The organism is Actinacidiphila bryophytorum, from assembly GCF_016916835.1.
GTDB lineage: Bacteria > Actinomycetota > Actinomycetes > Streptomycetales > Streptomycetaceae > Actinacidiphila > Actinacidiphila bryophytorum.
The window spans coordinates 1-56,950 of sequence record NZ_JAFFIX010000007.1; the positions used below are offsets into that span (position 1 = coordinate 1).

A 56,950-nucleotide genomic window follows, 5' to 3' on the forward strand; every position below is an offset into this window, starting at 1 on the left:
CCCCCCCCCCCCCGGCGCCCGGGGGGGGGGGGGGGGGGGGGCGGGGGGGGGGGCGGGGGGGGGGGGGGGGGGGGGGGGGGGGGGGGGGGGGGGGGGGGGGGGGGGGGGGGGGGGGCGCGGCGGGAGGAGGGGCGCCGCGGCGGCGGGCGGCTTGGGGCGGCGGGGGCGGAGCCGGGAGCGCACGTCGCTGTGCGGCAGGACGTCGATCCAGCGCTCGGGGTACTCCGCGGGCGGGTCCTCGTCCTCCTCGGCGGCCGCGGCCTGCCGGGCGCGGCGGGCGGCGGCCCGCGCGACCACCTCGGCGGCGGCGGCGACCTTGAGGCGGTCGTTCTCCTCGCGGGCCGCGGCGGTCGCAAGCGACGGCCAGATGCGGTCGACGGCGGCGTTGACGGCGGCCCCGACCAGCACGGCGAAGGCCGACACCCCGATCCACAGCAGGACGGCGACCGGTGCGGCCAGCGAGCCGTAGATCGTCGGTCCCTCGACGGCGTGCGTGAGGTAGATCCGCAGGACGAAGCTGCCCAGCACCCACATCAGCAGGGCGACGAGCGCGCCGGGCACGTCCTCGTACCAGGGCGCCCGCACGGGCACGGACACGTGGTAGAGCGTGGTGAGGAACGCGACGGAGGCCAGCAGCACGAACGGCCAGTAGAGGACGTGCACGGTGCCCGAGGTGCCCGGCACGAGGTCGTTGACCGCGCTCGGGCCGACCACGATCATCGGCAGCACCGCGGCGCCGAGGATCAGCGCGACGACGAAGAGGCCGAGCGACATCAGCCGGGTGCGCACGATGCCCCGGCGGCCCTCCAGGCCGTACATGATCGTGATGGTGTCGACGAAGACGTTGACCGCCCGGGACCCCGACCACAGGGCGATCAGGAAGCCGAGCGATATCAGGTCCGGGCGGCGCCCGTGGAAGACGTCGTCCACGAGCGGTTTGACCAGTTCGTTGACGCCCTTGTCGGACAGCACCGTCGCGGACGCGCTGAGGATGTTGTGGCGGATGTGGTCGATGGTGTCCAGGCCGACGACGGTGTCGACGTAACCGAGCGCGCCGACCAGGCCGAGCAGCAGCGGCGGGAGCGACAGCAGCACGAAGAAGGCGGCCTCGGCGGCGAGTCCGGTGACGCGGTACTCCATGCAGGAGTCGACCGTGTCCTTCAGGAGGAGCCAGCCGACCTTCCGCTTGGAGACGTTGCGGTACAGCACCCTGGCCCGCCGCCAACGGCTCGGACGCCGGTGGCTTCTTTCTTCTGCTGCTTGCACCCCCTTACGTTAGCTGCCATGACTGCCCCCACTCACACGGTCACGAACCAGGTCCCGCCGCTGGTCGGCCACGACGTCTACCGCACCGACAGCGCGCTGACCGACGCCGTCGCGCGCCACGCGGACCCGGCGCTGCTGCCGGAGATCGACGAGGAGCTGTCGCTGCTCGGGGTCGCGGCGGGTTCCGCACAGGCGCAGCGGTGGGGCGAGGAGGCGAACACCTACGGCCCCGTGCTGCGCACGCACGACCGCTACGGCAACCGCATCGACGAGGTCGACTTCCACCCCTCCTGGCACCGGCTGCTCGGCCACGCGGTCACCGCGGGCCTGACCGACGCGTGGTCGAGGCCCGACGGGCACCTGCGGCGCGCGGCCGGCTTCCTGGTCTGGTCCCAGGTGGAGGCCGGGCACGGCTGCCCGGTGTCCATGACGCACGCGGCGGTGCCTGCGCTGCGTACCGACCCGGTGCTCGCCGCCGAGTGGGAGCCGCGGCTCGGCTCGCACGTCTACGACCCGCGGCTGGTGCCGGCCGGGCAGAAGCCCGGGGCGCTGCTCGGGATGGGCATGACCGAGAAGCAGGGCGGCTCCGACGTACGGGCCAACACCACCGCCGCGCGGCCGCTCGCCGAGGAGGGCGCGTACGCGCTCACCGGGCACAAGTGGTTCTGCTCCGCGCCGATGTCCGACGGCTTCCTCGTCCTGGCGCAGGCGCCAGGCGGGCTGACCTGCTTCCTGCTGCCCCGGGTGCTCCCGGACGGCACACGCAACACCTTCGCGATCCAGCGCCTCAAGGACAAGCTCGGCAACCGCTCCAACGCCTCGTCCGAGGTCGAGTTCCGCGACACCTGGGCGCGGCGGGTCGGCGAGGAGGGCCGCGGGGTCGCCACCATCATCGAGATGGTCGCCGCCACCCGGCTGGACTGCGCGATCGGCTCCGCCGCGCTCATGCGGCAGGCCGTCGCACAGGCCGTGCACCACGCCCGGCATCGCAGCGCGTTCGGCGGGCCGCTCGTCGACAAGCCCCTGATGCGCAACGTCCTCGCGGACCTCGCCCTGGAGTCCGAGGCCGCCACGACCACGGTGCTGCGGCTCGCCGCGGCCTGCGACACCGACACCGAGCAGGAGCGGCACTTCCGGCGGCTCGCCGTGGCGGTGACCAAGTTCTGGGTCACCAAGCGGTGCCCGGCCGTCGCGGCCGAAGCGCTCGAATGCCTCGGCGGCAACGGGTACGTCGAGGAGTCCGGCATGCCGAGGATCTTCCGGGAGTCCCCGCTCAACTCCGTGTGGGAGGGGTCGGGGAACGTCCAGGCGCTCGACGTCCTGCGCGTCCTCACGCGTGAGCCGCTCGCGGTGAACGCGTTCCTCTCCGAGGTGGGGCTCGCCAGGGGCGCGGACCGGCGGCTCGACGCGGCCGTCAAGGACCTGCTCTCCGAACTCGGTGACCTCGACGGCGTCGAAGGGCGCGCGCGGCGCATCGTCGAGCGCATGGCGCTCGTCCTCCAGGGCTCGCTCCTGGTCCGTCACGCCCCCGCGGAGGTCGCCGACGCGTTCTGCGCTTCGCGCCTGGGGGGTGAGTGGGGCTCCACCTTCGGCACACTCCCGTCAGGCCTCGCCCTGCCCTCCATCCTCACCCGCACCACCCCCTGGCCGGGGGCGTCCTGAGGTGACTGCCACTTGCCGTGGCGTTGCTTGCTTTCGGTGCGCTGTGATCGGCCGCGCAGTTCCCCGCGCCCCTCAAAAACGCTCACCCTGCGGGAAGAGGGCACCCGCCCAGGGGCGCGGGGAACTGCGCGACAAGCCGGCGCGGCGGGGAGGGCGCGAGGGCGCCGCAGGGGGACGGGCGGGGCGCCCGGGGGAAGGAGGCGCGGCGGAGGGGTGGTGCCGCGCCGACTCGGCACCACCCCCGTCCGTGACGCGGCGTCAGGGTCCGCCCGAAGCGCCCGGGAGCGCAACCGTTGCAGCCAGTTGCAGCTGGCCGGTTGGGCCAAAGCCGAGCGGCCCGGGCCCCCGCCCGGGCACCATTGCAGGAACGGCAGAACGGAGATGTCGTGCCACACCTTCCGATCGGCTTCGGGCGGCTGGAGCGGAGCGACGTCCGTATGTCCCCGCATCTGCTGGCGTCCGTGCGGGCCGCGACGCTGGCCGGCGACGTACCGCCGGAGGCGCCGCGCGCGGTGATCGGCGCGTCGTGGGAGCGCACGCTCGGCCATGGCGTGGATCCGGACGTGGGCCGGCACAACGGCCTGCTCGGCGCGGACGAGATCGAGCACCGCCGGCGCAGCACCGCGCTCGGCGACGTACTCCCGGTGCTGAGCGAGGGCCTGGTGGAGATCGCCGACGCGGCCTGGCACATCATGGTCGTGACGGACGCGGAGGGCCGGGTGCTGTGGCGGGACGGCAGCCACGCGGTGCGCAGGAGCGCGGACCGGCTGGGCTTCGCCGAGGGCGCCTCCTGGTCGGAGGACGTGGTGGGCACCAACGCGATCGGCACCGCGCTGATCACCGGCGCACCGCTCCAGGTGCATTCGGCCGAGCACTTCGTGCGCACCCACCACGGCTGGACCTGTGCGGCCTCGCCGCTGCACGACCCGCGGGACGGCCGGCTGCTGGGTGTGGTGGACGTCAGCGGGCCTGCGGCGACTGTGCACCCGGCGACGCTGTCGCTGGTGTCGGCGGTGGCGCGGGTCGCGGAGGGCGAGCTCCGCTCGCGGCACTGGGCGGCGGTGGGGCGGCTGCGTTCGGTGGCGGCGCCGCTGCTGGCCGGGATCGGCGGGCAGGCGCTGGTGGTGGACCGCAACGGCTGGACGGCCGCGGCGACGGGCCTGGCGCCGGCCGAGCGGGTCGCGCTGCCGGTGTCGGTGGCGGCGGGGCAGGTGTGGGTGCCCTCGCTGGGGCTGTGCCGCTTCGAGCCTCTGCCGGGCGGCTGGCTGATCCGGGTGGGCGGCCGGGAGCGGCTGCCGGCGGCGAGCCGGGTGGTGGTGGACGTGAGCCGGCCGGACGGCTGGACGGTGACGGTGTCGGGTCCCGCGGGCAGCTGGTCGCAGGCGCTCAGCCCGCGCCATGCGGAGCTGCTGTACGTGCTGGCGCTGCACCCGTCGGGGCGTACGGCGGCGGAGCTGGCGGGCGACCTGTTCGGGGACCCGAGCCGTACGGTGACGGTACGGGCGGAGTTGTCGCGGTTGCGCAGGAACCTGGCGGGGGTGCTGGCGCACCGGCCGTATCGTTTCTCCGAGGCGGTGGAGGTCGAGCTGCTGCGGCCCGCACGGCCGCTGGACCTGCTGCCGCATTCGGTGGCGCCCGCGGTGCTGGCGAGCCGCAGGCCCGGCTGACCTGCACTCCCCCCGCGGCGGCGGTGCGGGCTCCGCTTAGGGTGGGCGCATGACCACCGCCGTGACCACCTGGTCCCTTGAGCTGAACGCGCCGGGCGAGCTGCAGCCCGCAGCCGTGCCCGCGGCCGGCGCGGGTGTCCGGATCGTGCGGGCCGAGGTCCCCTCACCGGACTTCCAGCGCTTCCTGTACACGGCGGTGGGCGGCGACTGCTCGTGGACGGACCGGCTGCCGTGGCCGCCGGCCCGCTGGCGCGAGGTGCTGGAGCGGCCGGGCACCGAGCTGTGGGTGGCGTACGAGCACGGCACCCCCGCGGGCTACGTGGAGCTGGTGGGGCAGGACGAGGGCGTGGTCGAGATCGGGTATTTCGGGCTGCTGCCGGACTTCCGCGGCCGCGGCATCGGCGGGCACCTGCTGACGTACGGCACCGAGCGCGCCTGGGACCTGGGCGGGCGCTGGCCGGGCCGGGCGGCGACCCGCAGGGTGTGGGTGCACACCTGCTCGCTGGACGGGCCGTATGCGCTGGACAACTACCGCCGGCGCGGTTTCCGGGTCTTCGACACGGTGACCGCCGTTCCGAACGTCCGGCCGCGCCGGCCGCTCGGCGCGGGGAGTGACGCATGACACAGCGTCTCACATGGCGAGATTATCTGGTCCACATACTGGATAACGGTGGACTCGCCCGAGACCTGCATGCCACGCTTCCGTCATGTCACGCACTGGAATCGCCTTGGTAGGTCGGCCGCACGTCGACTTCTGCCGCGTGTCCAGCGCCATCTGTCCGGCGGGCTGACCGCACAGCCGCACCGCTCCGCCATCCCCGTCGTCGTGGATGCACGGGAGTTCCCCACGTGTCCGCCGCGCTGCCCCACCGCTCTGCGTTTCCCCAGGCCACAGGGTACTTCCGCGCCGTCATCGACCGTATTCGAGCCTGCCAGAAGGACGCATCGCCATGGCATCCAGCCCCGCCACCCCGCAGCCGCCGGCCAGGGGCCGGCCCACCACCGCAGCCGCCGGACGCCGCAAGACGACCCGGCACCGCGGTGAAGGCCAGTGGGCCAAGGGCCACTTCACTCCGCTCAACGCCAACGAGCAGACGAAGAAGGACGATGACGGTCTCAACGTGCGGACGCGCATTGAGACGATCTACGCCAAGGCCGGTTTCGACTCCATCGACGGCGCCGACCTGCGCGGGCGCATGCGCTGGTGGGGTCTGTACACCCAGCGCCGCCCCGGGATCGACGGCGGGCGCACCGCGATCCTGGAGCCCGAGGAGCTGGACGACCGCTACTTCATGATGCGGGTCAGGGTCGACGGCGGCCGGCTGACGGTGGCGCAGCTGCGGGTGATCGGCGAGATCTCGCAGGAGTTCGCCCGCGGCACCGCCGACATCACCGACCGGCAGAACGTGCAGTACCACTGGATCCGCATCGAGGACGTGCCGGAGATCTGGCGCCGCCTGGAGTCGGTGGGCCTGTCCACGACCGAGGCGTGCGGCGACACCCCGCGCGCCATGCTCGGCTCGCCGGTGGCCGGTATCGCCGAGGACGAGATCATCGACGGCACCCCGGCGATCGAGGCGATCAAGGAGCGCTTCATCGGCAGCAAGGAGTTCTCCAACCTGCCGCGCAAGTTCAAGACCGCGATCTCCGGTTCGCCGCTGCTCGACGTGGTGCACGAGATCAACGACGTGTCCTTCGTCGGTGTCGAGCACCCCGAGCACGGCCCGGGCTTCGACCTGTGGGTCGGCGGCGCGCTGTCGACCAACCCGCGGCTGGGCGAGCGGCTCGGCGCGTGGGTGCCGCTGGACGAGGTGCCTGACGTGTGGGCCGGTGTCGTCGGCATCTTCCGCGACTACGGCTACCGCCGGCTGCGCCACCGCGCCCGGCTGAAGTTCCTGCTGGCGGACTGGGGCACCGAGAAGTTCCGCCAGGTGCTGGAGGACGAGTACCTGAAGCGCAAGCTGGTCGACGGCCCGGCCCCGCAGATGCCCTCGCAGGTGTGGCGCGACCACATCGGGGTGCACCGGCAGAAGGACGGCCGCTTCTACGTCGGCTTCGCCCCCCGGGTCGGCCGGATCGACGGCACCACGCTGACGAAGATCGCCGCACTGGCCGAGGGCCACGGCTCCGACCAGGTGCGCACCACCACCGACCAGAAGATGCTGGTGCTCAACGTCGCGGAGGACCGCGTCGACTCGCTGGTCAGCGGCCTGGAGTCGCTGGACCTGCAGGTGCGGCCCTCGCCCTTCCGGCGCGGCACGATGGCCTGCACCGGCATCGAGTTCTGCAAGCTGGCGATCGTCGAGACCAAGGCGCGCGGCGCCTCGCTGATCGACGAACTGGAACGCCGCCTGCCGGAGTTCGACGAGCCGATCCAGATCAACATCAACGGCTGCCCGAATTCGTGCGCCCGTATCCAGACCGCCGACATCGGTCTCAAGGGCCAGCTGGTCACCGGCGCCGACGGCGAGCAGACCGAGGGCTACCAGGTGCACCTGGGCGGCAGCCTCGGCCTTGAGCCCGGCTTCGGCCGCAAGGTGCGCGGCCTGAAGGTCACCGCCGCCGAACTGCCCGACTACGTCGAGCGGGTGCTCACCCGCTTCCAGGCCGAGCGCACCGACGGCGAACGCTTCGCCCAGTGGGCGGCGCGGGCCTCGGAGGAGGCGCTGTCATGAGCGAGCGTGCCGCCCCGTTCTACTGCCCCTACTGCGGCGACGAGGACCTGCGCCCGTCCGAGGAGGCCCGCGGCGCCTGGGAATGCCGGGCGTGCAGCCGTGCATTCCAGTTGTCGTTCCTCGGGCTGCTGGCCAGGAGGCCGGCCGCCGAGACCCCGCAGGGAGGCGCTTCGTGACCACCGCACCGTATACGGCACAGGACTTGCAGCAGCTCGCCGAGCAGGCGGGCCGCGACCTCGAGGAGGCCTCGGCGCTCGACGTGCTGCGCTGGGCCGCCGACACCTTCGGGCCGCGTTTCTGCGTGACCTCCTCGATGGAGGACGCCGTGGTGGCGCACCTGGCCTCGCGGGCGCTGCCCGGGGTCGACGTCGTCTTCCTCGACACCGGCTACCACTTCCCCGAGACCATCGGCACCCGGGACGCGGTGGCGGCGGTGATGGACGTCAACGTCATCACCCTCACCCCCGTGCAGACCGTCGCCGAGCAGGACGCGCAGTACGGCGAGAAGCTGCACGACCGCGACCCTGACCTGTGCTGCGCGCTGCGCAAGGTCGCGCCGCTCGAAGCAGGCCTGAAGGGCTACGACGCCTGGGCGACCGGGCTGCGCAGGGACGAGTCGCCGACCCGGGCGAACACCCCGGTCGTCGGCTGGGACGCCAGGCGGCAGAAGGTCAAGATCGCCCCGATCGCCCGCTGGACGCAAGGCGACGTGGAGGCCTACGTCGCCGAACACGGCGTGCTCACCAACCCGCTGCTGATGGACGGTTACGCCTCCGTCGGCTGCGCGCCCTGCACCCGGCGGGTGCTGGAGGGTGAGGACGCCCGCGCCGGACGCTGGGCGGGCATAGGCAAGACCGAGTGCGGTATCCACCAGTGACGGCACCCCAGGAGCAGGAGACACCGATGACCAGCGGCGCCACCGTATGGCTCACCGGGCTGCCGAGCGCGGGCAAGACCACCATCGCGAGGTCGCTGGCGGACACGCTGCGGGCGCAGGGCCGCCGGGTGGAGGTGCTGGACGGCGACGAGATCCGCGAGTTCCTGTCCGCGGGCCTGGGCTTCACCCGCGAGGACCGCGACACCAACGTGCAGCGGATCGGCTTCGTCGCCGAACTGCTGGCCTCGCACGGGGTGCTGGTGCTCGTACCGGTCATCGCGCCGTACGCCGACAGCCGCGAGGCGGTGCGCAAGCGCCACCAGGCGCAGGGCACCGGCTATGTGGAGGTCCATGTGGCGACCCCGGTGGACGTGTGCTCGGTGCGGGACGTCAAGGGCCTGTACGCACGGCAGGCCGCAGGTGAACTGACCGGACTGACCGGGGTGGACGACCCGTACGAGGTCCCCGAGAACCCGGACCTGCGGATCGAGACGCAAGGCAGCACGGTGGAACAGTCCGCCGCAGCGGTGCACGCGCTGCTCGCCGAGAGGGGCCTCACGACATGACCACGACCGTCACGCACACCGAGCAGCGGGACAGCCCGTACGCGCTGACGCACCTGGACGCGCTGGAGTCCGAGGCGGTGCACATCTTCCGCGAGGTGGCGGGCGAGTTCGAGCGGCCGGTGATCCTCTTCTCCGGCGGCAAGGACTCGATCGTCATGCTGCACCTGGCGCTCAAGGCGTTCGCGCCCGCGCCGGTGCCCTTCGCGCTGCTGCACGTGGACACCGGGCACAACTTCCCCGAGGTCCTGGACCTGCGCGACCGCACGGTCGCCCGGCACGGCCTGCGGCTGCACGTCGCCAAGGTGCAGGACTACATCGACGACGGCCGGCTGCGCGAGCGCCCCGACGGGCTGCGCAACCCGCTGCAGACGGTGCCGCTGACCGAGGCCATCGCCTCGCTCCGCTTCGACGCTGTCTTCGGCGGCGGGCGGCGCGACGAGGAGAAGGCCAGGGCCAAGGAGCGGGTGTTCTCGCTGCGCGACGAGTTCTCCCAGTGGGACCCGCGCCGGCAGCGCCCCGAGCTGTGGCAGCTGTACAACGGCCGGCACGCGGCGGGCGAGCACGTACGGGTCTTCCCGCTGTCGAACTGGACCGAGCTCGACGTGTGGCAGTACATCGCCCGGGAGGGCATCGAACTGCCGGAGATCTACTTCGCGCACGAGCGTGAGGTCTTCAACCGCAACGGCATGTGGCTGACCGCGGGCGAGTGGGGCGGCCCGAAGCCGGGTGAGCCGGTGCAGACCCGGCTGGTGCGCTACCGCACCGTCGGCGACATGTCCTGCACCGGGGCGGTCGACTCCGCGGCCACCACGCTGGACTCGGTGATCACCGAGATCGCCGCGTCCCGGCTGACCGAACGGGGTGCCACCCGCGCCGACGACAAGATGTCGGAGGCGGCGATGGAGGACCGCAAGCGCGAGGGGTACTTCTAACCATGACCAGCACCACGAGCCCGCTGACCGCGGAAGAGCTGTCGGCGACCACCCTGCTGCGGTTCGCCACCGCCGGGTCGGTCGACGACGGGAAGTCCACCCTGGTGGGGCGGCTGCTGCACGACTCCAAGTCGGTGCTCAGCGACCAGCTGGAGGCCGTCGAGCGCGCCTCGCTCGGGCGCGGCCAGGAGGCGCCGGACCTCGCGCTGCTCACCGACGGCCTGCGGGCCGAGCGGGAGCAGGGCATCACCATCGACGTGGCCTACCGCTACTTCGCGACCGCACGCCGCCGCTTCATCCTGGCCGACACGCCCGGCCATGTGCAGTACACGCGGAACATGGTGACGGGCGCCTCGACCGCGGAGCTCGCCGTGGTGCTGGTGGACGCGCGCAACGGTGTGGTCGAGCAGACCCGCAGGCATGCCGCGGTCGCGGCGCTGCTGCGGGTGCCGCACGTGGTGCTCGCGGTCAACAAGATGGACCTGGTGGACTACGCCGAACCGGTCTTCGCCGCGATCGCCGAGGAGTTCACCTCCTACGCGGCCTCGCTGGGCGTCCCGGAGATCACCGCGATCCCGATCTCGGCGCTGGCCGGCGACAACGTGGTCGAGCCGTCGGCCAACATGGACTGGTACGGCGGCCCGACGGTGCTCGAACACCTGGAGACGGTCCCGGTCAGCCACGACCTGACCGGCTGCCCCGCGCGCTTCCCCGTGCAGTACGTGATCAGGCCGCAGACCGCGGACCACCCCGACTACCGCGGCTACGCGGGCCAGATCGCCTCGGGCCTGCTGCGGGTCGGCGACCCGGTCACAGTGCTGCCCTCGGGGCGTACCACCACGATCGCCGGGATCGACGCGCTGGGCCGCAGCGTGGACACCGCGTGGGCGCCGCAGTCGGTGACCGTGCTGCTCGCCGACGACCTGGACGTCTCGCGCGGCGACCTGATCGCACCGACCGGCTCGGCCCCCGCGGTGACCCAGGACGTACGGGCCACGGTGTGCCACCTGCACGAGCGCCCGCTGCGGATCGGCGAGCGGGTGCTGCTCAAGCACGCGACGCGTACGGTCAAGGCGATCGTCAAGGCGCTGCCGTACCGCATCGACCTCTCGCACGGGCTGGCGCACGAGAACGACCCGGCGGCGCTTGAGGTCAACGACATCGGTGCGGTGCAGCTGCGCACCGCGGAGCCGCTGCCCATCGACGCCTACGCCGATGTGCGGCTGACCGGTGCCTTCCTGCTGATCGACCCCGCGGACGGTACGACGCTGACCGCGGGCATGGCGGGCGAGGCGTTCGCGGAGCCCTCGTCGGCCGCCGGTGGCGCGGCGGACGACGAGGGATGGGACTTCTGACGATGGCTCAGGACGCCTTCTCGGGATTCGCGAAGGAGGGCGGGCGCGTCGGCAGCGGCTCGCTCGGCTCGGGTACGGGCGGGGTCGCACGATGTGTGCGCTGACCCGGCACACGGTGGTCCGCGGCACGCCCGGGGCCGCCGGCGCACGACTCCCGCGCGGTGTGCGCACCCCGATGCACCGCCTTCGAAGACCTGACGAACTTCCGGCCGCGCCGCCCTAGGCGCCGCGACACACCGGGCCTGACGAGAGGACACACCTGTGTCTGCGCACCTCCGTTCCGCATCCCGCACCTCCGCCTCGCGCCACAGACTCGTCGCCGTGGCCGCCGCGCTCCCGCTGCTCCTGGGCACCCTCGCCGCCTGCGGCTACGGCTCCGACAAGAAGTCGGACGACTCGGACGCCCCCGCGGCGGCCGCCGCCTCCGGTTCGACCACCGCGGCGAAGCTGTCCGCCGACGAGGTCAAGATCGGCTACTTCCCCAACCTGACCCACGCCACCGCTCTGGTCGGGCTCAAGGAGGGCTTCTTCCAGCAGGAGCTGGGCGGCACCAAGATCAAGCCGGCCACCTTCAACGCGGGACCCGCCGAGATCGAGGCGCTCAACGCCGGGTCGATCGACATCGGCTGGATCGGCCCCTCCCCCGCCATCAACGGCTACACCAAGTCCGACGGCTCCGACCTGCGGATCATCTCGGGCTCCGCGTCGGGCGGTGTGAAGCTGGTGGTCAACCCGGCGAAGATCAAGACCCTGGCGGACGTGAAGGGCAAGAAGATCGCCACCCCGCAGCTGGGCAACACCCAGGACGTGGCGCTGCTGAACTGGATCACGTCGCAGGGCTGGAAGGTCGACGCGCAGAGCGGCAGGGGCGACGTGTCGGTGGTGCGCACCGACAACAAGATCACCCCTGACGCGTACAGGAACGGCTCCATCGACGGGGCGTGGGTGCCGGAGCCCACCGCCTCGAAGCTGGTCAGCGAGGGCGCCAAGGTGCTGCTCGACGAGAGCACGCTGTGGCCCGACAAGAAGTTCGTGATCACCAACGTGATCGTGTCTCAGAAGTTCCTGACCGCCCACCCCGACGTGGTCGAGGCGGTGCTGCGCGGCTCGGTGAAGACCAACGCGTGGATCAAGGCCAACTCCGACAAGGCCAAGGCCGACGCCAACGACCAGCTGAAGGCGCTGACCCAGAAGGCGCTTCCCGCCGACATCCTCGACCCGGCCTGGGCGTCCATCGAGGTGCTCGACGACCCGCTGGCCGCGACCGCCAAGGCCGAGGCCGAGCACGCGGTCTCCGCCGGCCTGCTCGACTCCCCGAAGCTGGACGGCATCTACGACCTGACGCTGCTCAACAAGGTGCTCACGGCGCAGGGCGACCCGGCGGTGGACTCCGCAGGGCTCGGCGCCAAGTAGGCGGCACGGCAGGCATACCGCAGCAACCGACCAGCTGATCGAACCGAGAACCCCAGGAGGTGACACCCATGGCCGACACTCTCACCAGTGCCGCCGCGCAGAGCGCGGAAAGCGCCGCGCACGCGGCCAGGCTCGACCATGTGTCGAAGGCGTTCGGCAGGCCCGGCGGCCGGCAGCTCGTGCTGGACGACATCACCCTCGATGTGCGCCCCGGCGAGTTCGTCTGCCTCCTGGGGGCCTCGGGATGCGGCAAGTCGACGCTGCTGAACCTGGTCGCCGGGCTCGACAAGCCGTCCGCCGGGAGCATCACGACTCCCGGCGGCCGGCCGGCCCTGATGTTCCAGGAGCACGCGCTGTTCCCGTGGCTGACCGCGGGCAAGAACATCGAACTGACGCTGCGGATGCGCGGGATGCCGCGCGAGCAGCGCCGCCCCGAGGCCGAGCGGCTGCTGTCGCTGGTGCGGCTCGGCGGGGCGTACGGCAAGCGGGTGCACGAGCTGTCCGGCGGCATGCGGCAGCGGGTGGCGCTGGCCAGGGCGCTCGCCCAGGACAGCCAGCTGCTGCTGATGGACGAGCCGTTCGCGGCGCTCGACGCCATCACCCGGGACGTGCTGCACGACGAGCTGACCCGTATCTGGTCGGAGACGAACCTGTCGGTGCTGTTCGTGACGCACAACGTGCGGGAGGCGGTACGGCTCGCACAGCGGGTGGTGCTGCTGTCCTCCCGGCCCGGCCGGATCAACCGGGAGTGGGCCATCGACATACCGCAGCCGCGTCGGATCGAGGACGCGGCCGTGGCCGACCTGTCCGTCGAGATCACCGAAGAACTGCGTGGGGAGATCCGCCGCCATGGCCAGCACTGAGACGTCGGGCGCGAAGGACGCCGCGCCCGTTGAGGACGCGCCCGACCCGCAGCAGGACGGCGGCGCGGACGCCCCGCATGCCGCGGTGGCCAAGCAGGCCGGGCGGCAGGACCGGCACGACCTGTCGGGCCTGGAGGCCGGGCTCGACGCGCTGGACGCGGTCGTCGTCAAGCGCGCCCCGATCGGGCAGGTGCTGGTCAAGAAGGTGCTGCCGCCGATCAGCGCGGTGCTGCTGGTGCTGGTGGTGTGGCAGCTCGCGGTCTGGGCGAAGGTCGCCGACAAGACCAAGCTGCCCAGCCCCTCCGCGGTCGGCCAGGAGCTGGGCGACCGGTGGCGGGCGGGCGACCTGTTCTCGATCATCTGGACCAGCGTCTCGCACGGCCTGCTCGGCTTCGCCGCCGCGCTGATCATCGGCACCCCGCTGGGCCTGCTGGTGGCCCGGGTGCCCTTCGTGCGGGCCGCCATAGGGCCGATCCTGTCCGGCCTGCAGTCGCTGCCGTCGGTGGCGTGGGTGCCGGCCGCGGTGATCTGGCTCGGCCTGAACAACTCCACCATGTACGCGGTCATCCTGCTCGGCGCGGTGCCCTCCATCGCCAACGGCCTGGTCGCCGGCATCGACCAGGTGCCGCCGCTGTACCTGCGGGCAGGGCGCACCATCGGGGCGACCGGGCTGCGCGGTGCCTGGTTCATCCTGCTGCCGGCCGCGCTGCCCGGCTACGTGGCGGGCCTGAAGCAGGGCTGGGCCTTCTCCTGGCGGTCGCTGATGGCCGCCGAGCTGATCGCGTCCTCACCCGACCTGGGCGTGGGACTCGGCCGCTATCTGGAGAACATGCGCGAGGGCTCCGACATGGCGGGCGTCTTCCTGGGCATCCTGCTGATCCTCTTCGTCGGCATCGCCATCGACCTGCTGATCTTCAGCCCGCTGGAGCGCTGGGTGCTGCGCTCCCGCGGCCTGACCGCACGGAGCCAGTGACCGTGCGCCCCGGCCTGTCCGCGCCCCCGCTGCTCGTCATCGCGCACGGCTCACGCGACCCGCGGCACGCGGCGACCGTGCACGCCCTGACGCGGCGGGTCGCGGCGGCCAGGCCGGGGCTGCGGGTGGACACCGCCTTCCTGGACTTCAACGCGCCCTCGGTGCCGCAGGCCGTCAGCCGGCTGGCGGCCGACGGCGTACGGGAGGCGGTGGCGCTGCCGCTGCTGCTGACCCGGGCCTTCCACGCCAAGACCGACATCCCCGCGGTGCTGTGCGAGGCCACCGCCGCGCTGCCGTCGCTGCGGCTGCGCACCGCGGACGTGCTCGGCCCTTCCCCGCTGCTGACGGCCGCGCTGGAGCGCCGGCTGTCCGAGGCCGGGCTGCGGCCCGGCGACCGCCCGTCGACCGGCGTCGTGCTGGCATCGGCGGGCTCCACCGATCCGGAGGCGAGCGCGGTGATCGCAGCAATCGCGCGGGAGTGGCGGCACACCGGTTGGTGCGCCGTGCGGCCCGCGTTCGCCTCCGCTTCCCTGCCGCGTACCGAGGACGCGGTCAGGGAACTGCGGGCCGAGGGCGCGCGCCGGGTCGCCGTGGCGCCGTACGTGATCGCTCCCGGCTTCCTGCCCGACCGGATCGCCCGCGGCGCCCGCGAGGCGGGCGCGGACCTGCTGGCCCCGGTGCTGGGCGCGGCCCCCGAGGTCGTCTCGCTGCTGCTGCACCGCTACGACCGGGCGTTGCGCCCGGCCGCCCGGCTGCTGTCCGCCTGAGCCCCACCGGAGCGCCGCACCGTGTGTGGCCTGGGCCTTCGCCGTCGTACGTGTAAGGGGCACTTACCGCGGATGGTGGGGTTGTCCCCACCCCCTGAGGGGGAGATGGCCCGCTGCGAAGTCACCAGCAGGCCGGATGGGTGGGAACGTCCAGCCCCCGTAGCGTCCTCTGTGGAAGGAGCGGCCGGACGCCGCCACCCGAAACGATCCTTACAAGCCTTTCAAGGGGGACACCGTGAGTCGCGCACGCGCACACGGCAGCAGGATGGGAATCGCGGCCTCGATGGGCAGCTGGAGCGCCCGGCACCGGTGGGCCGCCGTGGGCGGCTGGCTGCTCTTCGTGATCCTCGCGGTCTTCGTCGGCCAGTCGGCCGGCCGGGTCGACGTGGACGAGGACCGGTCGATGCCCGGCGAGGTCAGCCAGGCCGCCACGATCAACGACGACGCGGGGCTCAAGCCCCCGGCGGGCGAGATGGTCCTGGTCCAGGCGAAGGCCGGCGCGGGCAGCGCCACGGACCCGGCCTTCCGCACCGTCGTCGGCGAGGTGATGAGCGCGGTCAAGGGCACCGGCAAGGTCACCGCGGTCACCTCGCCGTACGACACCAAGTCGATCTCCGCGAACGGGCGTTCCGCGCTGGTGCGCTTCGACGTGGTCGGCGACCAGAAGACCGCGGCCGACCGCATCGACCCGGTGCTCGACCAGGTCAAGCAGGTCCAGGCCAAGCATCCTGAGCTGCGCGTCGAGGAGTTCGGCGACGCCAGTTCCGAGAAGGTGCTCAACGACGCCTTCGGCAGCGACTTCAAGACCGCCGAGTTCTCCGCGGTGCCGCTCGCGCTGGGCATCCTGCTGATCGCCTTCGGCGCGCTGGTCGCCGCCCTGCTGCCGGTGGCGCTGGCGATGACCGCCTTCGTCGCGGCCGGCGGCGTGGTCGCCGTGGTCAGCCACCTGGTGCCGATGAGCGACACCGCCAACTCGGTGATGCTGCTGGTCGGCCTCGCGGTCGGCGTCGACTACTGCCTGTTCTACCTGCGCAGGGAGCGTGAGGAGCGGGCTGCCGGGCACGACGCGGACACCAGCCTGCGGATCGCCGCCGCCACCTCGGGACGCGCGGTCCTGATCTCCGGCATCACCGTGATCGTGGCCATGGCCGGCATGCTCTTCACCGGCATCGGCGACTTCAAGGCCATGGGCGTGGCCACCATGATCGTGGTCGCCATCGCGATGTTCGGCTCGGTCACCGTCCTGCCCGCGCTGCTGTCGCTGCTCGGCCACCGCGTCGAGAAGGGCCGCATCCCGTTCCTGAACCGGCGCAAGAAGCAGCAGCAGGCCGGCGGGCGTCCCGCGGCGCCCGGCAACAGCCGCCTGTGGCGGTCCGTGCTCGGCCCGGTGCTGCGCCACCCCAAGACGGCCACCGTCATCGCCGGCGGCGCGCTGCTGGCCCTGGCACTGCCCGCCTTCGGCATGAAGACCGCGAACCTGTCGATGCAGCAGGAGCTGGGCGACAGCCTGCCGATCATCCAGACCTACGACCACATCAACACCGCCTTCCCCGGCGGACCCGACCCGGCCCACGTCGTCGTCAAGGCCGCCGACATCAACGCCCCCGAGGTCAAGAAGGCCATCGCCGACTTCCGCGCCGAGGCCGTCTCGGCCGGGGCCAGCAAGGGCCCGGTGACCGTCACCGTGCACAGCGCGCAGAACGTCGCCAGGATCGACGTCCCGCTGGAGGGCGGCAGCGACCGCGCCAAGGCCGAGGCCGACGTGAAGCTGCTGCGCGACCAGGTGCGGCCCGACACGCTCGGCAAGGTCGCCGGGCTGCAGGCGCCGGTCACCGGTGAGACCGCGGGCTCGATGGACTTCACCCACAAGATCACCAGCAGTGTGCCGCCGGTCTTCGCCTTCGTGACCGTCTTCGCCTTCCTGCTGATGCTGCTGTCCTTCCGGTCGCTGACCATCGCGGTGACCTCGATCGCGCTGAACCTGCTGTCCGTCGGCGCCGCCTACGGCATCCTGACCGCGGTCTTCCAGCACGGCTGGGGCGCCTCCCTGGTGGGCGCGCACGGCACCGGCGCGGTGGTGGCCTGGCTGCCGCTCTTCCTCTTCGTGATCCTGTTCGGGCTGAGCATGGACTACCACGTCTTCGTGGTCTCCCGGATCCGCGAGGCCAGGATGCGCGGCCTGTCCACCAAGGGCGCCATCGAGCACGGCATCACCACCACCGCGGGCGTCGTCACCAGCGCCGCCGTGATCATGGTCGCCGTCTTCGCGATCTTCGGCACCCTGTCGATGCAGAGCATGAAGCAGATGGGCGTCGGCCTGGCCTTCGCGGTGCTGATCGACGCCACCGTGATCCGCGGGGTGCTGCTGCCCGCGGTGATGACCCTGCTCGGCGACCGGAACTGGTACCTGCCGCGCTGGATGAACCGGCTGCCCGACCTCACGCACGACGAGTCGGCCCTGCCGCAGCCGCCGGCCGCCGCGCCGCACCCGGCGCAGCAGCTCCCCGACCGGGTCTGACCCCGTCTGACCCCGTCTGACCCCGTCCGACCCCGTCCGACCTCGTCCGACCTCGTCCGACCCCGTCCGACCCCGTCCGACCTGGGATGATCCGGCCCTGCTCCACTGACACCGCCCCCGTGCCGCTCCGGTACGGGGGCGGTGTCAGTGGTCGCGGTTACGGTGGAGAGCATGACCGTACGGGAGAGCAGCGCAAGCGGGACGACGGTGACCGGCGCCGACGAGGTCGAGCGCGGTCTTGAGCAGCACCGGGTGGAGCTGACCGGCTACTGCTACCGGATGCTGGGCTCCGCCTTCGAGGCGGAGGACGCGGTGCAGGAGACGCTGGTGCGGGCCTGGCGGGCCGCCGACCGGTTCGAGGGCCGGTCCTCGCTGCGGTCGTGGCTGTACCGCATCGCCACCAACGTCTGCATGGACAGCCTCAACGCGGGCAAGCGCCGGGCCAGGCCGATGGACCTCTCACCCGCCTCGCACGCCGACGCGGTGCTGCCCGACCCGACCTCCGACGGCATGTGGGTGGAGCCCGCCCCCGACGGCCGGGTGGTGCCCGAGGGCGGCGACCCGGCCGACGTGGTGGTGTCCCGGGAGACCGTCAGGCTGGCCTTCGTCGCCGCGCTGCAGCACCTGCCGCCGCGGCAGCGGGCGGTGCTGATCCTGCGCGAGGTGCTGGCCTGGAAGGCCAGCGAGACCGCGGAGCTGCTGGAGACCACCGTGCCGTCGGTGAACAGCGCGCTGCAGCGGGCCAGGGCCACCCTGGCGGAGGCCGGCGCCTCGGCCGACACCGCGGTGCGCGACACCGCGCTCGACGAGGAGCGCGAAGCCCTGCTGGCCCGCTATGTCGACGCCTTCGAACGGTACGACCTGGCGTCGCTGACCACGCTGCTGCACGAGGACGCGGTCCTCAACATGCCGCCCTATCCGATGTGGGTGACCGGCCACGCCGACATACGCGACTTCATGGCCACCGTCGGAGCCGGCTGCGCGGGCTCGCGGATGGTGCCGGTCGCGGCCAGCGGGCAGCCGGGGTTCGCGCAGTACCGCCCCAAGCCGGGCGGCGGCTTCCAGGCGTTCGCACTGCAGGTGATCGAGACCTTCGGCGGGCGGATCAGCACGATGACGTCATTCCACGACGCCGCCCGGCTCTTCCCGCTCTTCGGGCTCCCACTCGAACTCCCCGCCGAGACCGGCGAGTTGGACGAGCATCCGCAGTCCGGGTGACGCACCGCACAGCCGCACCCGGTAGCCGGTGCGGCGGGCTGCGAGCCGAAGTCTGGCGAGCGCGCCGAGGGTCGCGGTCGTGGCGGGCAGCCCCGCCGCATCCACGGTGACCGTCGCCGGGCCGCTGTGACCTGCGGTGTTCTCGGAGCCGGGGGCCGGCGTCACCAGATGACCTCCTCGCGCAGGGCCGCCGGCGGCGGACGTCGCAGATACCGACCCCCTGCGCGGTGCGAAGTCATCGCTCACCGGGGTACGTATTCGGAGCGGATCGGCGGCGAAGCAGGCAAAATTCGGGGGCGCAGCAGTGGGAGACTTGCCGTTGTCCGTACACATGGGCGATGACAACGGCATATGCGCCAGGACGGGCCGGTGGGCGCACCGGCACCGCCAGGCGGACTTCGGAGGGGTCGGGGCATGGCGGAAGCGGTGTTCACGCAGGAGCGGGCGCAGGCGGTGCTGGAGTCCGCCGGACACCCGTCGGCCGACCTGCTCTCCTTCGGGGAGAACGCGGTCTTCGCGGCCGGCCGGCTGGTGATCAAGGTGGGCCGCGGGGCCGACCTGCTGGACCGCGCCCGCCGCGAGGTGCGCACCGCCGACTGGCTCGCCAAGCACGACGTGCCCGCGGTGCGCTCGGCCGAGTCCGAGGTGCGGCTGGTCGACGGCCACCCGGTCACCTACTGGCAGCGGCTGCCCGAGTCGCTGCGGCCCGCGGAACCCGCCGACGTCGCCCCGCTGCTGCGGCTCGTGCACGCCCTGCCGGAACCGGACTTCGGGCTGCCGCCGCGGGACCTGCTGGGCGGCGTGGAGCGCTGGCTGCGGCTGGCCGGCGACGCGATCGACCCGGCCGAGGCGGCCTTCCTGCGCGCCCGCAGGGACCGGCTGGCCGCCGCGGTCACCGAACTGGTGCCGCATCTGCCGCGCGGGCCGATCCACGGCGACGCGCTCCCCCGCAACGTCCACATCGGCCCCGACGGGCCCGTGCTGGTCGACCTGGAGACCTTCTCCTCCGACCTGCGCGAGCACGACCTCGTCGTGCAGACGCTCAGCCGCGACCGCTACGGGGTGCCGCCCGCCGCCTACTCCGCCTTCACCCGCGCCTACGGCTGGGACGTCGCCGACTGGGCGGGCTGCGAGGTGCTGCGCGGGGCACGGGAGACGGCCGGCTGCGCCTGGGTCGCCCAGCACGCGGCGGCCAACCCGGCCGCGCGCAGCGAATTCCGCCGCCGGGTGGCGTCGCTGCGCTCGGGCGACTCCACGGTGCGCTGGTACTCCTTCTGACACCCGGCTCCCCCTGACGACCGGCTCCTTCTGAACCTCCCCCACGCCGGGCGGCCGCGCCGCCCGGCGGTTTCCGCATGCCCGGCGGGTCCTGCCTGCCCGCTTGGCGTTAACCCTATCACCGATGTAAGACTTAAGAGGTCTCCCGCTTCCGGGTGACTCCCCTGCCGGGAAAGGGAATTGGCATGCCCAACACACTCGCGGGGCAGCGCGGCACCCTCCTGCTGCTCACGAGCGTCGAACTCCTCGTCTTCCTCGACACCTCCGTCGTCAACCTCGCGATGCCGAGCATCGGCAGCGCGCTGTCGCTGAGCCTCGCCACGCTGGTCTGGGTCAGCAGCGCCTACCAGGTCACCTTCGGCGGCTTCCAGTTGGGCGCCGGCCGCGCCACCGACCGGCTCGGCATGCGGCTGATGTTCCAGACCGGCCTGGCCCTCTTCACCGCCGCCTCGCTGCTGGCCGGGCTCACCCACTCCGGCGCGGCCCTGATCGCCGCCCGCGCCCTCCAGGGTGTCGGCGCCGCCATCCTGATCCCGGCCGAACTCGCCCTCATCACCGCGGTGTTCACCGACCCCGAGGCCTACCGGCGGGCCTTCGGGGTGTGGAGCGCCATGGGCGCGGTCGGCGCGGCCGGCGGTGTCGCCGCCGGCGGGGTGATCGTCTCCGCGCTCGGCTGGCAGTGGGTCTTCCTGGTCAACGTGCCCATCGGGGTCCTCGGACTGCTGGCGAGCAGCCGGCTGCTGCCGCGCGACGGCATCGACCTGCGCGCCGTCCGGCGCGGCGAACTCGACCTGCCCGGCATGGTCACCGGCACCGGGTGCCTGCTGCTGGTCGTCTACGTCGCCACCAAGGCCGCGGAAGGCTCACTCGACCTGCGGCACTGGCTGCTCGCAGGCCTCGCGGTGCTCCTCGGCGCGGCCTTCGCCGCGGTCGAACGGCGCACCCCCACACCGGTGCTGCCCTTCCGGCTCTTCCGCACCCGCGACATCGCCGGCTCCGCGCTGGCGAACTTCCTGGTCGGCGCCGCACATGTTCCCGTCTTCGTCTTCCTCTCGCTGTACTTCCAGGAGGTCCACCACTACAGCGCCGTCAAGTCCGGTCTCGCCGTGCTGCCCATCGCGCTGGTCGGCATCCCGGTGGCCCGGCTGCTCATCCCCCGGGCGCTCAAGGCCGTCGGCCCGCGCAGGGTCCTCGTCGCCGGCATGGCGCTGCTCGCCCTCGCGCTCCTGCTGCTGTCCCGGATCCCGGCGCGCGCGGACTACGCGGCCGACTTCCTGCCCGCCGCCATGGTCTTCGCGGTCGCGCTGCCCGCCTGCTTCGTCGGTGCGACGATGCCGGCGATGCGGGCGGCCGCGCCGGGCGAGACGGGGGTGGTGTCGGGCGTCGTCAACACCGCGCAGCGGCTGGGCGCCGGGCTCGGCGTGGCGGTCCTGGCCGCCGACGCCGGCGGCGGCGCCATCACCGGTTATCACCACGCCTTCCTCGGCGCCGCGGTCTTCGCAGGCCTCGGCCTGCTCGTTGCGGCCTTCCTCCTCGACGCCTCGGTCCCAGAGCCGTCCCCGGCCTCCTGACCCGCCACCCGGCCCTGCCCCTTGGGGAAGGCGGACCGCCCACCGCAAAGGGCGCCCCCCGGGAGGGTCAGGCGGCGGTGTGCAGCGGCCAGTCGCCGGGTATCGGCTCGGCTCCCGCGTTCTGCCGGCGCAGCCACGCCGAGAAGTCCTCGGCCCATGCCGCATACCAGCCGCCCTGGGCGACGTGCAGGTCCCACAGGTCGGCCTGGCCCGCCTCCGGGAAGCGGGCGGCGAGGGCGCGGGCGACCCGCACCGCGGCCAGGGCGTCCACGCCCGCGTCGTGCGCACCGTCGAGAGCGACGCCGTAGACCGCGCAGGCCGCCTCCAGCGTCCGCTTGCCCCTGCGGTACTTGTCGAGGGCGCGGTCGATGACCAGCGGGTCCACGACGGGTCCCGGACGCCCGCCCGGGGCGACCAGCGGCGGCAGGGCGTAGCGCCGCAACTCCGCGTCGAGCAGCGTGAGGTCGAAGGGCGCGTTGTAGATGACGACGGGGACCTGTGCCGCCCAGTAGCCGCGCACCGCGTCGGCGACCTCGGCGACGACCTCAGGCGCCGGGCGCCCCTCTGCGGCGGCGCGGGCGGTGCTGACGCCGTGGATGGCGGTGGTCTCCGGGGGTATCGGCACCCCGGGGTCGGCGAGCCAGGCCCGGTGCCGCACCGGCTGGCCGTCCTTGACCTCGGTGACCGCCGCGGTCACGATCCGCGCCTGCCGCGGATCGGTCCCCGTGGTCTCCAGGTCGAAGCCGACCAGCAGATCCTCGTGCCATGCCATGGCAAGTCCCCTTCCCGCCCCGTTGTCCCCCTGTGCCCTGCCATCATCGCGTGCACCACTGACAGTCCCGGGGTCAGGACACCGGCCTCGCGTCGGTCCAGATGCTCTCGAACTCCTCGCGGTAGACCTCGAAGAGCCCGGTGTCGGCGGGCCGGTCGTCGGCGACGACGCGCCGCGAACCGCCGCGCAGCACCATCACGGGCACCTCCATGCCGCGCGCCCTGCGCAGGTAGGACTGGACGACGGCGAGCCCGTCGCCGCTGTCGCCGTCCACGAGGTAGGCGGTGAAGCGCGGGGTCTCGTCGAACACCTGGATCTCGAAGGCGCCGGGGTCGCGCAGCCTGGCCCGCACCCGCCGCATGTGCATGATGTTCATCTCGACGGAGCGGCTCATCTCACCGCGCCCGAGGCCGAGTTCGCGCTCGCGGCGGCGGACGGCGCTGCTTGCGGGGTTGAGGAACAGCAGCCGCACCCGGCAGCCCGCCTCGGCGAGCCGGATCAGCCGCCGGCCCGAGTAGTTCTGCACCAGCAGGTTCAGCCCGATGCCGACCGCGTCGAGCCTTCTGGCGCCGGCGAAGAGGTCCTCGACGGGCAGTTGGCGCTGCAGCCGCACCCGGTCGGCGTAGACGCCGACGACGTCGGAGAAGCGGTCGGCGACCAGTTCCTCGACCGCGTCGACCGGCAGCCGCTGTGCGGACGTGCGGTCGCTGCGCGCGCCCAGCAGGTCGAGCAGCCGGGCGCTCGCCCGCTCCGCCTGGTCCAGGACGGTGCGGGACAGCGCCCGGTTGCGGGAGACCACGTGCCGGGCCACTTCGAGCTCGTCCAGGGCCAGTTCGAGGTCGCGGCGGTCGTCGAAGTAGGGCTCGAAGCAGGGCCAGTGCTGGACGACCAGCTCGCGCAGCTGGGGCAGCGTCAGGAAGCTGAGCACGTTGTCGTCGGCCGGGTCGAGCAGGAAGCCCTTCCTGCGGCTGACCTCGCGTACGGCGACGGCCCGCTGGACCCATTCGTGGCCGGCGGGTCCCGCGGCCGCGACGACCCACTCCTCGCCGTGCACGGGTTCGTAGATGGGCCGCAGCACCGCGTTGACGACCGCCCGCAGCCGCTGCTCGACCAGGTTCAGCCAGACGTAGGCGCGGCCCGCCCTGCGGGCGCGGGTGCGCACCTCGGCCCAGGCGTCGGCGCCCCAGTCCAGCTCCGCCCCGATCTCCATGGGCTGGGCGAGAGTGACCGCGCCCTGCGATCCCTCGACAGTGGTGTCGTGCTGGTCACCCTGCTCACCGCCTCCCGGGAGCATCAGACCTCCGGACGTCACCACTTCACCGCCTCCCACCCCCGTCCACGATCAAGGAAGGGTACTGCGGTGCGGGGGGTGTCGCAGCAGTATCGACCCTACTTGACTACTACCGGACAACCCCATCACTCGTACGGTCGCTGGCTGTTGTGGCAGTGTCACCCTCGGGTGGGAGCGGATGGGAAGATGACTGCTCGTCAAGCTTCGGCAACGCAGCCCCTCCGGGTGCGATGACCAGGTGACCGGGCCGCGCGCCCCGGTCAGGAGTGGAAGAGTCTCGACATGCAAGTCTGGCCGGGTCAGTCCTACCCCCTCGGCGCCACCTTCGACGGCGCGGGCACCAACTTCGCCGTCTTCTCCGAGGTGGCGTCGCGCATCGAACTGTGTCTGCTGCACGACGACGGGTCCGAGACCGCGGTCGAGCTGCGCGAGGCCGACGCCTTCGTACGGCACGCCTACCTGCCCGGTGTGATGCCCGGCCAGCGGTACGGCTTCCGGGTGCACGGCCCCTACGACCCGGCGCGCGGGCATCGCTGCAACTCCGCGAAGCTGCTGCTCGACCCCTACGCCAAGGCGATGAGCGGCGACATCGACTGGGACGAGTCGGTCTACGGCTACCGCTTCGGCCAGCCCGACTCGCGCAACGACCTCGACTCCGCCCCGCACACCATGACCTCGGTCGTCGTCAACCCGTACTTCGACTGGGCCGACGACCGGGCGCCGCGGATCGACTACCACCGCACCGTCATCTACGAGGCGCACGTCAAGGGCCTGACGATGACCCACCCCGGGCTGCCCGAGGAGATCCGCGGCACCTACGCGGCCCTCGCCCACCCGGCCGTGATCGGCCATCTGGTGGAACTGGGCGTCACCACCCTGGAGCTGATGCCGGTCCACCAGTTCATCCAGGACCACCGGCTCAGCGACGCGGGGCTCGCCAACTACTGGGGCTACAACACCATCGGCTTCTTCGCGCCGCACCACGCCTACGCCTCGCTGGGCGACCGCGGGCAGCAGGTGCTGGAGTTCAAGACCGCGGTGCGGGCGCTGCACCGGGCCGGCATCGAGGTGATCCTCGACGTGGTCTACAACCACACCGCGGAAGGCAGCCACCTCGGCCCCACCCTGTCGCTGCGCGGCCTGGACAACGCCTCCTACTACCGGCTCGGCGGCGACAAGCGCTACTACACCGACACCACGGGCACCGGGAACTCGCTGCTCATGCGCAGCCCGCACGTGCTCCAGATGATCATGGACAGCCTGCGCTACTGGGTCACCGAGATGCACGTCGACGGCTTCCGCTTCGACCTCGCCGCGACCCTGGCCCGGCAGTTCCACGAGGTCGACCGGCTCTCGTCCTTCTTCGACCTGGTCCAGCAGGACCCGGTCGTCTCCCAGGTCAAGCTGATCGCCGAACCCTGGGACGTCGGCGAGGGCGGCTACCAGGTCGGCAACTTCCCGCCGCTGTGGACCGAGTGGAACGGCAAATTCCGCGACACCGTACGCGACCTGTGGCGCGGCGAGAGCGCCACCCTCGCCGAGTTCGGCTCCCGGCTCACCGGCTCCTCCGACCTCTACCAGGACGACGGGCGCCGCCCGCTGGCCTCCATCAACTTCGTCACCTGCCACGACGGCTTCACCCTGCGCGACCTGGTCTCGTACAACGACAAGCACAACGAGGCCAACGGCGAGAACAACCGCGACGGCGAGAGCTTCAACCGCTCCTGGAACTGCGGCGCCGAAGGCCCCACCGACGACCGGCAGGTCAAGGCGCTGCGGCAGCGGCAGATGCGGAACTTCGTCGCCACGCTGATGCTCTCGCAGGGCGTGCCCATGCTCTCCCACGGCGACGAGTTCGGCCGCACCCAGCGCGGCAACAACAACGCCTACTGCCAGGACAACGAACTCGCCTGGATCGCCTGGCCCGACAAGCGCGGCACCGGCGAGGACGCCGACGAGGCGCACCGCATGCACGAGTTCGTACGGACGATGGTGTGGCTGCGGCGCGACCACGCCGTCTTCCGGCGGCGCCGGTTCTTCCACGGGCGGCCCGTGGAAGGCACCCACGACGAGCTGTCCGACATCGCGTGGTTCACCGCGGAGGGCGGTGAGATGACCCAGCGCGAATGGCAGGCCGCGCACGCCCGCTCGCTGGTCGTCTTCCTCAACGGCAACGCCATCTCCGAGCCCGGGCCGCGCGGTGAGCGCGTCACCGACGACTCCTTCCTGCTGATGTTCAACGCCGCGCCCTCGGCCCAGGAATTCCTGGTCCCGGTCAACCACGGCAAGGAGTGGCAGCTGGTCGTCGACACCGAGCGCCCGGAGGGGGTGCCTCCGGGCGCCGGGGAGCGGGTCGCGGCCGGGGACCGCATCCTCCTGGCCGACCGCAGCATGATCGTCCTCCAGAGGCCGGCCGACTAGGCCTGGGGCCGCCCAGGGGTGCCACTTGCCGTGAGCTTGCACCTTTCGGTGCGTCCTGGCTGGTCGCGCGGTTCCCCGCGCCCCTGAAAACGCTCACCCTCTTGTGCAGAGGGCGCCGCCTGAAAGCGCCGGCTCTGCGCACAGAGGGCAACCATCAGGGGCGCGGGGAACTGCGCGACCAGCCACAGCGCCGGGGAAGGTCCGGAGGCGACCTGAAGGGGCAGGACAGGCGGAACCCGGGTAGAGAGGTTGGCATGAGCGAAATGGCGGTGCCGAGCGCCACGTACCGAATACAGGTCCAGCCCGGGTTCACGTTCGCGCAGGCGGCGGCCGCGGCGCCGTACCTGGCGCGGCTCGGCGTCAGCCACCTGCACCTGTCCCCCGTGCTGGAGGCCGTGCCCGGTTCCGGGCACGGGTACGACGTGGTGGACCACACCAGGGTCAGGGCCGAGCTGGGCGGGGAGCAGGGCCTGCGGGAGCTGTCCCGCACGGCCCGTGAGCACGGCATGGGCCTGGTCCTGGACATCGTGCCGAACCACATGGCCGTACCGGCCCCCGAGTACCTGAACGGGCCGCTGTGGGCCGTGCTGCGGGACGGCCCCGACTCCCCCTTCGCGGACTGGTTCGACATCGACTGGGCCGCCCTGGGCGGCAAGGTGCTGCTGCCGGTGCTGGGGGAGCCGCTGCCGGACGCGCTGGGCGCCCTGTCGGTCGTACGGGACAAGGCCGCGGGCGGCAGGGTGCTGCGGTACTACGACCACCGCTTCCCGCTGCGCCCCGGCACCGAGGGACTGCCGATGCCGCAGCTGCTGGAGTCGCAGGCGTACCGCCTGGCGTACTGGCGTACCGCGCGGACCGACCTGAACTACCGGCGCTTCTTCACCATCGCCGACCTGATCGCGGTGCGTGTCGAGCGGCCCGAGGTCTTCGAGGCCACCCATGCGACGGTGCTGCGGCTGCTGCGGGACGGCGTGGCCGACGGGCTGCGGGTGGATCACCCGGACGGCCTCGCGGACCCGGCGGGGTATCTGCGGCGGCTGGCGGAGGCCAGTGGCGGGCGCTGGACGGTGGTCGAGAAGATCCTGCAGCGCGACGAGCCGCTGCCCGCGGACTGGGCCTGCGCGGGCACCACCGGCTACGACGCGCTGGACCGCATCGACGGCCTGTTCACCGACCCGGCGGGCGCCGCGGAGCTGGACGCCTTCCACCGGGCCTACACCCGCGCGGACGACGACCGCGGCGGCCGGTGGGCGCCGACGGTGCGCAGGGCCGCCCACCGGGTGGTCACCGTGGACCTGGCGGCCGAGGTCGCCCGGCTGCGCCGTGCGGCGGAGCGGGCCAGGGCGGGGCTGCCCGGCGCCGGGCCGTACCCCCCTGACGTGATGGACGACGCGATCCGCGAGGTGCTGGTGCGGGTGCCGGTCTACCGCCCGTACGTGCCGCCCGGCGGCCCCGCGGGCGGGAGGGACGAGGCGATGCTGGAGCGGGCCGCGTTCGGCGCCGGGCGGGCGCTGGGGCAGGAGCCGGGCGGCGCGGTGGACTTCGTACGGGACCTGGCGCTGGGCCGGTGCGCGGGGGCCGACGCCGACGACTTCACGGTGCGCTTCGCGCAGGTCGCCTCGGCGCTGCACGCGAAGTCCGTCGAGGACACCGCCTTCTACCGCTACACCCCGCTGCTGTCGCTGTGCGAGGTGGGCCGCGACCCGGGCCGCCCGGCAACCGACCCCGCCGACTTCCACGCCTACTGCGCCACCGTCCTGCGCGAGCGGCCCGCCACGGGCACGGTGCTGTCCACGCACGACACCAAGCGCAGCGCCGACCTGCGGCTGCGGCTCGCGGTGCTGTCGGAGATGCCGGAGGCGTGGCAGGAGTGGCTGGGCGCCCGCGAGGTGCGCGAAGCCGAACTCGACTGCCCGCCCGCGCCGAACGCGCAGGTGCGGTACACCGCCTACCAGACCGGTGTGGGCCTGGGCTTCTGCCACCCGGACCGGCTGGTGCCCGCGGTGCTCAAGGCGGTGCGGGAGGCGGGCCTGTACACCACCTGGACGGAGCAGGACGAGGGCTACGAGAAGGCGGTCGCCGAGTTCGTCGAGCACGGCCCCTGCGGGGTGCAGGTCTACGACGTCGGCGAGTTCGCCGCGCTGCTGCGCCCGTACGCCACCGCGAACTCGCTGGGCGCGGCCCTGCTGCACCTGACGATGCCGGGCGTGCCGGACGTCTACCAGGGCACGGAATTCCCCGTGCACACCCTGGTCGACCCCGACAACCGCGGCCCGATGACCGGCATGAGCGGCGGTGTCCAGCGCTTCGGGGTCGGCGGCACCCTGGACGGCCTGCTGGCCGGGCAGCCCCCGCGCGGCCCGGAGGAGGCCAAGCTGCGGCTGACGGCGGTGGCGCTGCGGCTGCGCAGGGACCACCCGCAGTGGTTCGGCCCGGCGGGCGCGTACGACCCGCTCGCCGCCGACGGCCCCGCCGCCGACCACTGCGTGGCCTTCCTGCGCGGCGGCAGCGCCCTGACCGCGGTGACGCGGCTGTCCCGGCGCCTGGAGCAGGCGGGCGGCTGGCGCGACACGGTGCTGCCGCTCCCCCCCGGCACCTGGCGCAGCCGGCTCGGCACCGGCACCTACCAGGGCCGGGTCCCGCTGGCGGAGCTGTTCGCGGAGTCCCCGGTGGCGCTGCTGACCCGCTAGGACCGGCCCGTCAGGTCCGCCTGATCGGCCTCCGGGAGCCAGTGCAGGGCCGGGTCGTAGCTGAGCCAGGACTGGGCGGCGGCGGTGGCGGCGAAGGCGGCGAGCAGCCGGGGCAGCACCGCGTGCTGCTCGCCGGTGCGCCAGATCGCGTGCCAGGCGTAGAGCGGCGCCGGCCCCCGTACGGGGATCTCGCTCAGGCCGCTGCCCGCGGGCACCTCGACGTCCGCGCACAGCAGCGAGAACAGCTCGGGATGCCCGGCCAGGTGCGCAAGGAAGGGGTCCAGGCCCAGGTTGATGCCGCCGAAGTCGTCGGGCACCCCGAAGCGCTCGGCGAAGGCCCGCAGGAACTCGACCTTCGCGCGCGGCGCCGGGAACCACAGCCGGGACGCCCGCAGGTCCGCCGGGCTCAGGGCGGTCGCGCCGGCCAGCGGGGCCGCCCGGCTCATCACCGCCTTGACCCGCTCCAGCCTGACCAGCCGGCGGGTCAGCCCGGCCGGCCACGGCTCGTCCAGGGCGTGGGCGCGGCCCAGCGCGAAGTCGATCTCGCCGTCGCGCAGGCCCGCGAGCGCCGCCGGGTAGCCGGGCCGCAGGCTCAGCTCGATGTCCAGGTCCTGGTCGCGGGCCACGACCTCGCGGACCGTGCGCAGCGGCAGGAACATGTGGCCCCACACACTGACCCGCAGCGGCCGCTCCTCGTGCCGTGCCGCGGCCACCGCCGCCTCCCCCGCCCGCACCAGCTCCCGGGCCGGTTCGAGGAACCTGCGGCCCGCGCCGGTCAGTTCGACGCCGTGCCCGGTGCGGTCGAAGAGCTTGCGGCCGAGTGCCTCCTCCAGGCGGGCGACCCGCTTGGACAGCGCCTGCTGCGTCAGGTACAGCTCGGCGGCGGCCTGCCCGAAGTGCAGCCGGTCGGCGGTGACCACGAAGGCCCGCACCTGCCCCAGGTCGAGATCCACCGCCGCACCCCCGTCCGTTCACGCCTGCCCGGTCGGCAGCACGATCACCTGCCGCAGGTTAACGCGCGCGGGCCGGCTGGTGACGTACGCGATCAGGTCGGCGATGTCCTCCGACGTCAGTGTGTCGGGAAAGGCCTGGAACATCCCGTCGAGCTGCGCCGACAACTCCGGGTTGTCGATGTGCCCGCCCAGTTCGGTGTCGGTCAGGCCCGGCTCGATGTTGGTGACCCGCACTTTGCGCGGCCCGAACTCGGCCCGCAGCGACGCCGACAGGTGGGTCAGCGCGGCCTTGGTGGCGCTGTAGACGGCGTAGCCGGGGAAGGTCAGGTGTGCGCCGATCGACGAGACGTTGACCAGGTCCGCGGGCCGGCCCTCGGCGCCGGCGGCGAGCAGGTCGTCGCGGAAGGCGTCGATGATCCGCAGGGCGCCGGTCAGGTTGGTGTCGACCATCCGCGCCCACTCGTCGCTGCGGCCGGCGTCGATCGGGTTGGGCAGCATCACGCCGGCGGCGTTGACCACCAGGTCCACCCGCCCGTACGCAGCCCTGATCCGGTCGGCGGCGGCCCTCACCGACGCGTCGTCGGTGACGTCCGCGGTGACGGCCAGCGCCTGGCCGCCGCCCGCGGCGATCTTCTCCGCGAGCGTGCCCAGCCGCTCGGCGCGGCGGGCCAGCAATGCGACCCTGGCGCCCTGTGCGGCCAGCAGCCGGGCGGTGGCCTCGCCCATCCCGCTGGCGGCTCCGGTGACGACGGCGGTACGGCCGGCGAGGCTGCCGAAAGTGGTGCTCATGACGTGTGACTCCCTGGTGGTGACCTGCCCGGCGCTCCTGCCGGGCTGACGGCTCCACTGTGCTGCGGCCCGCGGACGCCACCCAGGGCTCCGCTCCACCTGGGTCCGGCAGTACCACGCTCACGCCCGCGGGCCTGGCCTACGCTCGTGTGCATGGAGAACACACTGGGGGACTTCCTGCAGACCAGGCGGGCCAGGATCCAGCCGGAGGACGTCGGCCTGCCGCCGTACACCAGGCGCCGGGTGCCGGGGCTGCGCAGGGAAGAGGTCGCGCAGCTGGCCGGGGTCAGCGTCGACTACTACATCCGGCTCGAACAGGGCCGCGGCAAGAACGTCTCCGACGCCGTCCTGGACGCCGTCGCCCGCGTGCTGCGGCTCGACCCGACCGAGCAGCAGCACCTGCGGGACCTCGCACACCCCGCCCGCAGCGCCTCCCCCGCACCCTCCACGGCCGTACGCCCCGGGGTCCGGCTGCTGCTCGACAACCTGGCCGACCGCCCCGCCATGGCCATCGACCACCGCATGGACGCGCTGGCCTGGAACTCCCTCGGTGACGCCGTCCACGACTTCACCGGCGGCGCCCCCCGCAACATGCCGCGCCGGGTCTTCCTCGACCCGGGCGCCGCCGACGTCTACCCCGACTGGCCCGCGGTCGCCGCCGAGACCGTCGCCTACCTGCGGCTGCACGCCGGCCGGCACCCCGACGACCGGCGGCTCACCGAGCTGATCGGCGAACTGTCCGTGAAGAGCGAGCACTTCCGCCGGCTGTGGGCCGACCACCTGGTGCGCGAGAAGACCTACGGCGTCAAGCGGCTCATCCACCCTGTCGTCGGCGAACTCGACCTCGCCTACGAGACGCTGTCCCTGCCGGGCGACGCCGACCTGACCGTCGTCGTCTACACCGCGCAGCCCGGCACGCCCACCGCCGAACGCCTCGCGGTCCTCGCCAGCTGGCACGCCGGCGCGCGCCCCGCCCAGCGGGCCGGCCAGGTGTGACAACCAGGGGTTGTCACACGCGACGGAAGGCTGTTGGACGGCACCCCTGACCTGCGGTTCTCCTGGATCCAGCGCTGCGCGGCAGAACGCCGCCGCACCGGACCGAGGAGCTGACGATGAAGGCACTGCTGCCCACAGGGGACCCCGCCACCCTGGTCGCGCCGGGCGAGGCGGAAGAGCCGCGGTCCGGCCCCGGCCAGGCACTGGTCAAGGTCGAGGCCTTCTCCGTCAACCGCGGTGAGATCCTCCGGCTGCACGGCGCCCTGCCCGGCGTCGGCATGCGGCCGGGCAAGGACATCGCGGGCCTGGTCGTCCAGGCCGCCGCCGACGGCAGCGGACCACGCACCGGGCAGCGCGTCGTCGCCCACCCGCCGGGCGGCGGCTGGGCCGAATACGCGGCGGTCGACACCGACCGCATCGCGGTACTGCCCGACACGGTGCCCACCCTCACCGCCGCCGCCCTGCCGCTCGCCGGCCTCACCGCACTGCGCCTGCTGCGCACCGCGGGCAGCCTCGCCGGCCGCTCCCTGCTCGTCACCGGGGCGTCCGGCGGGGTCGGCCACTACGTCACGGAACTCGCCGTCGCCGCAGGCGCGGACGTCACCGCCGTCACCGCGACCGCCCCGCGCGGGCGGCGGCTGGCCGAATTCGGCGCCACCGTCGTGCACGACCTCGCCGACGCGGGCGGTCCCTTCGACACCGTGCTGGAGTCCGTCGGCGGGCCGACGACCGCCCGCGCCCTCGCGCTCCTGCGGCCCCGCGGGCAGCTGATCTGGTTCGGGCAGGCGTCGGGGGAGCCCGCCGCGCTCGACTTCTTCGCCTTCTTCGGCGGGCCCGTCTCCGCGACGCTGCGCCACTTCTCCTACGAGGACTTCCCCGAGCCGTACGCGGCCGACCTCGCGCTCCTCGTCCGCCTCGTCGCCGCCGGGCGGCTCCACCCGGAAATCGGCCACCTCGCCGACTGGTCGTCCACCCCGTCGGTCCTGACCGCCCTCCTCAACCGCGCGATCCCGGCCAACGCGGTCCTCAAGGTGGCCGCCTAGGCCGTGTTGTGGAAGTCCCGCCTGCCCCGCGACGCCTGGCACGCACGCTCGCTGCGTTGTCGGAGTCGTCCGAGCAGGCCCACTACGAGGACGACCCTCCGCCTTGCGATCGCACGCACCAGACGCCGCGGGGCCCGCCCTGTGGGCGGACGGCCCTACTTCCAAAACACGGCCTGGCGCCCCCTTCCCCCCGCCCGCCTCTCCCCCGGCGGCGAGCTGCCCGCAGGTGGGTGCCACGTGCCGTGGCGTTGCTTCCTTTCCGTCCGGTGGGGGCTGGGCGCGCAGTTCCCCGCGCCCCTGAAAACGCTCACCCTGCGGGAAGGGGGCACCCCTCAGGGGTGCGGGGAACTGCGCGACCAGCCCCCACCCACCGCAAGGTGCAAGCTCACCGCAAGTGGCAGGGCCTGACGGGGCGCCGGAGGGGCGCGGGGTCACCCGGTCAGGAGGGTGACGAGTGCGGCGGCGGGGCCGGCGAAGGTGGTGCGGGACCAGGCATAGAGGGGCCGCCGCCACGGCGGGGCGAGGGGGACGGCGGGGGTGCCCGGGGGGACCGCGTAGGAGGGCACCACGGCGACCCCCGCCCCGGCCGCGGCCATGGCCACGGCCGTGGTCGTGTGCTCGGTGCGCACCGCAGTCCGCGGCGCGAACCCGGCCCGCTCGCAGGCGAGGTCGATGAAGGGCCTGCCCTGAACGACCGGCTCCATCGCGCAGCGGATCCAGTCCCGCCCGGCGAGCGCCCCCAGCTCGATGGGCGCGGCTGCGGCGAGCGGGTCCCCGGGGGGCACCACGACGACGACCTCCTCGTCGCCGATGTGCACCGCGGCGGCGGCCCCGCCCCCGCCGTGGCCGACGGCGATGTCGGCGACCCCGCGCTCCATGCTGTCGTCGAGGTCCTCGTCCCGCGCGTATTCGTGCAGGACGAGTTCGACGCCGGGCCGTTCGCGCCGCCAGCGCGCGAAGACCGGGGGCAGCAGGCCGGCGGCCACGGAGTGGACGGCGGCGACGTGGAGTTCCCCGCCGACGGCCCCGGCGGCGGCGCGGGCGGCGCGTTCCGCCTGGGCGGCGCTGCCCACGGCGACCTCGGCGTGCGGCAGGAAGGCGCGGCCCATGGGGGTGAGCCGTACGCCCCGCGGGAGGCGTTCGAGCAGCGGGCCGCCGACGTACCGTTCGAGCGCCTTGATCTGGTGGGACAGTGCGGGCTGGGTGACGTGCAGTTGTTCCGCGGCCCGGGTGAAGGACCCGGCGGCCACGACGGTCACGAAGTACTCCATCTGGCGCAGGCTCATCGCGGCCTCCCATAAGCGCTCTGCATGCCTGCCACACACGTTAGGCCTTGGACTCATGGCAGGGCACCGCCGGAGACTGGCGTTCATGAGCGCAGAGGAGCGGGACGCGGCGGATGTCATCGTGGTCGGCGGCGGTACGGGCGGTTACAGCACCGCCTTGCGGGCCGCGGCGCTGGGCCTCGACGTGCTGCTGGTGGAGCGGGACCTGGTGGGTGGCACGTGCCTGCACCGCGGCTGCATCCCGAGCAAGGCGATGCTGCACGCGGCGGAGCTGGTCGACGGGATCGCCGAGGCGCGGGAGCGCTGGGGGGTGAAGGCTGCCCTGGAGGCGGTGGACTGGCCGGCGCTGACCGCGACGCGCGACGACATCGTGGCCCGCAACCACCGCGGGGTGGAGGCGCACCTGTCGCATGCCGGGGTGCGGGTGGTGCGGGCGGAGGCCCGGCTGACCGGGCCGCGTTCCGTGGCGGCGGGCGGGAGGGCGTACACCGCGGCGCGCGGCATCGTGCTGGCGACCGGGTCGCGCCCGCGGCTGCTGCCGGGCCTGGTGCCCGACGGGCGGCGGGTGGTCACCAGTGACGACGCGCTGTTCGCACCGGGCCTGCCGGACTCGGTGCTGGTGCTGGGTGGTGGCGCGATCGGCGTGGAGTACGCCTCGCTGCATCGCTCGATGGGCGCCCGGGTGGTCCTGGTGGAGGCCGCGGACCGGCTGCTGCCGCTGGAGGACGCGGAGGTGTCGCGGCAGCTGGGCAGGGGTCTGCGCAGGCGCGGCATCGAGGTGCTGGCCGGCGCGCGGATGACGGCGGCGGAGACCTACCAGGACGGGGTGCGGGTCACGGTGGTGACCGCCCGCGGCGAGACGCGGGTGCACGAGGTGGCGCGGCTGCTGGTCGCGGTGGGGCGGGAGCCGGTCACCGACGGGCTCGGCCTGGAGGCGGCGGGGCTGGCGACGGACGCCCGCGGCCATGTGGCGCCCGCCGACTGGGCGCGGCTGGAGACGGCGGTGCCCGGCATCCATGTGGTGGGCGACCTGCTGCCGCCGCCCTCGCCGGGGCTGGCGCACGCCTCCTTCGCCGAGGGCCTGCTGGTGGCGGAGGTGCTGGCGGGCGGCAGCCCGCGGCCGGTCGACTACCCGGCGGTGCCGCGGGTGACGTATTCGAGCCCGCAGACCGCCTCGGTGGGACTGACCGAGGAGCAGGCGCGCGAGCGGGGCCACGACGTGGTCGTGAACTCGATGCCGCTGACCGCGGTCGCCAAGGGCATGGTGCACGGGCAGGGCGGCAGTGTGAAGGTCGTCGCGGACCGCAGCGGCGGCCCGGTGCTCGGTGTCCACCTGGTGGGACCGCACGTCTCGGAGATGATCGCGGAGAGCCAGCTGATCGTCGGCTGGGAGGCGGAGCCGGCCGACGTGGCATGGCACATCCACCCGCATCCGACCTTGTCGGAGGCGGTGGGCGAGGTGTTCCTGACGCTGGCGGGCCGCGGGCTGCACCAGTCGGTGTGAGCGCCCGGCGGATTTGCGGCGAGTGAACTTCGTCTGAGCCGCCCGGTCGGCGGGCATGCATGTGCCCGGGACGGACTGTCGCGGACCGGACGGGAGACGTGTGTGCTGTTCGAAGTGTGGGCGCCCCTTGCCCAGCAGGTGGAGATCCTGGTCGACGAGCGCACCCACCGGCTCGACCCGGACCCGTCCCGTGAGGGCTGGTGGCGCACCGAGCTGCCGGCACCGGCGGGCACCCGTTACGCGTACGTACTGGACGGCGGCCCGCCGCTGCCCGACCCGCGCTCGCGCCGGCAGCCGGACGGGCCGGACGGGCCGAGCGCGGTCGTCGACCACGACGCCTTCGCCTGGTCGGCGCCCTGGCCGGGCCGCGGCCTGCCCGGCGCCGTCCTGTACGAGCTGCACGTGGGCACCTTCACCCCCGAGGGCACCTTCGACGCGGCTGCGGAACGCCTGCCGCACCTGGCGAGGCTGGGCGTCACCCATATCCAGCTGATGCCGGTGTGCCCCTTCCCCGGCACCAACGGGTGGGGCTACGAGGGCGTGTCGCTGTGGGCTGTGCACGAGCCCTACGGCGGCCCCGAGGCGATGAAGCGCTTTGTCGACGCAGCACACCGGCACGGCCTGGGCGTGGTCCTCGACGTGGTGCACAACCACCTCGGCCCCTCCGGCAACCACCTGCCGCCCTTCGGCCCGTACTTCACCGACCGCCACCACACCCCCTGGGGCGACGCGGTCAACCTGGACGCGCCCGGCTCGGACGAGGTCCGCTCCTTCCTGACCGGCAGCGCGCTGGCCTGGCTGCGCGACTACCGGCTCGACGGGCTGCGGCTGGACGCCGTCCACGCCCTGGTCGACACCCGCGCGCTGCACTTCCTCGAAGAGCTGTCCCTGGCCGTCGACGGGCTGTCGGCCGCGCTCGGCCGCCCGCTGTTCCTGATCGCCGAGTCCGACCTGAACGACCCGCGCACCACCGCCCCCCGGGAGGCCGGCGGCCTGGGCCTGCACGCCCAGTGGAGTGACGACTTCCACCACGCCCTGCACACCGCGGTCACCGGCGAGTCGCAGGCCTACTACGCCGACTTCGCCGCGGCGGGCCCCGCCGCGCTCGCCAAGACCCTCGGCCACGGCTTCTTCCACGACGGCAGCTACTCCTCCTTCCGCGGCCGGCACCACGGCCGCCCCCTCGACCCGAGCACCGCACCCGGCCACCGGCTGATCGGCTACGCCCAGACCCACGACCAGGTCGGCAACCGGGCCACCGGCGACCGGCTGACCGTGCGCCAGCTGGCCGCCGCCGCGGCCATCGTCCTGACCTCGCCCTTCACCCCGATGCTGTTCATGGGCGAGGAGTGGGGAGCGACCACGCCCTGGCAGTTCTTCACCGACCACCACGACCCGGAGCTGGGCGCGGCCATCACCCGCGGCAGGCGCCGCGAGTTCGCCGGCCACGGCTGGGCCGAGCAGGACGTGCCCGACCCGCAGGACCCGGCCACCCGGGACCGCTCCTGCCTGGACTGGGCCGAGCCCGACAAGCCCGAGCACCGCGAACTGCTCGACTGGTACCGCGCCCTGATCGCCCTGCGCCGCTCGGAGCCCGCCCTGACCGACCCGCAGCTCGACGCGGTCACCGCGACCGCGGGCGGCCGTACGCTGCGGGTCGCCCGCGGCCCCTTCCGCATCCTGGCCAACTTCTCCGACGCGCCCGCCCGGGTGCCGCTGAACTCCCCCTGCGAGATCGTGCTGGCCCGCCCCGGCTGCAAGCTCCTGCCCGGGCCGGCAGTCCAGCTCCCCGCCCGCGGGGCGGCCGTCCTGCGCACCACGGACGCTACGGTGGAGGCGTGACGCAGACACCCACGGAATCAGAACCGCTCGCCGACTGCGTGCTGTGCGGCGAGCCCACCGAGTACCCGGCGAGCACCCGCGGCGCCACCTACTGCCCGGTCTGCGAGTGGCAGGAGGCCCAGCGCACGGCCTGCTTCGGCTAGGGCCTGTCCTAGGTCTCCAGCAGTGCCGCCCGGCTGGCGGCCACGTCGAAGCCGGCCGGGGGGTACTCGGGGCCGATCAGCTCCAGGTGCTCCAGCAGCAGCTGGGCCACGGCCCAGTTGCGGTACCACTTGCGGTCGGCGGGCACCAGGTACCAGGGCGCGCTGTCGGTCGAGCAGCGCTCCAGCGCGGCTTCGTACGCCTGCTGGTAGGACGGCCAGAGCGCCCGCTCGGCGATGTCGCCCTCGTTGAACTTCCAGTGCTTGGCCGGGTTGTCCAGCCGGGCCACCAGGCGCTCGCGCTGCTCCTCGTACCCGATGTGCAGGAAGACCTTCACCACGGTGACGCCGTCGTCGGCGAGGGACTGCTCGAAGCGGTTGATCACCCCGTAGCGCCGGCTCCACGTCGACCGCGGCACGAGCTTGCGCACCCGGGCGATCAGCACGTCCTCGTAGTGCGAGCGGTCGAACACACCGATCTCCCCCGGCACCGGCAGCGCCCTGCGGATCCGCCACAGGAACGGGTGCTGCGACTCCTCGGCCGTCGGCGCCTTGAAGGCGGTCACCCGCACACCCGTCGGGTTCAGCCCCGCCGCCACGTGCTTGACGGTGCCGCCCTTGCCCGAGGTGTCCATGCCCTGGAGCACCAGCAGCACGCACCGGGGGTCACCCGCGGTGCTCTGCGCGAACAGCCGCTCCTGCAGGTCCGCCAGCCGCGCCCGCACCAGCTCCGTCTCGGCCAGCGCCTTCGCCTTGCCCCCGGGGCTGCCGGGCGTGGCCCGCGTGTCGTACTCCGCGAGGCTCACCCCTTGCGGGACCCGCAGCAGCGACCGCAGGCTGCCGTCCGCCTTCTTGCGCTTGTCCTTGGCCATGCACCGATCGTGCGCCCGTTCAGGCCGCCCCGCCAGCGCCGGCGTCCCTGGCCAGCGCGGTCAGCCGGGACACTGCACGGAAGTACTTCTTGCGGTAGCCGCCGGCCAGCAGTTCCGCCGCGAACAGCCGGTCGAAGGGCACCCCCGAGGCCATCACCGGTATCTCCCGGTCGTAGAACCGGTCGGCGAGCACCACGAGACGCAGCGCCGTCGCCTGGTCGGTGACCTCGCTGACCCCCGTCAGAAAGACCGCCTCGACCCCGTCGCACAACGCCCCGTACCGGCTCGGATGCACCGTCGCCAGATGCGCGGCCAGCGCCCCGAAGTCGTCCAGCGCGGAACCCGGCGTCCGCAGCGCCGCCCGCGTCACCTGCTCGTCCACGTACGGCTCCGGCGCCTGCGGAAGCCCCCGGTGCCGGTAGTCCTCACCGTCGATCCGCACACTGGTGAACCGCGCCGACAGCCCCTGTATCTCCCGCATGAAGTCCGCCGCCGCGAACCGCCCCTCCCCCAGCTTCCCCGGCAGCGTGTTCGACGTCGCCGCCAGCCGTACGCCCGCGTCCGCGAGCTTGCCCAGCAGCGTCGACACCAGCACGGTGTCGCCCGGGTCGTCCAGCTCGAACTCGTCGATGCACAGCAGCCGGTGGTCCTTCAGCGCGTGCACCGCCGGCTGGAAGCCCAGCGCCCCGACCAGGTTCGTCAGCTCCACGAACGTCCCGAAGGCCTTGCGCTCCCTGGGCGCGGGCGTCGCATGCCACAACGAGGCCAGCAGATGGGTCTTGCCGACGCCGTAGCCGCCGTCCAGATACACCCCGCCCGCCGGCGCCGCCGGCTCCCGCCGGAACCACCCCCGCCGCGCCTCCTGCGCCGGGCGCGCCGCGAACGCCTTGAGCTGCGCCACAGCCGCGGCCTGGCTCGGCTGCGCCGGGTCCGCCTCGTACGTCTCGAACCGCACCCCGTCGAACCGCGGCGGCGGCACCATCTCCTGGACGAGCCGCCCGACCTCGACATGCGGGCTGCGCCCGCTGAGGGCGACCGGTCTGATCAGCGCGGAAGACGACACGGCTCCTTAGCCTAGTCCGTCCTCCCACGCCTGCCGGCGTGGGGTTTCTCTCCCACCCGCACCACCCGTGCGAGTTGTAGTTCGTCGAACGGTCTCCCAGTGGGCGGTGCCCCGCCATCGGCGGCTGCGCGCCGACACCCCCCGGCGAACCGCCAGCAGCTGCCGCGGCCGAGGACGCAGCGAAGGCCACCTCGCCGACAACTCACCGCAAGCCGCCATCGCAGCCGAGGGGACGATTCGGGGGTGTCCCCGCAGGCATGCGCGCGACTCCCGCCGCCTCGTTCGGGAAGAGCCGAGGCGCGCAGGCCGAGGAGATACCCCCGAAGCGGCACCGACCCCGGCCGCACACAGCACGCGCACCCCGAGCGGACCAAAAGCGCACGTGGGAGACTGCGCGCATGCGCCGCCTGCTTCCTTCCGCCGGGACGACAGACCCCGACCTCGACACCCCCCGCGGCCTGGCGGCCGCCTACGCGTACCCGGCGCCCCGGGAGAAGGACCGCCCGTACCTACGGGCGAACATGGTCGCGTCGCTCGACGGCGCCGCCCACGCCGAAGGCCGCTCCGCCCCCCTCTCCTCCCCCGCCGACATGCGCGTCTTCGGCACCCTCCGCGCCCTGGCCGACGCCGTCCTCGTCGGCGCCGAGACCGTACGCCGCGAGGGCTACCGCCCGGCGAAGGCCCGCAAGGACTTCGCCGAGCAGCGCGCCGCCGCCGGCCAGCTCCCGGCCCCGGTGATCGCGGTGGTGAGCCGCAGCCTGGACCTGGACCTGGACGCCCCGCTGTTCCGCGAGCCGGTGACCCCGGCGACCGCGACGATCGTGCTGACCTGCACCGCCGCGCCGCGCGAGCGCAGGGCGGCGGCGGAGGCCGCCGGCGCCCGGGTGGTCCTGGCGGGGGACACCGCCGTGGACCCGGTGCGGGCGGTCGCGGAGATGGCCGCGCTGGGCCACACCCGGCTGCTGCACGAGGGCGGCCCGCGCCTGCTGGCGCAGTTCGCGGCGGCCGGCGTGCTGGACGAGCTGTGCCTGACGGTGGCGCCGCTGCTGGTGGGCGGCGACGCGCCCCGCGTGATGAACGGCCTCCCGATGCCGGCCGGGCCGACGGCGTACGTACCCCTGTCCGTCCTGGAAGAGGGCGGACAGCTGTTCACCCGTTACGTCCGCGGGTAGACGCCCACCACCCCTGCGGCGCGCACCGCGCGCACCCGGGGCAAGGATGAGCCGCAAAAAACCGGATTCCACCGTTCCGCTTGGCTCCGCTCGGGAACACTTACAGCGATGCCCTGTGAAGACCGGGGCAGGATGGACCCATGGCGGCCCAGTGGCCTGCGAGAAAGAAGGACGCGTCCGTGTTCACGACCGTACTCATGATCGAGAAGCCGCTCGCTTCGGCGGACGTGGAGCTGATCACGTCTCTGCACGGCGAGGAGCAGGTCTCCTTCGTGGTGCTGATGCAGCCCCGCGGCGACCAGGACCGGCTGCTGCGTGCGGTGGACGACGTGGCACTCGGCTATATCGAGGACGCGGCCAAGGAGCGCGAGGTGCCGGAGGGCGAGGAGGCCTTCCAGCCCGCGGAACGGGCGCTGGCGCACTCGATCGGGGCGCTGCGCGCGGCCGGCGCGGACGCGGTCGGCGAGATCGTCCAGAAGCACCCGCTGGACATGCTCAAGACGGTCGTGGAGCGCACCGGCGCCGACGAGGTCATCGTGCTGACGGCGCCGCACTTCGTGGAGGAGTTCTTCCACCGCGACTGGACGTCGCGCGCCCGCCACAAGGTGGGCGTTCCGGTGCTGAAGCTGTTCGCACAGGCGGACGACGGCGAGCGGCCCGCGCAGGGGTGACGGACGGCGGGCGCGGGCAGTGCGAGAATCGGCTGACCCGTCAACGGCTCACCCTTTGGAGACCCGCGTATGAGCCCGTCCGTTCCGCCCACCATGGACCGACCGCACTTCATCGGTATCGGCGGCGCAGGGATGTCGGGGATCGCGAAGATCCTCGCGCAGCGCGGGGCGCACGTGGCGGGCAGCGACTCGCGGGAGTCGGAGACGGCCGCGGCGCTGCGCGCCCTGGGCGTGACCGTGCACATCGGGCACGACGCCGCGCACCTGGCGCGGGACGCGACGGCCGTCGTGGTCTCCAGCGCGATCCGGCAGGAGAACCCGGAGCTGGCGGCGGCCCGCGAGCGCGGGGTACCCGTGGTGCACCGCAGCGACGCGCTGGCCGCCCTGATGGAGGGTGCCCGGGCGATCGCGGTGGCCGGCACGCACGGCAAGACGACGACCACCTCGATGCTGGCGGTCGCGCTGACCGCCCTCGGCATGGAGCCGTCGTACGCGATCGGCGGCGACCTGGACGCGCCCGGGTCGAACGCCCACCACGGCGCCGGCGAGGTCTTCGTCGCGGAGGCCGACGAGAGCGACCGCAGCTTCCACACGTACGCCCCCGAGGTGGCGATCGTGCTGAACGTGGAGCTGGACCACCACGCAAACTACGCCTCGATCGAGGAGATCTACGAGTCCTTCGAGACCTTCGTCGGCAAGGTGCGGCCCGGCGGCACCCTGGTGGTGTCGGCCGACCAGCCGGGCGCGGTGGAGCTGACCTCCCGGGTGCGGGACATGGGGGGCCTGCGGATCGTGACGGTCGGCGAGGCCGAGGGCGCGGACGTGCGGGTGGTGAAGATCAACCCGCGCGGCCTGACCAGCGAGGTCACCGTGCTGCTCGAGGGCAGGATGCTGACCTTCACGGTGTCGGTGCCGGGCCGGCACTACGCGCTCAACGCGGTCGCCGCGCTGGCCGCGGGCATCGCGATCGGGGCGCCGGCCCGCAACCTGGCGTCGGCGCTCGGCAAGTACACCGGTGTGAAGCGCCGGCTGCAGCTCAAGGGCGAGGCGGCGGGGGTGCAGGTGATCGACTCCTACGCGCACCACCCGACCGAGATGGCCGCCGACCTGGAGGCGATCCGCGGCGCCGCGGAGGGCGGCCGGGTGCTTGTGGTCTTCCAGCCGCACCTGTTCAGCCGCACCCGGGAGCTGGGCGTGGAGATGGGCGGCGCCCTGGCGCTGGCCGACGCGTCGCTGGTGCTGGACATCTACCCGGCGCGCGAGGACCCGATCCCCGGGGTGACGAGCGCGGTCATCATCGACGCGGCAAGGGCGGCGGGCGCCGACGTGAGCGCCGAGTCCGACCGGCAGGCGGTGCCCGCGGTGGTGGCAGGAATGGCCAAGCCGGGTGATCTCGTTCTCACCATGGGGGCGGGCGACGTGACCGACCTCGGACCGCTGATTCTCGCCCGCCTCGGCAGCTGAGAGGACCTCCATGTCGTATGAAGTGAACAAGACCGACGAGCAGTGGCGCACGGAGCTGTCGCCCGAGGAGTACGCGGTCCTGCGCAAGGCCGGCACCGAGCGTCCGTTCACGGGCGAGTACACCGACGTCACCACCGAGGGCGTGTACGCGTGCCGGGCGTGCGGCGCCGAGCTCTTCCGCTCCGACACGAAGTTCGAGTCCCACTGCGGCTGGCCGTCGTTCTACGACCCGGCCGACACCGACGCCGTCGAGCTGATCGAGGACCGCTCGATGGGCATGGTCCGCGTCGAGGTGCGCTGCGCGCGCTGCGGCTCGCACCTGGGCCACGTCTTCGAGGGCGAGGGCTACGGCACGCCCACCGACCAGCGCTACTGCATCAACTCGATCTCGCTCAAGCTCGCCCCCAAGGAGTAGCGGCCCCAGCCCGTCAGGGGTAGGTGCGGCGGGCGGCCCGCAGGGAGAGGGAGCAGGCCGCCGCGGCGAGCACGGCCGCGGCCGCCAGGGCCGGCACCGGGTAGGAGACGGACCCGGTGCGCGAACCGGTGACCAGGTCGGTCACCGCGGCCTGCGCCGGGGAGCCCGAGACGATCAGCACGGCGCCCGCCGCCAGCCCCGTGGCGAGCAGCGACCAGCCGCCCCGCCGCAGCAGCGGCGGGTTCGTGAGCGCCCCGACGGCGGTGCCGAGCAGGACGGAGACCGCGGCGGCCAGCAGGCCCGCCACGGCCGCAGGGCCGACCGGCACCGCCGTGCGCATGTCGTCGGAGTAGGCGCTGCTGACGGCCGCGACGACGCCCGTGCCGACCGCGCCGAGCAGCGCGGACGCCAGCACCGCGGTGCCCAGTGCCCCCGCCTGCGCCTGCCGGGCGCCGACCGCGGAGGCCACGCAGGCCCGCGCGGCGGGCGGCTCGTTGCCGACGCAGACCCGTACCATCCACGCGGCGACCGGCAGCAGCAGCGCCGCCGCGTACCCGAGCGAGCCCAGCACCGGCTGGCCGCCGGACACGCCGATCGCCATGACGGCGCCGTACAGGAGCAGCGGCGGCAGCCAGCGGTGCGAGCGGGCCAGCAGCCCTGCCTGGTAGGCCAGCAGGGCCGCGGCCCGCTGCCGTACACCGGTGGCCGCGGGCACCTCCGGCAGGTCGGGGGCGACCGCGGCGGCCGGGGTGTGGGTGCGGACACCGGTGACATGCCACGGCGGGTCCGCGCCGAGCAGCCCGCGCAGCGCCGCGTCCGACTCCTGCGCGGGCACGACGAGCCGCAGGTCCGAGTCCTCGGGGCCGCCGGGCCGCACCGCCTCGATGACGACGCCCTCCGCGGGCGGCGGCGCGGCGGTCGTCAGGTCCACGGCCACGGGTCCCGTCCCCGCCGGCACGGTCACCGTCACGGTGGCCTCGCCCGCCAGCCGGCGCGCGTCGTGGTCGACGAACACCACCGTGCCGCCCGCCGCCACCCGGGCGCGGACCGCCGCGTCGAGGGCGCCGCGGGCGTCGGTGTCCAGGCCCGTCCACGCCTCGTCAAGGACCAGCAGCGCGGGGTCGGCCAGCAGTGCCTGCACCACCGCGACCTTCTGGCAGGTGCCCTTGGACAGCTCGTCCAGCGGGGTGCGGGCGTACGCCCCGATCCCGAAGCGGTCGAGCCAGTGCTCGGCCCGGGCCCGCGCGGCAGCCGCGGGCAGGCCGCGGAGCGCACCGATGTGGGTGAGATAGCGCAGGACGGGGAAGGGCAGCGCCGCGGGAAAGCGCTCGGGCACATACGCGGTGGACGCGGCCGGGCGGCCGGTGACCCTGCCCGCGTCGGGGGCGTCCACCCCCGCCAGGACGCGCAGCAGCGTCGACTTGCCGCTTCCGTTCACACCCTGCACGCGCACCAGCGCGCCCGCGGGCACCTCCAGCGTGACGTCCCGCAGCACCCACGGGCCGCGCACCCCGTAGCGCCGCCCCACGCCGTCGAACCGCAGCAGTCCCGTCGCACGCACGACCCTCATCCTGGCCCACCCGCCCGTGGGCCGCCAAGCCGCGGTGGCAGACTGGGCCCGTGACCAGCCCCTTCCAGCACAGCGCCGCCGAGCGGGACGCGGCACCGCAGTTCGTCCTGCCGCTCGTGGTCCGCATCGAACGCGACGCTCCCCCCGCCCGCACCGACGCGCTGGAGACGGCCGCCCGGGCCGTACTGACCCTGCTGTCCGACGAACGCGCCACCGCCGAGGACGGCGAATGGACACAGGCGGTACGCGACTGGGAGGACGCCAGGATCAGAAAGGTCGTACGCCGGGCGCGGGGCGCGGAATGGCGCAGGGCCGAGGCGCTGCCCGGCATCACCGTCACCGGCCGCACCGCCGAGGTGCGGGTCTACCCGCCCGTGCCGCTCGACGGCTGGCCCAAGGACCTGGCCAGGCTCCAGGTGTCCGGCACCGAGCTGGACGACCGGGGGCCGGTCCCGCCACCCGAGGCGGGAGTGCCGGTGCTCTGGATGAATCCCGAGGTAACGATGTCCGCGGGCAAGGCCATGGCCCAGGCCGGGCATGGAGCGCAGCTCGCCTGGTGGGAGCTGGGCGCTCCCGGGCGCGCTGCCTGGAGGTCGGCGGGCTTCCCCCTCGCGGTCCGCACGCCCGCGAGCCGCGTCTGGACGCGGCTCGCGTCCACCCCCGCGCTCCCCGTCGTCCGTGACGCCGGCTTCACCGAAATCCCCCCGGGCACGCCCACGGTCATCGCCTCCTACCCCTGAGCAGGCACTCCTCCTCACCCCCACCGGCCCGCCCCCCGTCCGCACAGTTCCCCGCACCCCTGAAAAACGCCCACCCCCGCAGCCAGACGGCGCCCCCTGAAAGCGCCGCCCCTGCGGAAAGAGGGCAACCCCCAGGGGCGCGGGGAACTGCGCGCGCAACCCACCACCGGGGGAAAGGCGACCGCCCACCGCATGGGGCAGGACCCCGGAGGGGCTAGGCGGGGAGGAGGACGAGGCGGCCGCGGAGGCCGGCTTGGGCTTGGCGGGTGTGGGCCGCGGCAGCCGCGGCCAGCGGGTATGTGGCTGCCACCCGCAGCGTGAGCCGGCCGGCTTCCACAAGCGCGGCCAGCTCCGTGAGGCGCGGCCCATCCGCACGGACCCACACGTTGTGGACCCGCGTTCCCCGCCGCGGCACGGGATCGGCCCCGAGCCCGACGGCGACGAAGGCCCCGCCGGCGCGCAGCGCCTCAAGCGCTCGGGTCTTGAGGCCCGCGGCGTCGAGGACCCCGTCCACCCCGCCGGGCACGACCGCGCGGACCGCGTCCGCGACCCGCTCCCCCCGCGGCACGAAGTGCTGCGCACCGAGGCCGCAGACGAGTTCCTCGTCGTCGGGCGAGGCGAGGGCGACGACCCGCAGCCCGCGGGCGACGGCGAGTTCGACGGCGAAGCCGCCGACGCCGCCGGCCGCGCCGGTGACGAGCAGGGTGTCGCCGGGCGCGAGGTCGAGCAGGTCGAGGGCCTGCGCCGCGGTGAGGCCGCACAGCGGCAGGGTGGCGGCTTCGGCGGACGGCACGTCGCGGGGCGCGCGCCCGACGGCGGCCGCGTCGAGTACGACGTACTCCGCGTATCCCCCGGTGACGAGGTCGAGCCGGTCGACGAGGCCGATCACGGCGTCGCCGACGGCGAATCCCGCCCCCGCCCCGACGGCGTCGACCGTGCCGACGACGTCCCAGCCGATCCCGAACTGCGGCTGCGGTTCCGCGAAGCCGATGGTGATCATGGATCCGGCGCGTACGGCGAGGTCGATGGGGTTGACCGCGGCGGCCTGGACCGCGATGCGCACCTGCCCGGGGCCGGGCTCCGGCAGCGGCTGCTCGACGGTGACCAGCGCCTCGGGACCGCCGAAGTCCCGTACGACGACTGCACGCATGGCTGTTCTCCTGGGTTCACGAGGGTGTGGCGGACACCTGCGAACCTAGATCGCGTTACTCTCTTTCGGTAAGAAGGCACCTGGAAGTGCGTAACCCACGTGGGAGTCGTCATGCCGACAAGGACCGCGGCCGAGCGCCGCGCGGAGGCCAGGGCCGCGTATGACGCCTTCATGGCGGAGTGCCCGTCGCGGCAGCTGCTGGAGCGGATCAGCGACAAGTGGGCGACGCTGATCGTCACGGCACTGGCTGACGGCCCGCGGCGCTATGCGGAGCTGGCCAGGACGATCGCGGGGGTGAGCCAGAAGATGCTGACCCAGACGCTGCGCGCGCTGGAGCGCGACGGCCTGGTGACGCGTACGGTCACCGCGTCCGTGCCGGTCAGGGTGGACTACGAGCTGACCGGCATCGGGCGGGAGCTGCTCGTCGTGCTGGCGGCCGTCAAGTCATGGTCGGAGCGGCACATCGAGCAGGTGCTGGACGCCCGCGACGCCTATGACGCGGCGCACGCGGACGACAGGCCCTAGGGCGGGTCAGGCCAGGCCTGCGACGAGTTCTGCGACGGGGCGGCGGCGCCCGGTGAAGAAGGGCACCTCCTCGCGGACGTGCATGCGTGCCTCGGAGGCGCGCAGCAGCCGCATGAGGTCGACGATGCGGTACAGCTCGTCCGCCTCGAAGGCCAGGATCCACTCGTAGTCGCCGAGCGAGAAGGACGCCACGGTGTTGGCGCGCACGTCGGGGTAGCCCCGGGCCAGCTTGCCGTGGTCGGCGAGCATGCGGCGGCGGTCCTCGTCGGGCAGCAGGTACCAGTCGTAGGAGCGCACGAAGGGGTAGACGCTGACGTAGTCGCGAGGCGTCTCGTCGGCGAGGAAGGCCGGCACGTGCGACTTGTTGAACTCGGCCGGGCGGTGCAGCGCCATGTTGGACCACACCGGCTCCAGCGCGCGGCCCAGGCGGGTGCGGCGGAAGAGGTTGTAGGCCTCCTGCAGGGCCTCGGCGGTCTCGGCGTGCCACCAGATCATCAGGTCGGCGTCGGCGCGCAGGCCCGACACGTCGTAGGTGCCGCGGATCGTGACGTCCTTGGCGGCGAGCTGCGCGAACAGCTCCTCGACCTCGTCGGCGTACCCGCTGCGGTCCTCGGGCAGCGGGCTTCGGAGCCGGAAGACCGACCACAGCGTGTAGCGGATGACCTCGTTGAGGTCCTTGGCCTTCTTGCCCGCGTTGGCGGTCCTGGCGTGGGTGGCGGCTTCCGCGGCGGCGGAGTCGAGGGCGTGGTCGGCAGTCGAGTCGCTCATGCGGCTATTCTCCCGCGCCGCCTGATGCGCCCGGCACCAGGGTGGCCAGTACCTCGGCCGCCGCGCGCTGCCCGCTGCCGATGCAGGCCGGGATGCCGACGCCGTCGTAGAGGGCGCCGCACACCGCGAGGCCGGGGAGCTTGGCGACCTGTTCGCGGATGCGGGCGACGCGGTCCACGTGGCCGACCGGGTACTGCGGCAGCCCGGCGGCCCAGCGGGTGACCCGGGCGGCCACCGGCGCCGCGCGCAGGCCGACGGCTTCCGCCAGGTCCTCCCGGGACAGCCGCACGAGGTCGGCGTCGTCCCAGGCCAGGTCCGCCTCGTCGCCGTGCCGCCCGACCGAGGTGCGCAGCACCATCGTGTCGCCGGAGGCCCGGTCCTGCCAGCCCCACTTGCGGCTGGAGAAGGTCGAGGCCTTGATCGTACGGCCGTCGACCGGCGGTACGAGGAAGCCGCTGGACTCCGGCAGCCGCAGCAGGTCGGTGCGGCGGTAGGCGAGGGTGACCAGGGCCATGCCCGCGTAGTCCACGCTGTCCAGGTCGGCGGCGGCCGCGGGCGACTCGGCGCCGAGCAGCCGGGCGGCGACCGGTGCGGGGGCGGCGAGGACCACGGCGTCGGCGTCGAGGGCGCGGTCGTCCAGGCGGACCTGCCAGCCGTGCGGTCCTGTCCTGCGCAGCTCGCGGACCGGCGCCGACGTCTCGATCACCACACCCGCGGCCCGGCAGGCGTCGGCGACGGCGAGCGGCAGCCGGCCGATGCCGCCGCGGATGCCGTTGAAGACCGGCCCGGTGCCGGCCGAGGCGGCGGCCTTGCGCTGGATGTCGCGCGCGGCCTCGATCAGCGAGCGCCCGGTGCGGGCGGCCTCGTAGAGCTGGGGCACGGCGGCGCGCAGCGAGATCTCGTACGCGTTGCCCGCGTAGACGCCGCCGAGCAGCGGCTCGACGAGCCGGTCGACCACCTCGTGGCCGAGCCGGGCGGCGACGAAGGCGCCGACGGCCACGTCGCCGTCGACCGGGGTGCGGGGCAGGACGTGGTCGAGCGGGATGCGGGCGAGGCCCGCGGCCGAGATCACCCCGGAGGCGGCGAGCGGGCCGACGTCGCCGGGGACGCCCATGACGTGGCCCTTGGGCATGGGGCGCAGCCGGCCGCGGGTCCACAGGGTGGCGCCGAGCACGGCGGGCGGCTCCAGGTCGTCGCCGAGGCCGACCTCGCGGGCCAGCGCGACCGCCTCGGGCCTGCGGGCCAGGACCGACTCCGCGCCGAGGTCGACCGGGACTCCGGCGATCTCGTCGGCGTGCAGCTTGCCGCCGAGCCGCGGCGAGGCTTCGAGCAGCGTCACCCGGGCGCCCGCCCCGGCGAGCCGGTGGGCGGCGGCCAGCCCAGAGATGCCGCCCCCGACGACCACCACATGTCCCCCTGCGGGTCCCCTGCCGGGTCCCGCCGCCCCGCCGTGCGCGGCTTCCGCGCCCGTCCCGCTGTGCGTGTCGCTCATGCGTCCACTGTCTCAGACTCCGGACCGTCCCAGAATCCGGATCGAGTTCCGACCGTGACTGCTTCGGTACCGCAGAACGGCAACGCGCCGGGAGGGTCGGCCGTCCAACCGTCGGCATGACACAACAGCCCTGTCCTTGGGGGGATTTGAGATGGGACCCAGTACGAGACCCAGTGCCAGACGGACCGGCCCGAGACGGCACTCACCGGGCGCCCTGCGGCGGCGCGGGGGCGCCGCGGTCGCGGCACTGCTGATGGCGGCGACGCTCGGCCTCGCCGGGTGCAGCGCGTCGTCCGACAACGGCTCCGCCGCGTCCGACAAGGCCGCGGCTCCCATGTCCGACGGCGGCCGCAGCGTGCCGGAGGCCGGCCAGGACGGCGGCAGCGGCTCAGCCAAGAGCGGCAGCGGCGCGGTCCCCGAGGGGACCGGCGGCGCCGGCGGTACGTCGCCGAGCGCGCCTTCCGCGGGATCGGGGACGGGACCGGGGAAGGCCACGGCCCCGCCTTCGGCTCCGAAGTACCTGGTGCGCACCGCGGACCTGAGCATCCGCACCCCGCACGTCGAGGAGGCGTCGCTGAAGGCCAGGACACTGGTCGCGGCGGCGGGCGGCTACGCGGGCGACGAGAACACGTCCGTGGACGCGCAGGGCCATGCCACCTCGACGATCCAGCTGCGGGTGCCGCCGGCCGCGTACGACCAGCTGCTCGACGACCTCGGCAAGCTCGGCACCCTGCTGGGGCGCAAGGTCAGCGTGGACGACGTCACCGGCCAGGTGGTGGACGTGCAGAGCCGGATCAAGTCGCAGCAGGCCAGCGTCGACAGGGTCCGCAAGCTGATGAACCAGGCCTCGGGGCTGACCGACGTGGTGCAGCTGGAGAGCGAGCTGAGCACCCGCGAGTCCGCGCTGGAGGCGCTGGAGGCCCAGCAGGCGTCGCTGCGGGCGCAGGCGGACCTGGCGACGGTCACGCTGCAGCTGAGCGAGCCGCCGGTGAAGGCGCCGGTCCACAAGGAGCCGGAGAAGAAGAAGGACGGCTTCTGGAAGACGGTCGGCAACGCCCTGGCGGGCGGCTGGCACGCCTTCTACCTGACGGTGCGGGCGGTGCTGGTCGTGATCTCCGCGCTGCTGCCCTTCCTGGCCGTCGTGGCGCTTCTCCTGCTGGTCTGGCGGGCGCTGCGCTGGTGGCGACCGCGTCCGGAGCCGACGCAGGAGCCGCCGGCGGTGCGGCAGCCGGCCGCGCCGCTGCCCAAGCACCCGGCGGTGCCTGGCGCGCGGGGCGGCGTGCCGGAGCAGGACCTGTGGGCGCCGCCGCCCGCACCGCCGGTGACGCCGCCCGAGTCTTCGGGTGAGCCCCGGGAGGAGCGGGACTGACCGGCGCCCCTGCCCTCAGGCCGCCTCGGTCGTGCGGTGCACGAAGTCCACGAGGCGGGTGAGGGCGTCGGGGTCGGTAGTGGGCAGGACGCCGTGGCCGAGGTTGAAGATGTGGCCGGTACCGGCCGCGGCCGCGGCGTCCAGCACCTCGCGGGTCTTCGCCTCGACCGCCGAGGTCGGGGCGAAGAGCACCGCCGGGTCGAGGTTGCCCTGCAGCGCCTTGCCGGGGCCGACCCGGCGGGCGGCCTCGTCCAGCGGCACCCGCCAGTCGACGCCCATGACGTCGGCGCCCGCCTCGCCCATCAGGCCGAGCAGTTCGCCGGTGCCGACGCCGAAGTGGATGCGCGGCACCCCGTAGCCGGCGACGGCGTCGAAGACCTTCGCTGAGGCCGGCATCGCGTAGCGCCGGTAGTCGGCGGGCGACAGCGCGCCGACCCAGGAGTCGAACACCTGCACCGCGCTCGCGCCCGCCTCGATCTGCACCTTCAGGAAGCCCGCCGCGATGTCGGCGAGCCGGTCGAGCAGGTCGAGCCACAGCTCGGGGTCGCCGTACATCAGCGCCTTGGTGCGCTCGTGGTTGCGGGACGGCCCGCCCTCGACGAGGTAGCTGGCCAGCGTGAAGGGCGCACCGGTGAAGCCGATCAGCGGGGTGGCGCCCAGCTCGGCGGTGAGCAGGCCGACGGCCTCGGTGACGTAGCCGACGTCGGAGGGGTCCAGGTCGCGCAGCCGGGCGAGGTCCTGCCGGGTGCGGATCGGGTCGGCGACGACCGGGCCGACGCCCGGCTTGATGTCCAGGTCGATGCCGATGGCCTTGAGCGGCACCACGATGTCGCTGAAGTAGACGGCCGCGTCCACGCCGTGCCGCCTGACCGGCTGCAGGGTGATCTCGGTGATCAGGTCGGGCCGCGTGCACGACTCCAGCATCGGGATGCCCTCGCGCAGCTTCAGGTACTCGGGCAGTGACCGCCCGGCCTGCCGCATGAACCACACGGGGGTGTGCGGTACCGGTTCGTTCCTGCAGGCTCGGATGAAGGGGGAAGCAGCGGTCTGCTGGTGCGCACTCACATCCGGCATCCTCCCACGGCGGGACGGGACACCAGTTCCGGGGCCTCGGGTGTTGTTGCGCACGCAACGGGCGTCAGCGGCCTAGTCTTCCGGGCATGGCAGCGGTGCATGGGCAGCTCGGCGAGGACGACGGGGTCCCCTTTCCCTTTCGGCATGCGGTGGACGCCCTGCGGGGGGCGCGGGTGCGGTCCGAGGTGCGGATCGAGGAGGTGACGGCGCCGCGCCGGCTCGCCTCGTACGCGTACGCGCTGGAGGCCACGGTGCTGGCCGACGGCGAGGAGCTGGCCGACGGGCGGGTGGTGCTGCTGCACGAACCGGCCGGGCACGAGGCCTGGCACGGCACCTTCCGGCTGGTGACCCTGGCCAGGGCCGACCTGGAACCCGAGATGGCCGGCGACCCGCTGCTGCCCGAGGTGAGCTGGTCGTGGCTGACCGGGGCGCTGACCGCCCGCGGCGCGGACCACGACGAGCCGAGCGGTACGGTCTCGCGCGCGTCCTCGCACTTCTTCGGCGGGCTCGGCGACCGCCCCGACGAGACCAGGATCGAACTGCGGGCCTCGTGGTCGCCGCGGGAGCGGTCCGGCGGCACGATCGACGTGGCCGCGCACCTGGCCGCCTGGTGCGACCTGCTGTGCACCTGTGCGGGCCTGCCGCCCGCAGAAGGCCCCGACGCACCGGTACGCGGCTCGGCCGGCGTGGTGCCGCTGCCCAAGCGCCGCACCTGACGCACCGACAGCACCGGGCACCGCGGCGCGGTGTCCGGTGCACAGCTGTGCCCACGCTGGTCTGGCGTTCGATCGGCCGTCCGATTTGCCGGAATTGATGCTCAATAAATCGTGATCATTCCCTAAAGCCGGGAGCGGTAGCTGCCGAAGGAAACTGTGACCGTTTCAGTCCCCTTTGCCACAGGAGGCCCGGTGTCCGTTCTTCTCGAGCAGCCCACGAGCCTGGTCGCCTACCGTCCCAGCAAGCCGACGGCCATGGTCGTCGTAGCCGACCCCCGCGTCCGCTCCACAGTCACCCGACACCTGTGGGCTCTCGGGGTTCGCGACGTGATCGAGGCCTCGTCCATCGCCGAGGCCCGGCCCCGGGTCGGTAACCCCCGCGACATCTGCGTCGCCGACGTCCATCTCCCCGACGGTTCCGGGCTCACCCTGCTCGCCGAGACCCGTGCGGCGGGCTGGCCCAACGGCCTGGCCCTCTCCGCCGCCGACGACATCGGCGCGGTACGCAACGCACTGGCGGGCGGCGTCAAGGGCTACGTCGTGACCGGCACCCGCAACAGCCCCGGCTCCATGGCCGGGCGCCCCGGCCTCGCCCCGCTCGGCGCGACCGCGGCCCGCATGCAGCGCCGCCCCCCGGGCGCATCCGGCCACCCCGGAAGCGGCTACCGCGAGCTGTCGGGGCGCGAGGTGGAGGTGCTCAGGCTCGTCGCCGAGGGCCAGTCGAACAAGGCGATCGGGGTGTCCATGGGACTTTCCGCCCTGACCGTCAAGAGCCATCTTGCGCGGATCGCACGCAAGCTCGGCACCGGGGATCGCGCCGGCATGGTGGCCGTCGCGCTCCGGACCGGAATCATCCACTGACCCCTCCGGGGGCGTAACGTTCCGCCCCCGCTTCCCCCGCCCTCCGCGGTTCCCGCGCCCCCAGGTGATTGCCACTTGCTGTGGCGTTGCACCTTTCAGTCCGTCGTGGCTGGGCGCGCAGTTCCCCGCGCCCCTAAAAACGCTCCCCCTCCCCCGAGAGGGCAACCCATAAGGGGCGCGTGGGGGTACCCCCTCTGGGGGAGAACGGAGCGCCCAGCCCCACCACCCGGGGGAAAGGCGACCGCCCACCGCAGGGGGCACCCGCCCAGGGGCTCGGGGAACTGCGAGACAGGCCCACCACCGGGGGAAGGTCCCGGGAAGGGGGGCGGGGGCACCCCGGGAGGGACGAGGGAACCCCCAGAGGGCGTGGCACGGGTAGCCTTGACAGGTGACCGACGCCAGAGAGACCGCAACCCCGGAAGACGAAGTCGCGGCGCCGGTTCCGCTGCTGGACCCGCGCGAGGGCATCCCGCCGGTGACCGCAGACCCGGAGGCTCTCAAGGAAGTCGTCGCGGCCTTCGCCGCGGGTTCGGGCCCGGTCGCCGTCGATGCCGAGCGCGCCTCCGGCTACCGCTACGGGCAGCGGGCCTATCTGGTCCAGCTGCGCCGCGCCGGAGCAGGGACCGCGCTGATCGACCCGGTCGGGTGCCCCGACCTGTCCACTCTGGACGCCGCACTGCGCGGCACCGAGTGGGTGCTGCACGCAGCCACCCAGGACCTGCCGTGCCTGACGGAGCTGGGCATGCACCCGACCTCGCTGTTCGACACCGAGCTGGCCGGGCGGCTGGCCGGTTTCCCGCGGGTCGGGCTGGGCGCGATGGTGGAGCAGGTGCTGGGTTTCGCCCTGGAGAAGGGCCACTCGGCGGTCGACTGGTCGACCCGGCCGCTGCCGGAGCCGTGGCTGCGGTATGCGGCGCTGGACGTCGAGTTGCTGGTCGATCTGCGGGACGCGCTGGAGGAGGAGCTGCGCACCCAGGGCAAGCTGGACTGGGCGCTGCAGGAGTTCGCGGCGATCGCGGCGGCCCCGCCGCCCGCGCCCCGGGTGGACCCGTGGCGCAGGACGTCGGGCATGCACAAGGTCCGCAGGCGGCGGCAGATCGGTGTGGTGCGCGAGCTGTGGCTGGCCCGCGACCGTGCCGCACGGGAGCGGGACGTCTCGCCGGGCCGGGTGCTCAGCGACGCGGCGATCGTGACCGCGGCGCTGGAGAACCCGCCGAATGTGCACGCGCTGGCGGCCCTGCCCGGTTTCGGGCACCGCATGGGCCGCCGCCAGCTCGACCAGTGGCAGGCGGCGGTGGACCGGGCGCGCGGCCTTCCCGAGCGCGAGCTGCCGCAGCCGACGGCCGCCTACAACGGTCCGCCCCCACCGCGCGCCTGGGCGGACAAGGACCCGGCGGCCGCCGCCCGCCTGTCGGCGGCCCGTGCGGCGGTGACGGGTCTTGCGGAGGAGCTGAACCTTCCGCAGGAGAACCTGATCACCCCGGACACCGTGCGCCGGGTGTGCTGGTCGCCGCCCGGCGACCGCTCCCCCGAGGCCGTCGCCGAGGCGCTGACGGCGCTGGGCGCCCGCCCGTGGCAGGTCCAGCTGACGTCCCCGCTGCTGTCCAAGGCCCTGAGCGCCGTCCCGGCAGCCGAGGCGTGAGCGCCGCTGCCGTGTGACCTACACCGCTTCGCCGGGTTGCACTGTCCCCGCCGGTTACCGACGAGTAGCATGATGGGCGGTGCCGCACTCGCTCTGCGGAGTGCGGTGCGCCTCCGTCCACCATCCCCCCGGTCACGCCGGTGAGCGAGCCAAAGGTCGCGCCGGTGCCGAAAGGGAGAACGCGCGGAGGTCCCGAGGAACGAGGGACCGAGCACGATCGACCGTCGGCACCGGATCCGAAGCGACCGGAGGCGAGTGAACACAGAAAAAGGGAGCTGCTCGTGCCCCGTACTGCGAGGGACGTCGTCTTCGTCGACGGCGTCCGCACCCCGTTCGGCAAGGCGGGCCCGAAGGGCATCTACCACGAGACCCGCGCCGACGACCTGGTGATCAAGTGCATCCGGGAGCTGCTGCGGCGCAACCCGGACCTGGACCCGGCCCGTATCGACGAGGTCGCGGTGGCCGCGACGACGCAGATCGGCGACCAGGGGCTCACCCTGGGGCGTACCGCCGGGATCCTGGCCGGGCTGCCGACGACGGTGCCCGGCTTCTCGATCGACCGGATGTGCGCCGGTGCGATGACCGCGGTGACCACGACCGCGGGCGGTATCGCCTTCGGGGCCTACGACGTGGTGGTCGCGGGCGGTGTCGAGCACATGGGGCGGCACCCGATGGGTGAGGGCGTGGACCCCAACCCGCGGTTCGTCTCGGAGAAGCTCGTGGACGAGTCCGCGATGTTCATGGGCATGACCGCGGAGAACCTGCACGACCGCTTCCCGAAGCTGACCAAGGCGCGCGCCGACGAGTTCGCGGTCCGCAGCCAGGAGAAGGCGGCGAAGGCGTACGCGAACGGCCGTATCCAGCAGGACCTGGTGCCGATCGCGATCCGCCGCACCAACCCGGAGGCCGGGGAGACCGGCTGGGGTCTGGCGACCGCGGACGAGCCGATGCGCCCGGGCACCACCCTGGAGCAGCTGGCCGGCCTCAAGACGCCGTTCAGGGCGCACGGCCGGGTCACCGCGGGCAATGCGGCGGGCCTCAACGACGGTGCGACCGCCTCGCTGCTGGCCGCCGAGGACGTGGCCCGCGAGCTGGGCCTGCCGGTGAAGATGCGGCTGGTGTCGTACGCCTTCGCGGGCGTCGAGCCCGAGGTGATGGGCATCGGCCCGATCCCGGCCACCGAGAAGGCGCTCGCCAAGGCGGGCCTGGGCATCGAGGACATCGGCCTGTTCGAGGTGAACGAGGCCTTCGCCGTTCAGGTGCTGTCGCTGCTCGACCACTACGGCATCGCCGACGACGACCCGCGGGTCAACCAGTACGGCGGCGCGATCGCCTTCGGCCACCCGCTGGCCTCCTCCGGCGTGCGGCTGATGACGCAGCTGGCCCGGCAGTTCGAGGAGCAGCCGCACGTGCGCTACGGCATCACGACCATGTGCGTCGGCTTCGGCATGGGCGGCACGGTCGTCTGGGAGAACCCCCACTTCGACGGGAGCGGCAAGTGAGCACCACCACGGAACTCCTCAAGGGCGCGGCGGAGCTCTTCCCCGGCGAGGTCGTCACGCAGGCGCAGGTGCGGCACATCGACCTGCCCGGCGCGGGCCGCTTCGCACTGATCACCCTGGACAACGGCCTGGACCACACCAAGCCGACCACCTTCGGGCCGCAGTCGCTGGCCAACCTGGACGCGGCTCTCGACCAGGTCGAGAAGGAGGCCGCGGACGGCGCGATCACCGGCGTCGGCATCACGGGCAAGCCCTTCATCTTTGCTGTGGGGGCCGACCTCAAGGGCGTGGAGCTGCTGGGGCGCCACCAGGACGCACTGGCCATCGGCAAGGGCGGCCACGACGTCTTCAAGCGGCTGTCCTCGCTCGCGGTCCCGACCTTCGCCTACTACAACGGCGCCGCGATGGGCGGCGGCGTCGAGGTCGGCCTGCACTGCACCTACCGCACGGTCTCCGCGTCGATCCCGGCCTTCTCGCTGCCCGAGGTCTTCCTCGGCCTGGTGCCCGGCTGGGGCGGCTGCGCGCTGCTGCCGAACCTGATCGGCGCCGACCGCGC

Annotated in this window: 51 protein-coding genes (1 of these 51 cut by a window edge); 37 read left to right on the top strand and 14 right to left on the bottom strand. The window is 73.6% G+C overall.

All coding sequences use genetic code 11. The annotated features are described in order from the left end of the window. Positions 1–1,266, bottom strand: a 1,266-nt coding sequence (locus JT723_RS12505; RefSeq protein ID WP_372441292.1) for a YihY/virulence factor BrkB family protein, incomplete at its 3' end; no start/stop codon positions are given. Positions 1,267–1,284: 18 nt separating this feature from the next. Here JT723_RS12505 and JT723_RS12510 point away from each other — a divergent pair. From JT723_RS12510 to JT723_RS12585, 16 genes are all read left to right on the top strand, one after another. After that, a complete protein-coding gene (locus JT723_RS12510; protein ID WP_205044639.1) occupies positions 1,285–2,928 on the top strand; it encodes an acyl-CoA dehydrogenase family protein in 1,644 nt (547 codons plus the stop codon). A 437-nt stretch (positions 2,929–3,365) separates the two neighbouring features. Beyond that, positions 3,366–4,595: a GAF domain-containing protein gene (locus tag JT723_RS12515; protein WP_205044856.1), complete on the top strand. Its 1,230-nt coding sequence runs from the start codon at positions 3,366–3,368 to the stop codon at positions 4,593–4,595. Between the two features lie 49 nt (positions 4,596–4,644). Further along, entirely contained in the window at positions 4,645–5,217 is a 573-nt protein-coding gene (locus JT723_RS12520; RefSeq protein ID WP_205044640.1) for a GNAT family N-acetyltransferase, read from the top strand. Between the two features lie 85 nt (positions 5,218–5,302). Further along, complete coding sequence (locus tag JT723_RS36425; protein WP_322899662.1) at positions 5,303–5,386, top strand: putative leader peptide; 84 nt, start codon at positions 5,303–5,305, stop codon at positions 5,384–5,386. A gap of 159 nt (positions 5,387–5,545) precedes the next feature. Beyond that, complete coding sequence (locus JT723_RS12525; protein WP_205044641.1) at positions 5,546–7,270, top strand: nitrite/sulfite reductase; 1,725 nt, start codon at positions 5,546–5,548, stop codon at positions 7,268–7,270. Beyond that, the gene (locus JT723_RS12530; RefSeq protein ID WP_205044642.1) at positions 7,267–7,446 is read left to right on the top strand and encodes an eL43 family ribosomal protein; all 180 of its coding nucleotides are present in this window, start codon (positions 7,267–7,269) and stop codon (positions 7,444–7,446) included. The genes JT723_RS12525 and JT723_RS12530 overlap by 4 nt, the downstream gene beginning before the upstream one ends. After that, positions 7,443–8,147, top strand: a complete 705-nt coding sequence (locus JT723_RS12535; RefSeq protein WP_205044885.1) for a phosphoadenylyl-sulfate reductase — start codon at positions 7,443–7,445, stop codon at positions 8,145–8,147. The genes JT723_RS12530 and JT723_RS12535 overlap by 4 nt, the downstream gene beginning before the upstream one ends. A gap of 26 nt (positions 8,148–8,173) precedes the next feature. Beyond that, positions 8,174–8,713, top strand: a complete 540-nt coding sequence (gene cysC / locus JT723_RS12540) for an adenylyl-sulfate kinase (RefSeq protein ID WP_240165526.1) — start codon at positions 8,174–8,176, stop codon at positions 8,711–8,713. Then, positions 8,710–9,645, top strand: coding sequence for a sulfate adenylyltransferase subunit CysD (cysD, locus tag JT723_RS12545; RefSeq protein ID WP_205044644.1), 936 nt, complete (start codon positions 8,710–8,712; stop codon positions 9,643–9,645). Before cysC ends, cysD begins: the two co-directional genes overlap by 4 nt. Before the next feature lie 2 nt (positions 9,646–9,647). Then, complete coding sequence (locus JT723_RS12550) at positions 9,648–11,000, top strand: sulfate adenylyltransferase subunit 1 (protein WP_205044645.1); 1,353 nt, start codon at positions 9,648–9,650, stop codon at positions 10,998–11,000. A gap of 261 nt (positions 11,001–11,261) precedes the next feature. Continuing rightward, positions 11,262–12,413, top strand: coding sequence for an aliphatic sulfonate ABC transporter substrate-binding protein (locus JT723_RS12560; RefSeq protein ID WP_205044647.1), 1,152 nt, complete (start codon positions 11,262–11,264; stop codon positions 12,411–12,413). 68 nt (positions 12,414–12,481) lie between these two features. Further along, complete coding sequence (locus tag JT723_RS12565; RefSeq protein WP_205044648.1) at positions 12,482–13,276, top strand: ABC transporter ATP-binding protein; 795 nt, start codon at positions 12,482–12,484, stop codon at positions 13,274–13,276. After that, positions 13,263–14,249, top strand: coding sequence for an ABC transporter permease (locus JT723_RS12570; protein ID WP_205044649.1), 987 nt, complete (start codon positions 13,263–13,265; stop codon positions 14,247–14,249). Before JT723_RS12565 ends, JT723_RS12570 begins: the two co-directional genes overlap by 14 nt. Before the next feature lie 14 nt (positions 14,250–14,263). Further along, positions 14,264–15,016, top strand: a complete 753-nt coding sequence (locus tag JT723_RS12575) for a sirohydrochlorin chelatase (protein WP_205044857.1) — start codon at positions 14,264–14,266, stop codon at positions 15,014–15,016. Between the two features lie 265 nt (positions 15,017–15,281). Continuing rightward, positions 15,282–17,534: an MMPL family transporter gene (locus tag JT723_RS12580; RefSeq protein ID WP_205044858.1), complete on the top strand. Its 2,253-nt coding sequence runs from the start codon at positions 15,282–15,284 to the stop codon at positions 17,532–17,534. Positions 17,535–17,705: 171 nt separating this feature from the next. Then, positions 17,706–18,752 (top strand): sigma-70 family RNA polymerase sigma factor, encoded by a 1,047-nt coding sequence (locus JT723_RS12585; RefSeq protein ID WP_205044650.1) that lies wholly within the window; start codon positions 17,706–17,708, stop codon positions 18,750–18,752. Here JT723_RS12585 and JT723_RS36115 read toward each other — a convergent pair. After that, positions 18,654–18,917 carry an STAS domain-containing protein gene (locus tag JT723_RS36115; RefSeq protein WP_251513527.1) on the bottom strand — a complete coding sequence of 88 codons (264 nt, stop codon included), beginning with the start codon at positions 18,915–18,917 and terminating at the stop codon, positions 18,654–18,656. The genes JT723_RS12585 and JT723_RS36115 overlap by 99 nt on opposite strands. A 249-nt stretch (positions 18,918–19,166) precedes the next feature. Here JT723_RS36115 and JT723_RS12595 point away from each other — a divergent pair, with 249 nt between their 5' ends. Together JT723_RS12595 and JT723_RS12600 are read left to right on the top strand one after the other, a co-directional pair. Beyond that, on the top strand, positions 19,167–20,030 hold the full coding sequence (locus JT723_RS12595; protein ID WP_205044652.1) for an aminoglycoside phosphotransferase family protein: 864 nt from the start codon (positions 19,167–19,169) through the stop codon (positions 20,028–20,030). 185 nt (positions 20,031–20,215) lie between these two features. Beyond that, positions 20,216–21,601 (top strand): MFS transporter, encoded by a 1,386-nt coding sequence (locus JT723_RS12600; RefSeq protein WP_205044653.1) that lies wholly within the window; start codon positions 20,216–20,218, stop codon positions 21,599–21,601. Between the two features lie 67 nt (positions 21,602–21,668). Here the strand turns inward: JT723_RS12600 and JT723_RS12605 are convergent, their stop codons facing one another. Both JT723_RS12605 and JT723_RS12610 read right to left on the bottom strand, forming a co-directional pair. After that, positions 21,669–22,373, bottom strand: a complete 705-nt coding sequence (locus tag JT723_RS12605; RefSeq protein WP_205044654.1) for an exonuclease domain-containing protein — start codon at positions 22,371–22,373, stop codon at positions 21,669–21,671. A 73-nt stretch (positions 22,374–22,446) separates the two neighbouring features. Further along, positions 22,447–23,667, bottom strand: coding sequence for an SAV2148 family HEPN domain-containing protein (locus JT723_RS12610; RefSeq protein WP_205044859.1), 1,221 nt, complete (start codon positions 23,665–23,667; stop codon positions 22,447–22,449). A 279-nt stretch (positions 23,668–23,946) separates the two neighbouring features. On the opposite strand from JT723_RS12610, the gene glgX reads away from it, so the two are divergent. Together glgX and treY are read left to right on the top strand one after the other, a co-directional pair. Then, complete coding sequence (gene glgX / locus JT723_RS12615; RefSeq protein WP_205044655.1) at positions 23,947–26,085, top strand: glycogen debranching protein GlgX; 2,139 nt, start codon at positions 23,947–23,949, stop codon at positions 26,083–26,085. A gap of 254 nt (positions 26,086–26,339) precedes the next feature. Next, on the top strand, positions 26,340–28,775 hold the full coding sequence (treY, locus tag JT723_RS12620) for a malto-oligosyltrehalose synthase (protein ID WP_205044656.1): 2,436 nt from the start codon (positions 26,340–26,342) through the stop codon (positions 28,773–28,775). On the opposite strand, the gene JT723_RS12625 is transcribed toward treY, so the two are convergent. Both JT723_RS12625 and JT723_RS12630 read right to left on the bottom strand, forming a co-directional pair. Next, complete coding sequence (locus JT723_RS12625) at positions 28,772–29,728, bottom strand: LysR family transcriptional regulator (RefSeq protein WP_205044657.1); 957 nt, start codon at positions 29,726–29,728, stop codon at positions 28,772–28,774. The two genes, treY and JT723_RS12625, sit on opposite strands and share 4 nt — an antisense overlap. Positions 29,729–29,746: 18 nt before the next feature. Beyond that, on the bottom strand, positions 29,747–30,517 hold the full coding sequence (locus JT723_RS12630) for an SDR family oxidoreductase (protein WP_205044658.1): 771 nt from the start codon (positions 30,515–30,517) through the stop codon (positions 29,747–29,749). A gap of 153 nt (positions 30,518–30,670) precedes the next feature. Here JT723_RS12630 and JT723_RS12635 point away from each other — a divergent pair, with 153 nt between their 5' ends. Together JT723_RS12635 and JT723_RS12640 are read left to right on the top strand one after the other, a co-directional pair. Next, on the top strand, positions 30,671–31,513 hold the full coding sequence (locus tag JT723_RS12635) for a helix-turn-helix domain-containing protein (RefSeq protein WP_205044659.1): 843 nt from the start codon (positions 30,671–30,673) through the stop codon (positions 31,511–31,513). A gap of 116 nt (positions 31,514–31,629) precedes the next feature. Then, positions 31,630–32,556 carry a zinc-binding dehydrogenase gene (locus tag JT723_RS12640; RefSeq protein WP_205044660.1) on the top strand — a complete coding sequence of 309 codons (927 nt, stop codon included), beginning with the start codon at positions 31,630–31,632 and terminating at the stop codon, positions 32,554–32,556. A gap of 431 nt (positions 32,557–32,987) precedes the next feature. Here the strand turns inward: JT723_RS12640 and JT723_RS12645 are convergent, their stop codons facing one another. Further along, positions 32,988–33,842 (bottom strand): LysR family transcriptional regulator, encoded by an 855-nt coding sequence (locus tag JT723_RS12645; RefSeq protein ID WP_205044661.1) that lies wholly within the window; start codon positions 33,840–33,842, stop codon positions 32,988–32,990. Positions 33,843–33,927: 85 nt separating this feature from the next. On the opposite strand from JT723_RS12645, the gene lpdA reads away from it, so the two are divergent. From lpdA to JT723_RS36560, 3 genes are all read left to right on the top strand, one after another. Next, entirely contained in the window at positions 33,928–35,346 is a 1,419-nt protein-coding gene (gene lpdA, locus JT723_RS12650) for a dihydrolipoyl dehydrogenase (RefSeq protein WP_205044662.1), read from the top strand. 102 nt (positions 35,347–35,448) lie between these two features. Then, entirely contained in the window at positions 35,449–37,188 is a 1,740-nt protein-coding gene (gene treZ, locus JT723_RS12655) for a malto-oligosyltrehalose trehalohydrolase (RefSeq protein ID WP_205044663.1), read from the top strand. Next, entirely contained in the window at positions 37,101–37,331 is a 231-nt protein-coding gene (locus JT723_RS36560; RefSeq protein ID WP_443608057.1) for a hypothetical protein, read from the top strand. Before treZ ends, JT723_RS36560 begins: the two co-directional genes overlap by 88 nt. 8 nt (positions 37,332–37,339) lie before the next feature. On the opposite strand, the gene JT723_RS12665 is transcribed toward JT723_RS36560, so the two are convergent. Both JT723_RS12665 and zapE read right to left on the bottom strand, forming a co-directional pair. Beyond that, positions 37,340–38,200, bottom strand: coding sequence for a PPK2 family polyphosphate kinase (locus JT723_RS12665; RefSeq protein ID WP_205044665.1), 861 nt, complete (start codon positions 38,198–38,200; stop codon positions 37,340–37,342). A 19-nt stretch (positions 38,201–38,219) separates the two neighbouring features. Then, on the bottom strand, positions 38,220–39,263 hold the full coding sequence (gene zapE, locus JT723_RS12670) for a cell division protein ZapE (protein ID WP_251513541.1): 1,044 nt from the start codon (positions 39,261–39,263) through the stop codon (positions 38,220–38,222). A gap of 398 nt (positions 39,264–39,661) precedes the next feature. On the opposite strand from zapE, the gene JT723_RS12675 reads away from it, so the two are divergent. From JT723_RS12675 to msrB, 4 genes are all read left to right on the top strand, one after another. Continuing rightward, positions 39,662–40,435: a pyrimidine reductase family protein gene (locus JT723_RS12675; protein ID WP_205044666.1), complete on the top strand. Its 774-nt coding sequence runs from the start codon at positions 39,662–39,664 to the stop codon at positions 40,433–40,435. 179 nt (positions 40,436–40,614) lie between these two features. Beyond that, entirely contained in the window at positions 40,615–41,106 is a 492-nt protein-coding gene (locus JT723_RS12680) for an indole-3-glycerol phosphate synthase (protein WP_205044667.1), read from the top strand. 69 nt (positions 41,107–41,175) lie between these two features. Then, positions 41,176–42,570, top strand: coding sequence for a UDP-N-acetylmuramate--L-alanine ligase (gene murC / locus JT723_RS12685; protein WP_205044668.1), 1,395 nt, complete (start codon positions 41,176–41,178; stop codon positions 42,568–42,570). Between the two features lie 10 nt (positions 42,571–42,580). Then, entirely contained in the window at positions 42,581–42,985 is a 405-nt protein-coding gene (gene msrB, locus JT723_RS12690) for a peptide-methionine (R)-S-oxide reductase MsrB (RefSeq protein WP_205044669.1), read from the top strand. Between the two features lie 13 nt (positions 42,986–42,998). Here msrB and JT723_RS36120 read toward each other — a convergent pair whose 3' ends face one another. Continuing rightward, positions 42,999–44,546: an ATP-binding cassette domain-containing protein gene (locus JT723_RS36120; RefSeq protein WP_307794064.1), complete on the bottom strand. Its 1,548-nt coding sequence runs from the start codon at positions 44,544–44,546 to the stop codon at positions 42,999–43,001. 59 nt (positions 44,547–44,605) lie between these two features. On the opposite strand from JT723_RS36120, the gene JT723_RS12700 reads away from it, so the two are divergent. Beyond that, positions 44,606–45,295: a peptidyl-tRNA hydrolase gene (locus JT723_RS12700; RefSeq protein ID WP_205044670.1), complete on the top strand. Its 690-nt coding sequence runs from the start codon at positions 44,606–44,608 to the stop codon at positions 45,293–45,295. Between the two features lie 214 nt (positions 45,296–45,509). On the opposite strand, the gene JT723_RS12705 is transcribed toward JT723_RS12700, so the two are convergent. Then, a complete protein-coding gene (locus JT723_RS12705) occupies positions 45,510–46,445 on the bottom strand; it encodes an NADP-dependent oxidoreductase (protein WP_205044671.1) in 936 nt (311 codons plus the stop codon). Positions 46,446–46,556: 111 nt separating this feature from the next. Between JT723_RS12705 and JT723_RS12710 the strand changes: the two genes are divergently transcribed. Beyond that, on the top strand, positions 46,557–46,970 hold the full coding sequence (locus tag JT723_RS12710; protein WP_205044672.1) for a winged helix-turn-helix transcriptional regulator: 414 nt from the start codon (positions 46,557–46,559) through the stop codon (positions 46,968–46,970). Between the two features lie 6 nt (positions 46,971–46,976). Here the strand turns inward: JT723_RS12710 and hemQ are convergent, their stop codons facing one another. After that, positions 46,977–47,738, bottom strand: a complete 762-nt coding sequence (gene hemQ, locus JT723_RS12715; RefSeq protein ID WP_205044673.1) for a hydrogen peroxide-dependent heme synthase — start codon at positions 47,736–47,738, stop codon at positions 46,977–46,979. A gap of 4 nt (positions 47,739–47,742) precedes the next feature. Further along, the gene (hemG, locus tag JT723_RS12720) at positions 47,743–49,230 is read right to left on the bottom strand and encodes a protoporphyrinogen oxidase (protein ID WP_205044674.1); all 1,488 of its coding nucleotides are present in this window, start codon (positions 49,228–49,230) and stop codon (positions 47,743–47,745) included. Positions 49,231–49,381: 151 nt separating this feature from the next. On the opposite strand from hemG, the gene JT723_RS12725 reads away from it, so the two are divergent. Beyond that, complete coding sequence (locus JT723_RS12725; RefSeq protein WP_205044675.1) at positions 49,382–50,599, top strand: DUF4349 domain-containing protein; 1,218 nt, start codon at positions 49,382–49,384, stop codon at positions 50,597–50,599. A 15-nt stretch (positions 50,600–50,614) separates the two neighbouring features. Here the strand turns inward: JT723_RS12725 and hemE are convergent, their stop codons facing one another. Continuing rightward, positions 50,615–51,673 carry a uroporphyrinogen decarboxylase gene (gene hemE, locus JT723_RS12730; RefSeq protein WP_205044676.1) on the bottom strand — a complete coding sequence of 353 codons (1,059 nt, stop codon included), beginning with the start codon at positions 51,671–51,673 and terminating at the stop codon, positions 50,615–50,617. 86 nt (positions 51,674–51,759) lie between these two features. Here hemE and JT723_RS12735 point away from each other — a divergent pair, with 86 nt between their 5' ends. The 5 genes from JT723_RS12735 to JT723_RS12755 form a co-directional block, all read left to right on the top strand. Next, the gene (locus JT723_RS12735) at positions 51,760–52,389 is read left to right on the top strand and encodes a DUF3000 domain-containing protein (protein ID WP_205044677.1); all 630 of its coding nucleotides are present in this window, start codon (positions 51,760–51,762) and stop codon (positions 52,387–52,389) included. Positions 52,390–52,581: 192 nt separating this feature from the next. After that, complete coding sequence (locus JT723_RS12740) at positions 52,582–53,250, top strand: response regulator transcription factor (RefSeq protein ID WP_033177087.1); 669 nt, start codon at positions 52,582–52,584, stop codon at positions 53,248–53,250. A gap of 388 nt (positions 53,251–53,638) precedes the next feature. Further along, positions 53,639–54,892 carry an HRDC domain-containing protein gene (locus tag JT723_RS12745; protein ID WP_205044678.1) on the top strand — a complete coding sequence of 418 codons (1,254 nt, stop codon included), beginning with the start codon at positions 53,639–53,641 and terminating at the stop codon, positions 54,890–54,892. A 281-nt stretch (positions 54,893–55,173) separates the two neighbouring features. Beyond that, entirely contained in the window at positions 55,174–56,394 is a 1,221-nt protein-coding gene (locus tag JT723_RS12750) for a thiolase family protein (RefSeq protein WP_205044679.1), read from the top strand. Continuing rightward, positions 56,391–56,950: the start of a 3-hydroxyacyl-CoA dehydrogenase NAD-binding domain-containing protein gene (locus tag JT723_RS12755; protein ID WP_205044680.1), read on the top strand. 1,567 nt of this gene lie beyond the right edge of the window; the window shows 560 of its 2,127 coding nt (coding positions 1–560); its start codon is at positions 56,391–56,393; the stop codon falls past the right edge of the window. Before JT723_RS12750 ends, JT723_RS12755 begins: the two co-directional genes overlap by 4 nt.

Excerpts from the sequence above, each read along its gene's own strand:
- glgX (WP_205044655.1), top strand. The coding sequence starts at position 23,947 with ATGCAAGTCTGGCCGGGTCAGTCCTACCCCCTCGGCGCCACCTTCGAC.
- JT723_RS12580 (WP_205044858.1), top strand. The coding sequence starts at position 15,282 with ATGGGAATCGCGGCCTCGATGGGCAGCTGGAGCGCCCGGCACCGGTGG.
- JT723_RS12520 (WP_205044640.1), top strand. The coding sequence starts at position 4,645 with ATGACCACCGCCGTGACCACCTGGTCCCTTGAGCTGAACGCGCCGGGC.
- JT723_RS12550 (WP_205044645.1), top strand. The coding sequence starts at position 9,648 with ATGACCAGCACCACGAGCCCGCTGACCGCGGAAGAGCTGTCGGCGACC.
- msrB (WP_205044669.1), top strand. The coding sequence starts at position 42,581 with ATGTCGTATGAAGTGAACAAGACCGACGAGCAGTGGCGCACGGAGCTG.
- JT723_RS36425 (WP_322899662.1), top strand. The coding sequence starts at position 5,303 with ATGTCACGCACTGGAATCGCCTTGGTAGGTCGGCCGCACGTCGACTTC.
- JT723_RS12595 (WP_205044652.1), top strand. The coding sequence starts at position 19,167 with ATGGCGGAAGCGGTGTTCACGCAGGAGCGGGCGCAGGCGGTGCTGGAG.
- JT723_RS12510 (WP_205044639.1), top strand. The coding sequence starts at position 1,285 with ATGACTGCCCCCACTCACACGGTCACGAACCAGGTCCCGCCGCTGGTC.
- hemE (WP_205044676.1), bottom strand. The coding sequence starts at position 51,673 with ATGCCGGATGTGAGTGCGCACCAGCAGACCGCTGCTTCCCCCTTCATC.
- JT723_RS12530 (WP_205044642.1), top strand. The coding sequence starts at position 7,267 with ATGAGCGAGCGTGCCGCCCCGTTCTACTGCCCCTACTGCGGCGACGAG.
- murC (WP_205044668.1), top strand. The coding sequence starts at position 41,176 with ATGAGCCCGTCCGTTCCGCCCACCATGGACCGACCGCACTTCATCGGT.
- JT723_RS12710 (WP_205044672.1), top strand. The coding sequence starts at position 46,557 with ATGCCGACAAGGACCGCGGCCGAGCGCCGCGCGGAGGCCAGGGCCGCG.
- JT723_RS12665 (WP_205044665.1), bottom strand. The coding sequence starts at position 38,200 with ATGGCCAAGGACAAGCGCAAGAAGGCGGACGGCAGCCTGCGGTCGCTG.
- JT723_RS12735 (WP_205044677.1), top strand. The coding sequence starts at position 51,760 with ATGGCAGCGGTGCATGGGCAGCTCGGCGAGGACGACGGGGTCCCCTTT.
- JT723_RS12525 (WP_205044641.1), top strand. The coding sequence starts at position 5,546 with ATGGCATCCAGCCCCGCCACCCCGCAGCCGCCGGCCAGGGGCCGGCCC.
- treY (WP_205044656.1), top strand. The coding sequence starts at position 26,340 with ATGAGCGAAATGGCGGTGCCGAGCGCCACGTACCGAATACAGGTCCAG.
- JT723_RS12515 (WP_205044856.1), top strand. The coding sequence starts at position 3,366 with ATGTCCCCGCATCTGCTGGCGTCCGTGCGGGCCGCGACGCTGGCCGGC.
- hemQ (WP_205044673.1), bottom strand. The coding sequence starts at position 47,738 with ATGAGCGACTCGACTGCCGACCACGCCCTCGACTCCGCCGCCGCGGAA.
- JT723_RS12570 (WP_205044649.1), top strand. The coding sequence starts at position 13,263 with ATGGCCAGCACTGAGACGTCGGGCGCGAAGGACGCCGCGCCCGTTGAG.
- lpdA (WP_205044662.1), top strand. The coding sequence starts at position 33,928 with ATGAGCGCAGAGGAGCGGGACGCGGCGGATGTCATCGTGGTCGGCGGC.
- JT723_RS12630 (WP_205044658.1), bottom strand. The coding sequence starts at position 30,517 with ATGAGCACCACTTTCGGCAGCCTCGCCGGCCGTACCGCCGTCGTCACC.
- JT723_RS12635 (WP_205044659.1), top strand. The coding sequence starts at position 30,671 with ATGGAGAACACACTGGGGGACTTCCTGCAGACCAGGCGGGCCAGGATC.
- JT723_RS12565 (WP_205044648.1), top strand. The coding sequence starts at position 12,482 with ATGGCCGACACTCTCACCAGTGCCGCCGCGCAGAGCGCGGAAAGCGCC.
- hemG (WP_205044674.1), bottom strand. The coding sequence starts at position 49,230 with ATGAGCGACACGCACAGCGGGACGGGCGCGGAAGCCGCGCACGGCGGG.
- JT723_RS12585 (WP_205044650.1), top strand. The coding sequence starts at position 17,706 with ATGACCGTACGGGAGAGCAGCGCAAGCGGGACGACGGTGACCGGCGCC.
- JT723_RS12610 (WP_205044859.1), bottom strand. The coding sequence starts at position 23,667 with ATGCTCCCGGGAGGCGGTGAGCAGGGTGACCAGCACGACACCACTGTC.
- JT723_RS12705 (WP_205044671.1), bottom strand. The coding sequence starts at position 46,445 with ATGCGTGCAGTCGTCGTACGGGACTTCGGCGGTCCCGAGGCGCTGGTC.
- JT723_RS12675 (WP_205044666.1), top strand. The coding sequence starts at position 39,662 with ATGCGCCGCCTGCTTCCTTCCGCCGGGACGACAGACCCCGACCTCGAC.
- JT723_RS12645 (WP_205044661.1), bottom strand. The coding sequence starts at position 33,842 with ATGAGCCTGCGCCAGATGGAGTACTTCGTGACCGTCGTGGCCGCCGGG.
- JT723_RS12725 (WP_205044675.1), top strand. The coding sequence starts at position 49,382 with ATGGGACCCAGTACGAGACCCAGTGCCAGACGGACCGGCCCGAGACGG.
- JT723_RS12640 (WP_205044660.1), top strand. The coding sequence starts at position 31,630 with ATGAAGGCACTGCTGCCCACAGGGGACCCCGCCACCCTGGTCGCGCCG.
- cysC (WP_240165526.1), top strand. The coding sequence starts at position 8,174 with ATGACCAGCGGCGCCACCGTATGGCTCACCGGGCTGCCGAGCGCGGGC.
- cysD (WP_205044644.1), top strand. The coding sequence starts at position 8,710 with ATGACCACGACCGTCACGCACACCGAGCAGCGGGACAGCCCGTACGCG.
- JT723_RS12600 (WP_205044653.1), top strand. The coding sequence starts at position 20,216 with ATGCCCAACACACTCGCGGGGCAGCGCGGCACCCTCCTGCTGCTCACG.
- JT723_RS12605 (WP_205044654.1), bottom strand. The coding sequence starts at position 22,373 with ATGGCATGGCACGAGGATCTGCTGGTCGGCTTCGACCTGGAGACCACG.